The sequence below is a fragment of the uncultured Chloroflexus sp. genome, assembly GCF_937129525.1.
Classification (GTDB): domain Bacteria; phylum Chloroflexota; class Chloroflexia; order Chloroflexales; family Chloroflexaceae; genus Chloroflexus.
Genome location: NZ_CAKZNK010000075.1, coordinates 1 through 46,244, shown reverse-complemented (window position 1 = coordinate 46,244; position 46,244 = coordinate 1). Strand labels below are relative to the sequence as shown.

Below are 46,244 nucleotides of genomic sequence, written 5' to 3'. Positions count from 1 at the left end.
ATCGCCTATCAGCTATCGCCTATCGGCTATCGCCTATCAGCTATCGCCTATCGGCTATCGCCTATCAGCTATCGCCTATCGGCTATCGCCTATCAGCTATCGCCTATCGGCTATCGCCTATCAACTATCGCCTATCGGCTATCGCCTATCGCCTATCACCGATCAGCTTCATACACACTAACCGTACCACTAACCTCGTTAGCCACCAGCACCAGCGCCCTTCCGCTTGGGCTACGATTGGCCGGAACGAACGTCACAATCTCTGGCCCGCTATCTGGACCAACGCTCGCGCCACCAAAGTCACGATTATTGATGTATTGCACAAAAACCGGCGCATTGGGCGTGCTGATGTCAAAAATCATCACGCCGCCTTGGCGTTCAAGCCCAACAAACGCATACGCGCGCTGACCGATTCTGCCGATCGCCAGCCCTTCCGGTTCAGGCCCCTTGTTATCGCTTCGACTATCGAAATTGTTCTCATCGTTATTGCTGTTAAAGAACGTCGGATAGGTCGTTGCCACAATCTGCTCGATCTGATCGCCGCTGTCGAAAACCAGGCGCCCTTCAGCATCCCAGATCGAGAACGAACGGCCACCAAAGACGTGAATCTGATCAAAGTCACCATCGCCGTCAATATCGCCACTCGCGTTGCTCACGGTAAGACGACCCAGCGCTGCATTCACTTTCAATGATGTTGCATTCGGAAATACCGTCGGGTCGAGCTGATACCGACTCGATCCCACGCGAATCTCTTCATTAAAGCCACTGTACTCGCGCGCATCACCCTCGTTGGCCGTGACCAGATAGGTCTGTCCACGCACTTTGTACGTGGCAATTGCATCCGGTTGATACATACCAAAGACCGGCCAGGTAGTGATGTTGATAGCGCTATCGCGATCGCTGGCATCTAATCCGTGACCGGCGATGCTGTGATCCTTCAAACCCAGCGACCGCACCCATTCAACGCAGAAGAAGCGCAGATCGATCTTCGCGATCGCATTGTTCTCTTGCAGCGTTACATATGCAAACTGATTATCCGCAGTCACTGTGATGTATTCCGGCTCGAGATTCTTCTGCACTGCATCGGGATCGTTGGCGGTTGGCCCAAAGATGCGAGTTGCCGGATCGAATTGATCACGGTACGCACCGCCAACTTCAAATTCACTAAAACCGATGTGGATGACATCGTGGTCACGCAGACGGCGAATGTTGCCACTGACCGGAATAATGCTGATCGTGCCATACGGGTCGATAGTATAGGTATCGTTCGGTTCGCCCTCGTTGGCGACCAGCAACAGGCGACCATTGGGGGAAAAGGTGAGCATGTCAGGCAGCGCACCGACTCGAACGTGGTTGAGATACCTGCCATCCGGATTGAAAAAGACTACGCTGCCTGGATCAGTCTTCGGATCGGCTTCAACCGCAACCGCGACCAGATTGCCGCGCGCGGCCACACTGTTCGGCCCGGCGCCATATGGTGAAAGGTCGATCCGGGTAATGCGACTCGGAGCATCGATGTTACTGAGATCAACAATATCGAGCGAATTTCCAACACTGTTGGTAACGTACATCCGATTGCGGCCAAAGGCAACGGTTTCTCCAGAAAGGCTACCCAGTCCGGTTGTGTACGTGGCGCGCAGCGTAAAAACCGGCGCAGCGGACGTGGCCAGCGCAGATACGGGACTGATCGCACTGACTAAGAGTGCGATGGCGACGATCATGGTCAATACCCGAAGATGCATAGTGCTATTCCTCCTCAAAGCGGACACTTGCATCTACTAATATAGATGATGGTTGTTAAGCAAAGATGATGGCGAGATTAAGCCGGTGTATGATCACAGCGAACGGTTATGAGGGGTAACCTCGATCATTCGCCAAAGTTAACAGTCTCCCGGAAAATATCGAATGGCTTGTTCGGCGATGATGCCGGTATCGGCTCGGTTCTGGTTACCCGCAACAAGCGGTGATGACCGTTGATTGGCTCAACTGCTCACTATCCGAACTTCAATCCGGTCAGGCAGAGCGCGATCAAGCCATGCGGTGTGCAGCGTAAACAGAGGAATGTTGCGCCTTATTGCAGGAAGCTACCGCGCCCCATAATGCTCAACGAGCCAGGAACGGCACGAATACCGCATGGGTCGGCGCATTAATGGCAATCGGTTCGGTAACGAGGCCGGTCGCGTCGCGCAAGCGGACAAACAGCCGGCGTGTTTCCGTTTCCCCCCACCGCCAACGCACTTCCGGCAGGAATGGTATCCAGGTCGCATCGGCAAAATCTGGCGTTGCGCTAAATTGCATCTCTAATGGCTGATGCTGATCGAAGGCTGTGATCTGAATGCTGATCAAATCGTCTTCGATCTGGGCTGTGTGTACTTCGACCTGTGGCGGCAAATTGAGTTGCACAGTTTGAGTGACGATGGTCGTGTTGCCGGCCCGATCCAGGTAATGCACCTCGACCACGTGGCTACCCTCAATCGGTGGCAGACTCCAGCGATAACTATCGTAATAAGGCAATGGATCGCTCAGCTCACCGTTAATACCGAGAATGACAGCGGCAATGCTGCCATTGTCATCGATGGCGTTGGTATCAATACGAATACCTTGCCCGTTGAGCTGGCGCTGTTCCAGGGTCAATGGTGGCGCGCTCGCCAGAACGGCAATTTCTTCTTCTGTGAGCGGGCGATCAAACGCGGCCAGCTCATCAAGCTTGACTCCTGCTGCGGCGCCGCCGCTGCTAAATCGACCAAGATGTATGAGGCCGCCGGTCATAACAGGCAAGACCGCATTGTTGCGCTCGGCCACGCGCTCGCCGTCGATGTACAACACTTTCGTGCCGCTAGTTGCGTCCCAGATTACCGCAAAATGGTGCCATCCTGCGGGCAACGTATCCGGCACACTCAGCAGATCTTCGCCGCTCGTCACATCACCGACTGTCCAGAATGTCCATTGGGCGCTGTTGTTTGGACCGAGCCGGTCGCGACGCAGCGCCAATGTGCCGGTATAGACCGGCGCCCCTGTCGGTTCGGCGCTGGTTGCCCAGAGATAATGGCGGTTGAGACTGTTGGCCGACCAGCTTGTCGGAACTTCCACCCACAGACTAATAGTGCCCTGGTCGGGATTGAAATTACCGGTGGTTGGGAACGCAATCTCGGCGTCGTCGCTGATCAGTGCCTGACCAAAACGTCCTGGCGCGAAGCGCAACGTTCCGCTCACCTGAGGTAGCCCTTGTCCAACCGTCTGCGCCGGATGACCATCGAACGTGACTGCCAGCAACAGATCATCTGGAGGTGAGACCCACAGTGTTCCGATTGGTGGAGTTGTATCAACCGGTTGTGCCGGGTAATCGGGTGGGGTAAAGTCATACGTTCCGATCAGATCAGGATGCCACAGCCACTCACTGGCAGCGCAACCGGCGTAGTTCGGGCATGGATCGGGGCCGGGGCCGTGCCAGCCATACGGATCAACCTGCTTGCGAATGCCGCCTTCCCAGCGGCGCACCTCAAAGTGCAGGTGTGGCGTACCACTTACGCCACTCGCGCCACTCACCCCAATCCGCTGCCCCGTGACAACCGGGATACCGTTACCGTTGCTGAAGATCGGATCGAGTGCGCTCAGATGCCAGTATACCGTCTCGTACCCGTTCGGATGAACGATCACCACCCCCAGGCCGCGCGCTTCGTTAAAGGCATATGCGGTTCCAGCCGCTGCCGCCAGAATCGGTGTAGCGAATGGCGCTTCTGGAAAGACATAATCGTGCCCATCGTGACTGTTGTATTGAACATTGCGACGACCGAGATAATCGACCATCTCGCCGTTTCCATCGCCGCCGAGATCAACCATCGGGTACATGTGATCAAAATAGGCGAGGTGAATGACACGTGTCCCTGGCGGCCAGGGTGCTCGCAACCAGCCAACGTTGCCGGCGGGCGCAGCGGCAGGTGGCGCAAGCTCACCATCGAAGTAGGTTTTCAGGGCGGTATGGGTGGCTTTTACTGCGGCTAACCAGGTCGCCGAGTCGCGCCCCTGAGCCAGGAAACGCTTCATCGCAATCCATTCCGCTGGCTCAGCGAGGGAGAGCGTAAGGCTCAACCCGTCGCTCAACCGGATCACCGGTGGTTGTTGATACGGACCCAATCCGGCGCGCAATTCACGATTAACCCAGGCTATCTGCTCGTCGAAACCAGCCGGGCCGTGGAGGCCAAAAGGATGCGAGATCGCTTCCGATGGTGGCGAGGGATTGCTTAGCAAGCCTGCCGTTGCTTCGAGCAAGGCCAGGCTCAGAAAGGGGCTAACACCGAAGTAACTACTCTGCTCTTCAATAATGTCGGCTGCGCTGCGCCCGGCGATAATCAGGTCTTTCAATGGGCCTGGTTGTCTGTTCAGAAACTCTGCCACGCTCCACCCACCCGCCGGTTGTGCCGATAAGGGGGTTGCGGCAAAGATGAGGAAAAGAATGAAGATCCAGCGGCTAAGTCGAAGCATGATGACGATCACTGTCGAATACAAGCGCAGCCTGCATTGCTGCTCCTAGTAATAATAACGCATACGCAGCCAGTTGGTTGCGCATTCGCTGACAAACAGGGCAAATTTGTGAGCGATTTCAGGCCAACAGCATAACGGATAGATCGCGGCGCGTTCGTTCATCCATCCTCGCCTGTGCAATCACGGGAGAGTTGCTACAGTCTGAGGATTGGACGGCAGGCGGACAGAGCAGGCCACGCGCCGAGTCTGGGGGTCATGCGCGCAAGCGGGAATAAAACGGGGCGGGGCATCCCCCGCCCTTGTCTTGTGCCGGATGGCGATTATTCAGCGCGAGATCCGTCTTCGCGTTAGTCAGCAGCGGTTGTCTTCACCGGTTGCGGATGGCTTGCCTCGTATTCAGCAATCGCTGCTTCCTGGTTGAGTAAAAAGCCAAGCTGATCAACGCCGTGGAGCAGGCAATATTTGCTGAACGCATCGATGGGAAAGCTGATCTGGCGACCATCAGGCAACGTAACCGTCTGTGCTGCCAGATCGATCGTTAGCGTCATCTGGGGATCGCTGGCATACAAAGCCACCAGCTCATCGTACATTGACTGTTCGATGGCAACCGGCAGCAACCCGATCTTGAGCGCATTGCTGCGGAAGATGTCGGCAAACGATGGCGCAATCACCGCGCGGAAGCCGTAATCTTGTAACGCCCACGGCGCATGTTCGCGCGAGCTACCACACCCAAAGTTGCGCCCGCTGATCAGTATCGTTGCGCCAGCAGCTTCCGGTCGATTGAGCGGAAAGTCGGGGTTAGGCGAGCCATCGGGCAGATAGCGCCAGGCTTCAAACAGGCCGGCAGCCAGTCCACTCTTGTCGGTAACTTTGAGGAAACGGGCCGGAATAATCTGATCCGTATCGATATTCTCTACCGGCAAAACGACTGCTTTGCCGGCAATGATTGAAATGGGTTCCATACTGGTCTCCTGAGCATCGGCAGCTTTGCGTCTAGTTTAGCAAGGTGCGCGGATCGGTGACAACGCCGGTGATAGCGGCGGCGGCGGCAGTCAAGGGACTGGCCAGCATTGTGCGCGCTCCCGGACCCTGCCGGCCCTCGAAATTGCGGTTCGAGGTGCTCACGGCGTATTTGCCCGGCGGGACCTTGTCGTCGTTCATGCCCAGACATGCGCTACATCCGGCTTCGCGCCATTCCGCGCCGGCCTCTTTAAAGATCCGATCCAACCCTTCGGCTTCGGCAGCGCGTTTGACCTGCTGCGAGCCAGGCACCACCATCACACGCACTCCAGGGGCTACTTTCCGCCCACGGAAGAATTGAGCGGCCTGACGCAGATCTGACAGCCGCGAGTTAGTGCAAGAACCGATGAAGACCACATCCACCGGGTGGCCAAGCAATGGTTTGCCCGGTTCCAGGCCCATATATGCCAGCGCCTTGTCGAGCGCGGCGCGGCTGCGCGCATCGGGCATGTCCTCTGGCCGCGGCACTGGCGCGTCGATTGGAATGCCCATACCAGGATTGGTGCCGTAGGTAATCATCGGCTTCAACTCGCTCGCCGAGAGGGTTAACTCATGATCGAACGTAGCCCCCTCATCGGTAGGCAGTGTGCGCCAGCGCGCTACGGCGGCCTCGAAGTCGGCCCCTTTGGGCGCGAACGGTCGTCCGGCAATATACTCGAAAGTGGTATCATCAGGCGCAACCATTCCCGCGCGCGCGCCACCTTCGATGCTCATATTGCAGATCGTCATCCGCTCTTCCATTGAGAGCGAGCGGATCGCTTCACCCATATATTCAAACACGTAGCCGGTGCCGCCACCAACACCGTATTTGGCAATCAAAGCCAGAATAATATCTTTCGCTGTAACGCCAGGACCGAGTCGCCCATCAATCCGCACGGCACAGGTTTTTGGTTTTCGCTGCAAGAGACATTGGGTTGCCAGCACGTGACCCACTTCAGACGTGCCGATGCCAAAGGCGAGCGCGCCAAATGCTCCGTGCGTGCTGGTATGGCTGTCACCGCAGACAATCGTCATCCCCGGTTGCGTCAATCCCTGTTCCGGCCCGATCACGTGGACGATACCCTGATTCTCGTGACCAAGTTCAAATAAAGGAATGCCAAACTCAGCGCAGTTCTTGCGCAGTTGTTCAAGCTGACTGATTGCCATTGGATCGAGTACCGGAATGACACCGAGATGGTTGCGTGGCGTCGTTGGAGTGCTGTGATCCATCGTGCCCAGGGTCTTATCGGGCCGGCGCACACGCAGCCCGCGCTGACGCAACTCAGTGAAGGCCTGCGGCGAGGTCACTTCGTGGATCAGGTGCAGGTCAATGTAGAGCACTGCCGGGGTTTCCGGGGTTTCCGGACGCACCAGATGCGCGTCCCAGACCTTTTCAAACAGTGTTCGCGGTTTGCTCATCTCTCCTCTCCTTGCCGCGCATTGCGATGGTTGCCGTTGCTGCCTTGCCAGCGCGGATAACTGCCAAAAATCTTCAACATACCGGTATGCTGGCGGATCCGCTCTAGCGCCCGGGCAACATGTGGTTCGCGGCGATGCCCATTAATATCGACCAAAAAGATATACTGCCCCAGAATTGCGCGGGTTGGACGCGATTCCAGTTTGGTCATATTGATATTTTCGATGGCCAGCTCTTGCAATGCGCTGACCAGACTACCGGGTCGGTCTTCGCGGGTGAAACCAAAGCAGAAACTGGTTTTATCATCGCCGGTCGGCGGCGCGTCTTCTCGCGCCAGCGCGATAAAACGAGTAACGTTATGCGGACTATCGGCAATATCGCGGGCCAGAATGGCGGCCCCCACCAGTTCGGCGGCGCGCAACGTGCCGATTGCGGCGGCTGGTCGCTCATCGGCCAGCGCCTCGGCAGGCGCGGCTGAATTGCTCAGCGATGCCACCGTTGCCACACCCGGCAGGCAACGTTCGACGAAGCGCCGACATTGGGCCAGTGATTGCGGGTGAGCATACAACACTTTAATATCGCTCAGTTGTAAGCCGGGTCGGGCCAGCAAATACTGTCGGATCGGCACGACAATCTCACCAGCAATCTGCAAGTCAGTTTCGTGGATGAGCAGGTCAAGCGTATAGCTGACACTACCTTCCAATAGATTTTCAATCGGAAGAATGCCAACAGTTGCCGCTTCGGTTTCGATTGCGGTCACTACCGCCGGAATGCTGGCCAATGGCAACAGGCGCGCCTCGCGCCCGGCAGCGTAGGCCAGCGCCGCTTCTTCGCTGAAAGTTCCCGGTGGGCCAAGGTAGGCAATCGTGTGCATCATGGATGATAGTACAATCCGAATCTAAAATGGATACCTGCGGGAGGGGGCGATGTGGAGTCGCCCCACAGGCAATGCTGCTAGCCGAGCGTGCTCCCGCCAAAGATGTCAACCGGCAACGAGCCAGATTCACCGCTGTAGCCAGCCGAATAGGCCATCGCTTCGGCCTTGATGCGCTCCTGGCGGGCAGCCAGCATCTTGTTTAGCGCGGCCATATATGCCTGCGCTGCGGCAACAATCGTGTCGGTATGCACGCCGTAACCGCTGAAAATCTGCTGTGCCTGGCGGCGTCCGGTCAGACTGGTTGCGGTGCTGCTGCTTTCGCTCAACCGGGTTGATGCGCCTTGCTCACGGATGCGTACCGTCACCTCGGCAACGGCGTCAAGCCCTTCAGTAATGGCATTGATCGAAAACTCAATCAACTCGTTCGGGCGCTGAATGATCCGATTGATCGCCTGGTAGACCGCATCGACCGGGCCGGTGCCCTGCGCGCTATCAACTTTGGCCTGACCATCCGGGCCGATCAGGCGCACGGTTGCCGTCGGGATCATCCCCACGCCGGAAGCGTATTGCACGTGATCGAGCTTATACAGCTCTGGCGTATGCTGCATCTCGCCAGCGATCAGCGCCTCGATGTCACGGTCATCAACCTTCTTCTTGCGGTCACACAGATCCTTGAAGCGGGCAAAGACATGCTGAAATTCTTCTTCATTCAGCCTGTAGCCCTTCTCTTCGAGGTATTTGCGGAAGGCGTGACGGCCCGAATGCTTGCCCAACACCAGGGTATTGCTATCGAGGCCAACCGTCTCGGCGCTCATAATTTCGTAAGTCTGGCGATACTTCAACACACCGTCCTGGTGAATGCCTGATTCGTGGGCGAAGGCGTTTGCGCCGACAATAGCCTTGTTTGGCGGCACCGGTACGCCGATAAAGCTGCTGACCAGCCGTGATGTGCGGGCAATTTCGCGCGTCTGAATCCGGGTGCGCAAGCCATAGTACTGCTGGCGGGTGTGGAGCGCCATCACCACCTCTTCGAGCGAAGCGTTACCGGCCCGTTCGCCGATACCGTTAATCGTACACTCCACCTGTCGCGCGCCGGCCCGCACTCCGGCCAGTGAATTAGCGACTGCCATGCCCAGATCGTCGTGACAATGAGTCGAGAGGATGCAACGCTCGATCCCCGGCACATGTTCGCGCAGATCGCGGATCATTGCGCCGTATTCATCGGGAGTCAGATAACCGACCGTATCGGGGATATTGAGCGTGGTAGCGCCAGCCGCGACTGCCACTGCCACCGCCTCGCGCAAAAAGAGCGGATCGGTGCGACCGGCATCCATCGGCGAAAATTCAACATCCTCGCACAACGAACGAGCATAGCTCACCATCTCGTGGATCAGTTCCAGCGCCTCGGCGCGGGTCTTGCGGAACTGGTACTCGAGATGAATGTCTGAAGTGGACATAAAGGTGTGAATGCGCTTCTTCGCGGCAGGCTGGATCGCGCTCCAAGCCTTATCGATGTCATCGCGATTGGCGCGGGCCAGCGCAGCAATGATCGGGCCATCGGGCGTGCCGATTTCGCGCGCGATTTCATGCACCGCAGCCCAGTCGCCGGGTGAAGCGGCGGGGAAACCGGCCTCGATAATATCCACGTTCAGACGGGCCAACTGGCGGGCAACCTCCAGCTTCTCTTCCAGCGTCATCGTACAACCGGGGGCCTGTTCGCCATCGCGCAGAGTGGTGTCGAAAATACGGACGTATTCTACGCTCGGTTCGGTGGTATTAGTCATAGCTCGCTCCTGTCGCAATTGAGATAGAGGGAGTGAGAACAGGGCATTGATTGGTACCCTGTTCTCTTCCCGCAGCCATCTTACGCTCCGCCCTCACCCGGCTTGACTTCACGCGGGTTCACAAAGGGCATCATTCGCCGCAACTCACGGCCAATCTGCTCGATTGGGTGGTTAATGTCGGCCTGGCGATACGCATTGAAGCGCGGTCGGCCATTGTGGTTTTCGTCAATCCAGTCTTCGGCGAAGGCGCCGCTCTGGATGTCGGCCAGGATCTGGCGCATCGCGGCCCGCGTCTGATCGGTAATGATCTTGGGGCCGGCGGTATAGTCGCCCCATTCGGCGGTATCGCTCACCGAATAGCGCATGTAGTTCAGGCCACCCTGGTAGAAGAGATCGACGATCAGCTTCAGCTCGTGCATACACTCAAAGTAGGCTACTTCGGGCTGATAACCGGCCTCGACCAGCGTTTCGAAGGCGGCCTTGACCAGCGCGCTCACGCCACCGCAAAGCACGACCTGCTCGCCAAACAGATCGGTTTCGGTCTCTTCGGCGAACGTCGTGCGCAGGACACCGGCGCGGGTGCAGCCCAACCCCTTGGCATACGCCAGCGCATCCTCGAACGCGCCGCCGGTGGCATCCTGCTCAACCGCAATCAATGCCGGCACGCCACCGCCTTGCACAAACACTTCGCGCACGCGATGACCGGGCGCCTTCGGCGCAACCATGCTGACATCGATCCCCTTGGGTGGCACAATCTGACCGAAGCGGATGTTAAAACCATGGGCGAACATCAATGTCTTGCCCGGTTCCATTGCTGGCGCGATATGATCGCGGTAGAGATCGGCCTGGCCAATGTCGGGGGTCAAAATCATCACAATCTGCGCTTCGCGCGCCGCTTCGGCCACCGTCATCGCCTTCAGCCCCGCCTCTTCCACCTTTGCCCAGCTCTTCGAACCAGGGTACAGACCGACCCGCACATCGAGACCGCTATCGGCGAGGTTGCGGGCATGGGCATGGCCCTGACTGCCGAAGCCAATGATGGCAATCGGTTTGTGCTTCAAGCGGTTGAGATCGGCCTGATTGTCGTAGTACAGCTCTGCCATAATCGTTTCATTCCTCACGCTGATGCGGCGTTGAATTGCCGCAAACGGTAGCAAAGAACCACTGAGACGCCCACCGTGGGCGTCTCAGGGATGACGAAAGTTAGTTAAGCGCCGGTACTGCCACGCCATTCGTGGCCGGCTCGACATACTCGCCGGCATTATGCCCGCGCGCGCCGCGTACCATGGCGATCCGTCCGGTGCGCATCATCTCTTTGATGCCGTAGGGGCGCACGACTTCAATGAAATTTTCGACCTTGGCCGGAGTGCCGGTCATCTCGATAATCATCGTGTTCGAGCCAACATCAACGATCCGCGCGCCGAAAACGCTACACATCGAGATGATTTCGTGCCGGGCCGCCGGCGGCGCGTGCAGCTTGATCATGGTCATTTCCCGCTCGACCGTCGGGTCATCGGTAACATCACTGACCTTGAGTACTTCGATCAGGCGGTAAAGTTGCTTGACCACCTGCTCAACATCTTCCGACTCGACCACAATGGTGATGCGGCTGACGCCGGGTGTTTCGCTGTGACCAACGGCCAGACTCTCGATGTTGTAGCCGCGGCGGCGGATCAGCCCGATCACACGGCTCAACACGCCGGGCCGATCTTGCAACAGGGCGACGATGGTATGCTTTTTCATGGTGTGTGACTCCTTAAAAATATGGTAACTGCGCCCTACGCCTGCGTCTCCGAGAGGATCATCTCGCCGATTGACTTGTTCTGCGGCACCATCGGGAAGACGTTGACTTCGCGTTCCACCCGAAAATCAATCAACACCGGGCCATCAGTGGCGTGCGCCTCATCAATCGCATCTTGCACGTCTTCGCTGCGTTCAACTGTGATGCCTTTCCAGCCGTAGGCTTCGGCCAGTTTGGCGAAATCGGGGCCTGAGAGCGGCGTGCCGCTGTAGCGCTTGTTTTCAAACAACTCTTGCCACTGGCGCACCATGCCAAGATAGCCGTTGTTGATCACTGCCACCTTGACGTTCTTCAGCCCTTCTTGCACGATTGTCGCCATCTCCTGGTTGGTCATCTGGAAGCCACCATCACCCACGATTGCCCAGACCGTCTCGTTCGGACAGGCAATCGCGACACCGAGCGCCGCAGGCACGGCAAAGCCCATCGTCCCGGCGCCGCCTGAGGTAATGTGGGTGCGTGGTCCGTGGTTCCAGTCGATCAATTGCGCGGCCCACATCTGATGCTGACCAACGTCGGTAACCACGCGATAGTTGCCGCGAGCGTTGAGCGTGCGGCTGAGCGCCTCGTAGACATCGTGTGGCGGTAGTGCCATGTTGGCCATCGCGGCCCGATTCTTGTACTGCTGTTTGCCTTGGTGCTTATCCTGCATCTCGCGGATGTGCTCCATCCAATCCGAGGCGTGGGTATGCAGTTCGGCCAGCTCGCTCGGCGGCGGCAAATCTTCGAGCAGCGCCTGCAATACGAGGCGCGCGTCGCCAACGATAGGCACATCGACACGCACGTTCTTGCCGATCTCCGATGGATCGATATCGACGTGAATGATGCGCGCATGGGGCGCGAAGGTGCTGGCCTTGCCGGTCACGCGGTCGTCAAAGCGGCCACCAATGTTGAACAAAACATCGCATTCCTGGATGGCGCGGTTAACGTGGACCCAGCCGTGCATGCCCGGCATGCCAATACAGAGTGGGTGATTCTCGGGGATAGAGCCGATGCCGTGCAGGGTAGTCACCACCGGGATGCGCAGGCGCTCGGCGAACTCTTGCAGTTCGCGATGCGCACCTGACATAATGATACCGTGGCCGGCAATGATCAGCGGTTTCTTCGCGCTGATCAACAGTTTGATCGCTTCGCGGATCTGGCGTCGATTGCCCTGATAAGTCGGCTTGTATCCCGGCAGATTGAGCTTGATGTCCCAGTTCGGCACCGTCGTCTTCTGCATTGCATCTTTGGTGATGTCGATCAGCACCGGGCCGGGCCGGCCAGTGGTCGCGATATAGATCGCTTCCTTGAAGACATAGGCCAGCTCGTCAACATTCTTCACCAGATAGTTGTGCTTGGTGATCGGCATCGTGATACCGGTGATGTCGGTCTCTTGAAACGCATCCTTGCCGAGGACATGGCTACCGACCTGGCCGGTAATCGCCAGCAGTGGCGTGCTATCCATCATTGCGTCGGCAATCGGGGTGACGAGATTGGTTGCGCCGGGGCCGCTGGTGCCGATGCACACGCCAATTCTGCCGGTGGCGCGAGCGTAGCCTTCGGCGGCGTGGCCGGCTCCCTGTTCGTGGCGGCAGAGCACGTGGCGCAGCCGGTCGCGGTAATCCCACATGGCGTAGTAGAAGGGCATGATTGCGCCGCCGGGGATCCCGAACATCACTTCGACCCCTTCGCGGATGAGGGCCTCACACATAATCTGGGCGCCGGTGAGTGGTTTGGTCATCGAACTACTCCTGTTGTTGTTGAGACTGGAACCGCATTGATGTTGCATAGTCGTACCCAACGGTTGCGCGCCTCAATGCGCTCCGCCGTTGACGACGACCGATCCAATAACCGACGAGCCACAGCAGTGGGGCAAATCGCCGCTGCTCACCCCGATGTGAGCGGCCAGGCGCGGGGCAGTGCCCTGGCAAGGCGGCGGTGAACTGGAATGTACGCTAGCGACGCCAGCGCAGTCTGACTGGCGCCAGGGCGAATTGCGGCTGTAACGTCAGGTAGTGCCGATAACTGATGATGATGTTGATGAGCCGCATCGCGTCTCCTCACAGCGTACTAAAAAACCTCCCGCGCAGCGGGAGGTTCAGTCTTACATCCTGAGCCGGGGCTTTGTATCCTTCCCCTCCCTAAGCGCGTTTTCTCCACCCGCCAATAAGGCTAAGGAGGAGTACGAGTACGAGGAGAATAAGGCTTACAAAGTGAGCGGCCATAGATTTGTGCGTTTTGTCTGAATACTGATCCGCGAAGAGGATACCACACCGTACACAGTTTGTCAATAACCTTCCGATGAGGAGAGCGGCGCATCCCGGCTACCATGATTGTGGCCGGGATGCAGTGAGTGGCCCATTAGTATCGATCAGGTTGTCAAGGCTCGAGCAAAATGATCACCATCGTCTTGTTGTTTGCCGTCGATATGTTCACCGTTGCGGTGCGGCTATCTTTGCTGAAGCTTAACTGGTATGTGTCGCCGTATTGCGTGCTTTCACCCGCCTGCCAGCCCCGCGCAACCATCTCGGCGCGGTAGAAGGTGGCCATATCTGCCGCTGACGCAGTGGTTTCGAAACTGATCAGCGAACCCATCTGCACCTGGTTGCTGATATTGGGCGGGAGCGGGATGTCGGCGCTGGCAGCCTGTTGTTGGGCGCACAATTCCGGTAGCGTGATCGTGGTGGTGTTGGCAAGCCGGGTGACGTTGTACTCCCAGCGCAGATTCCCTAACGCGCCTGGCAACAGCTCGCCACTATCTTCCAGCACCGTATCGGTGAGCGATCCGGTCAGTTCCCCGATGTGGCGAACAACAACCGCCGGATTCGACGAAACCCAGATCTCGCCCTGCGCCTGTCCCTGGTATCCGAGTGTCTGCTCGGTGAGATTGAAGCTGTAGCGGTCAGTCGTGAAGCCATTCATTTGGACACTACGCTCGACCAGCATGGCATCGTTGAGGTTGCCGATCAGGGCGTCAGGTGTCAACATGTTGCCGCTAAACGGATCCGTGTCGCTGATGCTCAGACAATTCCGGTCATTGCCATCCTCGAAATACTGGTACATCTGATCGTCGATGTCGAGGTAGACGATGCGTGTCCGTCTGCCATCGGCTGAGTCAGATTCCAGCGTCAGGCTGCGATCACCGTTTTGCAGGTGGATTTCCAGGAAGGTTATTTTGATCGGTTCATCAGCCTGACCTTCTGATTTGATCACACCGTCCAGCTTCATCTCGATTTGCACGTTACCCAGCGCCGTCAGGTCGATGTCGGTGCTGGCGATCGGTGGTCGTTCGGTTGCGCCGCCGGTAGCAGGGGTCGTGGCCGGTGGTTGAGTCGTTGCGCCGCTGGCAACGGTTGGCGCGGCGGTTGTGGGGGCCGCTTCGGTCGCTGCCGGACGCGGCGTTCGCGTTGGTCGCGCTTCGGTGGTTGGGGTTGGAGTCGGATTGCTGGCTGTGCTGCCGCAGGCTGTGAGCAAGAATGCGATTGCCAGGCTGAAAACGGTCAGGGTTAATCGAAGACTGCGCATGATAAAAGTCCCTTGGTTAGAGCCATTGCCGGTTTACTTACGCGCTCTCTGCGATGCCGGCTCTAAGGAACCCTCCATGCGCTGTGGCGTTCAGGTAACCCTCACCGGATCACTTGCGCGCTCCCCATTACTGTAACACTTGCTAGTCGCCGTCACAAGACCGCGCGGCAGAGATGACAATTTTGTTATTCTGATACGCTCTGCGAAGAAGTTGTAGTCAGCCGGCTTGACTGCCGCTTGCGCCAGACTTGCTGATCAGCGCGATGCCGTCTGGAGTGCCCATGCTACTGCGGAGAGCAGTTGTTGCGCAGTGTCATCCCAGCGTGGCAGCGTGGCAGCCCGTTGATATGCTGCGTCACTGAGGCGAGCGCGAAGGGTATTGTTGGTGACGATGGTGTGTAATGCGGTGGTCAGCGCCTGTTCATCGTCAGGTGATACCAGCAACCCGGCGCTACCGACCAGCGCCGGTATTGGCCCGACCGCGCCGGCGATAACCGGCAGGCCGCAGGCCAGCGCCTCGGCAAAGACCAGACCATACCCCTCAAAGCGTGTGGGTAGCGCAAAGACACTGGCGCGAGCGTATCGTTCGGCCAGTTCATCATCGCTGAGCGGGCCGCACACGGTTACAGTAGACCCGCAGTCACGCGCGGCTTGCCAAACCTCAGCGGCATAAACCGGATCAGCCGCAATGTCGCCGATCAGCTCAAGTCGCCAGCCATTCACGGCTGACTGCGCCCATGCTCGCGCCAGCCGGGCCTGGTTTTTGCGCGGAATCCATTGCCCAACTGCGATGACGAGTGGCTCGCGGGGAATATTGGCTGGAAGGCGCGCCAGCAAGCGGTCGCACCCGCCTGAGACCACCCAAATGCGCGCCGAGTCAGCGCCGCGCGCCGTGAGGGTGGCAGCGCCATCGTCGCTAACCGCTACCAGAACATCGGCGCGTAGCAGCGCCTGTTCCCATTCTTGCTCACGCGGATCGCGCGCGCCGGCCACTGCCGGTAGTTCGTGAATCAACGCGATAAGCGGACGCTGCGCGCGCCACCGATCGATCCACGGCGCAACCACGGCGCGCGCCAGCGCATCGATTAATAGCGCGTCATAACGCTCTACATCCACTCTGACGCTTGCCTGTGACGCGGCGGTGAGTTGCCCATCAACATCCGCTGGCCCCAGCACGATTTCGTCAACGCGATGCCCCTGTGCTCGCCAGCGTCGAAACACTTCGCGATGGTAGAGGTAACCGCCGGTAAGCCGGTTGGGATCGCCAACCGTGAGGAAAGCGAGGTTGAGCATTGCTTCTCAGTCCTGGTCGTAAGAACCGGTTGGGCGCGTCGATCTGCATCGGGCATTTAAGCGCTGTCTAACCGATGGCTATACGCCGCGTAGGCCTGCGGATTTTCCCAGATGCGCACGGTCAGCGTGGTCAGACCGGATCCGCGCAGCGCAGCGGCGATCCGTTCCCAACAGTAGCGCGCGACGTTTTCAGCCGTGGTATTGAGATGGTGTAACCCTTCGACAGTGCCGAGATCGCGGTAGTGCAGGTCGGCAACGATGGCATTGACCGCTCCATGTAACGCGGTGATGTCGAACAGCGTGCCGTCGGCGCGCAAGTTGTTGCCGGTCACGATAGCTTCCAGCCGGTAGGTGTGACCGTGCATGCGGGTGGCCGGGCCGAAATCGCCTTCGAGCCGGTGAGCGGCTTCAAACTGAGCAGTAACACCGATTTCGTACATAATGGTCACTCGTTTCGCTTCAGAGCTTCATCCTGATAGACAAACATCACCTGTGTCACTTCGGGTGTCGCCGCATCTAGCAAGGCATACGCCTCAGCCGCCCGCGTGATGGGAAAGCGGTGACTGACCAGTTCCTCAAGCCGTAAGCGCGGCAACAGGTTCATCACCATCGCCGCGCGACGTTCATAATCCCAGCGCGGCAACATTTCCGGCGCCAGCCGACCTACCTGCGACGAACGGAGGCGCACTCTTCCCCGGTGAAAGTGGCTGCCGAGCGAAAGCGTCACCGGTTTTTGGCCGTACCACGACGCAACGACCACCAACCCTTCCACCGCTACCGCATCGATAGTTTGTTGCAGCGCCGTCGGCGCGCCGCTGACTTCAATGGCAATGTCGGCCCCGCGCCCCTCGGTCAGGCAGGCGATTGCTGCCGGATCGGCCTGCGCCAGCGCGATCGCGCCGAACTGCGTAGCCAGCGCTCGCCGTTGCGGCACGGGATCTACCGCGATGACCTGTGCGCCGGCCATGCGCAGCAATTGGGTGACCAGCAACCCGACCACACCTTGCCCGCATACCAGCACTGTCTCGCCCAGGCGGGGCGCGGCGTCGTGACAAATCGTCAGCGCCGTTTCCACGTTGGCATAAAATCCACCCAACGCCGGATCGAAATTGTCCGGGAGGCGCTTGACCAGGTGCGCCGCAATCGTAAAGACGCTCTGATGGGGATGCAGGGCTGCCACCAGATCACCGACCTGCAATCCGGTTACATCGGCGCCAACATCGATCACCCGTCCGGCAATCGCGTAGCCATATTTGAGCGGAAAGGCAAAGCTACCGCGCAACGTGGGCAGGTCAAGCGGCAAGGTGGGATCAACCTCGCCGCGATAGACCAGCCGTTCAGTGCCGTGGCTAATCAATGAGGAAATTGCCGCGATACGCACTTCATTCCTGTTCGGCGGCGGCGCTTCTTCGCGCTGGATTGTGACTGCGCGCGGCGCGGTAAACCAGATCGCCTGCGCCGGGATAGCTGCTGTCATACGGTGTGTCGGCTTTTCATTGTCAGATTGCGCGATTCGGGCTGATTGCTGCGCGATCACAGCCAGCCGCTGGCGCAATCATTTTTATCCTGATTCATAGTCAATGACCCCCTCGACGACCACATCGGCGCCGTAGTTTGTCCAGGTCGCATTGCGCAGTCTGATCGCCTGCGTGAGGGTAGTAATTCCAATATCGCCAATCGCAATTGGGCCGGCGCCAAGGATGATTGGCGCGATGGTGATCGCCACCGCATCGACCAGTCGTTCACGCAACAGACTGGTGATCAGTCGCGCGCCTCCTTCAACCATCACACTATCGATGCCGCGTTCACCCAGCGCATCGAGCAGCGCTGCCAGATCAACCCCGCCAGCCACCGCTTCCGGCAAGGTTAGAACGGTTGCGCCGCAGTCCTGCAAGGCTTTCCGGCGAACATCGGGCGCGGCAGCCGTGCAGGCCAGAATGGTGCCACCTGCCGCGCCGTCGCGGATAACTGCCGCCGTGAGTGGCGCTCGTAGCGTTGTATCCACGATCACCCGTAGCGGATCGCGTCCTGCCACGAGACGCACTGTCAGGCGTGGATCGTCACGCAAAACGGTGCCAACGCCAACCATGATCGCGGCGTGAGCTGCGCGTAGCCGATGGCAAAAATGGAGCGATTCCGGCCCGCTGATCCACTGCGAGCTGCCGTCAAGCGCCGCTACCCGTCCATCGAGGGTTTGCGCAAAACTGAGCGTTACCCATGGTCGCATCATCGTCGGCGCACAATTTCAACTATCGAGCCGGCAAGGATCGTTTCGCCGAGTCGCACTCCCGGTTTCGTCACTCGCACAGCAACTGCTCGAACCTGGGGATGATCCACTAGCACCGCAGTGGCAATCTGCTCGGCTACCGCTTCGGTCAGCTTGAGCGGCGGCCCGCACACAATTGCGCGCGCCCGGTCGTGAATCTGATTGTAATCAACCGTCTGGCTTAGATCGTCACTTGAGCCGGCAGCGCGCAGATCAAGCTCGATTGCCACATCAACCACAAATCGTTGACCGAGCCGATTCTCTTCCGGACGGGTGCCGTGGTAGCCGATGAATTGCATCCCGCTCAAGATGATGCGGTCGTGCCCGATACCCCAATCACTCATCATCGCCATCCTTTTCTACAGCGAGACCGTACATCAGTGGGATCGCCGGCACGTCAGGCGGTGGCAACATTCGACGGCCAGGGGCCGGAGTCATGCGCTCGAATGGGCGTTCTCCATTGACATAACAGTACTCGTGGAGTTCGCGCAGGCGCAATTCGGCCTGAGCCAGGGCCGTCACCACCTCACCAATCCCCCAGCGGTAAAGTGTGCATGGTTCTGGATTAGTAAACTCACGCACACCGGGCAAGAATCCCGAAGGTGATAGCCCGCCTGCCGCCGCGCCAACATAATCGCCCACGCCGGGCAGTTCCAATCGATTTCCGCCGCGCGGGTAATCGTATGCCAGCCGCCAGTCGGCAGTGAACATATTTGAGGCAGGGTGGAATTCTATCAACACGAATCGCCCGCCCGGCGCAAGCAGACCGGCAACACCGGCGGCGAAAGCGCGCAAGTCGCGCAGCCAGCAGATCACGCCATAGCCGGCATAGATGCGCTCGAAGCGGTATCCATCTGCCCGGGCGGCGGCCAGATACTCGTAAACATCAGCCTGCGCGAATGTCGCCGGGATGCCACTGGCTGCGCTCAAGGCCCGGGCATAGGCAATTGCGGCATCGCTCAGATCGACGCCGGTGACGACCGCGCCGCGCGCCGCGAGCGATAGACTATCGGCGCCGGTATTGCAGAGGAGATGCAGTAATCGACAACCCCGTATCTCGCCGAGCAGCGCAATCTCTTCGGGGAAGAGGGTCGAGCCGCCGTTGCGTAGAAAGGCGGCTTCATCAGCGCGATGACTGATATGCGCCGGCACGACGGCATTCCACGAGCGGCGATTCTGTTCGGTGATCGGGTCAGGCATAGCAATCTGGTGTTCGTTTGAGTTGGGATTGGCAGAACGGATAGCACCCGGTTGTTTCAGTAGTACAGCGCGTCTTCATCTTCATCCACGCCGAAGAAGCGTAGCCATTCTTCCACTTCGGCTTTGCTCAATGGGCGATCGGCCCGTTTGTCGTTGGCGTTGATTCGTGGCTGATCGAGCTGTTGCAGGCGACGGGCAAACTCTTGCGCCGGGATAACCCGGATGCCGCGCGCCTGCGCTTCACCCGCTACAGCCCGGTCTGAAGAGACAACCTGCCACTCTTCGCAGCGGCGGATCGTTCGAATCTGTCGGATAAGTTCCTGGTCGGCATCCCGTGGCGGCTTAACAAAACGAACCTCAACACCATAACCGTTTAGATTTTGGGGATGGCCGTAGACGCCACCGTCAAAGATGACCACGATGCGGCGTCCCCGTTTCCGCGCTGCATAGCGGCGCAATTTGGCCACAAGTTTCGCTTCGTCATCGGGATCGCTGAGATCGATGTCGGGGAGCTGGCCGATCAGGTTGTGACCGTCAATGAGTATCGGCATAACGTATTGTACCTGAAGATGTTGCCCAATGCGACATAAAGGCTGCGATCCCGGCGGGTTGCAGCAAGCTTCCAAGAGTATCGTACCATGATGCCGATGGTTTTATCTGCGCCGACCTGCTACCCTGTATCCTTATGCTTCCCCATGCTAATTCGTATCGCGTTGCCGAACGGTTCCTGGCCGGAGAGTATCCGTTCCCGACTGCGGCTGATGTCGAACGGCTAAATTGGTATGTCGCCGCCGGAGTTACCTGCTTTATCGATCTGACGGCGCCCGGTGAAGCCTGGGATTACGCAACTGCGTTGCCGCCGACAATCGCTCATCTGCGCTTTCCCATCCCCGATTTTGGGGTGCCGGAATCGCCGGCGGTGATGCAGGCGATCCTGGCCGCCATCGATCAGGCGCGCGAACAGGGCGCGACCGTCTACCTGCATTGTCGCGGTGGCATTGGTCGCACTGGCATGGTCGTTGGTTGCTGGCTGGTGCGCCACGGCGCGACCGGCGATGCGGCCCTGGCAACAGTCGCGCGTCTCTGGCAAACCGTTGCCAAAGCAGCGCGCTACCCCCACAGTCCAGAGACACCGGCGCAGGAGGCTTACGCGCGCGCCTGGGCAACGTTGCAACCGACACCGGTGGCGCATCGTCAGATGGAATGAAAGACATAAACCATATTGTAAGGATTAAGGATTGACGTATGAAAAGCACTGAACCACCCACGTCCTCGTCACGCCTGGTTGCGCAATCGGTTGGCCGGCGCCTGCTGGGCATCGCGCTCATCCTGGGTGGAATTGGCTGGTTGTTGTTTGAACTCTTCAGTCGTGGCACCATTGCCGGGATCGATGTGCAGGTGGCGCGGGTAGATAGCGCGCAGGCCATTCCTGTGCAACGCTTTACCGTGACGCGGGTCGAAGTGACTGGCGTAAACGATCAGGTGGTATTGAATGGCGCCTCTGGTGAAGAGGTTGTGCTGAGCGGTGAACGGCGCGGGTTTGGTTGGGCGGCCAATGCGGCGGCGAGCGCAGCGGCTCAGATCCAGGTGGTCGCTGAGCAGCGTGGCGATACACTCTATATCGATGTCAGGCGCCAGTCATGGGCGCCATGGAGTTTTGGACGCAATCCGTATGCCCGGCTGGAACTGGCTCTGCCACCCGACGTTACCTTTGACGTGTCGCTGGGGTCAGGTGAGGTTTCGCTCCGCCAGACTGTCGCCAGCGGCACCGTGACAACAGTCAGTGGTCGGGTCAATGCCGATGGCGCCGGCGGCGATCTGACGATCAACACTACCAGCGGCGCGATTGAACTCCGCGATCAGCGCGGTTCGCTCCAGTGTACAACTGTGAGTGGCGATCTGTTTCTCACCGGCCAGCTTGATAACCTGATCGCGCAAACAACCAGTGGCGATGTGACGGTGCGTGGCGCAGCAAATGTGGCGCAAATCAAGACCGTCTCCGGGCAGATTGTGGTAGATACGGCGATCACAAGGCAGCTTGCGCTCGATTCAGGAAGCGGCGCCATAACCTTTATCGGCCAGCTTGCCGCCGGCCAACACCGCATTCAGACTATTTCCGGCGACATTGCGATCACCCTGCGCCAGCCCGATGTTGACCTTGCCTTCAGCACAGTGAGCGGCCAGATCACCGTGCCCGATGCGCTGGCTGCGCAGGTTGTCAACCGACGCTCATTAACCGCGACTCTCGGTGAAGGTGGAGCGCAGGTACAGGCGTCATCGACTGCTGGGAATATCACATTGGCGTTGGAAACCTGATCTTCACGCACTGCAATGCGCGTTGAGCGGCAGAGACTAGCAAGCTCCCTTATCCGGTCAGGAATGGCGTGTTGAGTGGATAACCTTGCGTCGATAGCTGCGCGCCGCAAGATTACTCATGCCGCGCTGAGGTCAGTTCACGCCGGTTGACCGGTCGCTCTCGCCCAACCACGAGTCGGGTTTGTTGAGTGACTCGCTCACTCATCCGGAAGGAGCGAGATGAGTTGCTCTGCGTCAAAAAAGTTCGACAAACTCTGTGCAAAATCATTGCAAACATGGTATGCTGATCATAAATCTGTTATGTCTATTTTCGATCCCGATTAACGGAGCAACCATAATGATGACCACAAGTATCCCTACCGGCACCGAACGCCGGTTTGAAATCCGGGAAGAATACCGCAGCGGACCCGATGGCTTGATGCGGGCCTGGATCTCATCGCCAGCGCAGGGTTTGCCAGTGCTCTTGATCCATGGTTATGGCGCCTTGATCGAACACTGGCGTCCGGTGATGCGTCCGCTTGCCAGCGAACACACCCTCTACGCAATTGATCTCTACTACTTCGGCTATTCGGCTCGTCCGGCAGGTCGCCCCAGTCGAGAACGCTGGGCAGCGCAGGCAGCGGCGTTCATTCGCGACGTGATTGGCCAGCCGGCAGTAGTGGTCGGTCACTCGATGGGTGGCGTTGTTAGCGCCGAACTGGCCCGCGCTTATCCCGACCAGGTCAAGGCGCTAGTGCTGGTCAACAGCTCAGGCGCGCAATTGCAGGCCCGACCACTCAGCCCGGTCGATCGCTTGATGCTTGACGCGATTGGCGCGCCGCTGATCGGCGAGGCGTTGGCTGGCGTCTTTGGCAATCGCTGGGGAGTGCGGCAGGGTTTACTATCGGCGTATCATCGCAAGGAATGCGTTACCCCGGAGCTGGTTGAGACATTTAGTGGCCCGCTGCGCCGGTACGGCGCCGGTTCATACCTCAAGGTGAGCCGTGAATTTGCCAACCTGGTGCTCGATCTCAAGCCGGGTGAGATACAGGCGCCGACGCTTTTGATCTGGGGCACTGAGGATCAGTCCATCCCACCTGCCCACGCCGAGATCATCAAACAACGCATGATCCCGCATGCGGAGATCAGACTCATCCCTGACAGCGGCCACTGCCCATTCGACGAGACACCGCAGGCGTTTCTCGACATTCTGTTGCCGTGGTTGCGGCAACTGCCGGCGGCACAGGTGGCCTGATGCCAGCGCCTGATTGCGCGAACGAGCGATAGCTACAGGCGGTTCATCATCGCCTGCGCCGCGTGGCGAAAATACTCAATCATCACACTTCGGGCCGGTTCGGGCACGCCAGCTTCGTCAACGGCTGCCAGCATATGTTCCAGCCAGGCGTCACGCTCAACTGGCCCGATCGGAAACGGCGCGTGCCGCATACGCAAACGCGGATGGCCGCGCCGTTCGCTATAGGTGCGCGGTCCGCCGAAATACTGCATCAGAAAGAGGCGCTGATGCTCTTTTCCCGGTTCAAGGTCGGCGGGAAAGAGGTGGCGAAGCCGCGGATCAGCTTCGACCCGGGCGTAGAAAATATCGACAATTCGGCGAAAGGTCGCTTCGCCGCCGATCTGCTCATAAATGGTTGGTTCTCTCATACGGCTGTCTAGATTCGGTCTTTTCTGACGAGAGATGCCGCCTTTTTTATGCTACCATAAAACTGGCGGCACGTTCATCTTCGGCATTATCTTACCCTCTGCGCGCCTTCATTCTGAAATTGTATGTGATGACGGCAATGACCTACCCAACCCTCACCATTACTGTTGGACGGCTGCGTCTTACCGCGCTGGCTGCCGGCGGGCCGCGTATCCTGGGCCTGCAACTCGATCATGGTCCCAATCTGTTGGCCGAAACACCAAACGCGCGCTGGGAAACTCCTTGGGGTGAGTTTGCCCTGATCGGCGGCCATCGGCTCTGGCATGCGCCCGAAGCCTTTCCGCGCAGCTACTGGCCCGATCTGACCGGTCCGACTGCCGAGCCGATTGCCAATGGATTGGTGTTGCGCAGCGCCACCGATCCGGGTGGCATTGCCAAAACGATCACCGTGACCATTGAGCCAGATAAACCGCGTGTGCATCTTCGGCATGCGCTGACCAACCAAGGGTTGTGGCCAGTAGAGTTAGCGCCGTGGGCGATCACGCAACTGGCGCCGGGTGGATTGGCCATCCTGCCTTTGCACGATGATTGTCCGCCGGTCAACCCGCTCACCCCCAATCGCCAGATTGCCTTCTGGCCATACACTCCCCTCCCCGATCCACGACTGCACCTGACCGGTGACTGCATCTTGATTGATACCGCGCAGAGTGGCCCGCCGGCCAAAGTCGGCGCGCGCAGTCCGGCGGGCTGGTTGGCCTACCTGCGTGATGATGTGCTGTTTGTCAAGCGAGTCGCCTTTATCGCCGGTGGTTGTTATCCCGATCACAATTGCAATCTCGAAATCTACTACGATCAAGGGTGTACCGAACTGGAGACGCTGGCGCCGCTCGGTCGGCTTGCGCCTGGGGATACCGTAACCCACGATGAAACCTGGTATCTCGTCCCCTGGTCGGCAGTGATAGATCAGAGAGATCTATTCAAAACGCTCGCCAAAGTGGTGGCAGAACTGGTATAATAGCAGCGCACAGGCGGAGTTATACGGATATAGCAGCAGGTTGACTGAACAGCATGAACCTCTTCCAGATGAGGTGGTTGATCGGTTCGTTGCAAATCATACTATAAGCCTTGCGCACACAACTGCTTGGCCGACTCAGGTCAGGCATCATTGCCTTGCGTAGCTGAATCGCAATCCATCATCGCTTAACCAAAAGGATAACCGCTTCTACATCAACAGAATGCCATGTCGTTCTTGCGTGGGAATGTGCATATGAGCAACATTTATTGACACATGCCGATATTCGTGCTACTATTGCGGTACAAGCCAAAGGTCGTGGATGGTATGCCGGTTTTGGCTTTTAAGCAAAAACTTCATGTGGTGTTCGATCGTAAGCCTCTGTGCGCCGCCGCAGCGGCGGTCGACAGCATCTGAGCAGTAAGCTCCTGGAAAGGCCCTGATGCGCACTCTGATCTTCACCGGAAAAGGCGGCGTCGGCAAAACGAGCGTCGCCGCAGCAACAGCCCTCCGGGCCGCAGATCGTGGTCTCAAGACACTGGTAATGAGTACCGATCCGGCCCACTCGTTGGCCGATTCACTCGATCTTGAAGGGCCGCTTGGCCCCGAACCTGTTCGGATTACCGACAATCTTGACGCGCTCGAAGTGAGCATTTACCACGACATCGAGACCAACTGGGGCATCGTGCGCGAACACTTTGCCCAGCTCATGGCCGAGCAGGGCGTGCAGGGCGTTTTGGCTGATGAGATGAGCGTCTTGCCCGGCATGGAAGAGGCGTTTCCCCTTATTCGGATCAAAAAGCACAAGGAGCGTGGCGATTACGATCTACTGGTCATTGACTGCGCGCCGACCGGCGAGACGCTGCGACTGCTGTCTGCTCCTGAGACATTCAAGTGGGCGATTAATATGCTGCGTGGGGCCGAACGGTTTGTTATCAAGCCGATTCTGCGCCCTATGAGCAAGATTAATTCGACCCTGGGCAAGATGGTCGCGCCACCTGAGGTTTACGAAGCTGTAGACGATATGTTCCGCCAGCTCGAAGGCGTCACGGCGACGCTGGCTAATCCGCGTGAAACCTCGATTCGGCTGGTTATGAACCCCGAAAAGATGGTTATTAAAGAGAGTCAGCGCGCGTTGACGTACCTGTCGATGTACGGCATGACCGTCGATATGGTGGTAGTCAACAAGATCCTGCCAATCGATCAGGATAGCGGGTATCTTAACCACTGGCGCGATGTTCAGCAGCGCTATCTGCAAGATGTTGAACATGCCTTTGTGCCGCTGCCGATCCGGCGTGTTCCCTACTACCCCGAAGAGGTGGTTGGTCTTGCCAAGTTGCGCCAGATGGGTGACGATATCTACGGCGATATGGATCCGACGGCGGTGCTTTACGATCGCGCGCCGCTCGATATTTCCAAAGTTGGCGATAAGCACTATCGCGTGAAGATTCGGTTGCCCTTCGCCGATGTTTCGCAACTCGATCTGTATCAGAACGGTGATGAACTGGTGGTGCAGATCGGCGATTTCCGGCGAGTGATTACGCTGCCGACCAGTCTGGCCGGTCTTGAGGCCGGTCAGGCCGAGATGGAGGGTGACTGGTTGATCGTGCCCTTCATGGCGCCACAGATGGTGTCGCGCTAAGGCAGCCTGATGATGGGGTTTCTCGGAGGCTTGCCTCCGGTGACCTGAATATGGGGAGTCCGTATACTTAAGGAGGTGTGTGCATGGCGACGAGAGGCTGGTTCTCGGAGTCGTCGGCGCAAGTGGCGCAAATCGGCGACATCATGTTCCAGGGCCACTGGCAGTGGGTCTCGAATGCGCTGCAGGCCACCGCGGCAGCGGTTGACAACATCAACCGCAATGCTTACCCGGGCGTGTCCCGGAGCGGCTCGGGCGAGGGCGCATTCAGCAGCTCGAGCAACGGCTTCCGTCCGAAGCGCATCCGCTCGCGCTTCAACCGCTAGGTTGGCGGGCAGGCGTGAGGCGCGCTGCTCGCCGCCTCACGCCGATCCCCGGAGAGCGTTATGATTAACCTGCTCTATCACAGTCATACTATCGTTCCAGCTCACCTCGAAGAGATTACGCGGCTTGATGTGCTCGATCACGATGAGCAGGTGCTGGTCGCGATTGATGGCGTGTTGCTTGATCAACAGGGGCGGCGCTTGAGTGGCCCGACCCTGCACGATTATTGTCTGATTACCGATTTGCGGGTCATTCTGTGGGCGCGTGATTACGGACGCCACCTGTGCTATGCCTTTCCACTGGCCGAGTTGGCGCTGATCGATGGCCGCGGCGTCGATCCGATCCACGGTATGGTGACCATGGGCTTTAGCGCGCCTGATGCGGATGATCAGATCTTTACGTTGACGCTGGTGCCGCAAGCGTATGTGCCGGCGTTGATGATTCTTTTGCGCACCGCTGCCGAAACAGCGCGCGCGGCGCTCGCTGCCGGAATGGATGCGCGCCAGGCCGCGCCTGATGTGATGACTGCGCTCGGAGCGGCAATTTATGGCTCGGAAGATGCGCTGCGGCCTGATGAGACGCCTTATCGCTGGCCCGGTGGCGCGCCACGTGCGCCGGCAACGCCCAATGCGCCGTTTGTCGTTGATCCGACAACGTTGCCGCCCAATCAGATTTTTACTGCCGGTCGCCTCGCTCGCTCGGCCTGGGATACCCTACGCCGCGCTCTGCGCGAGGCCGATTTGCCATTTGATTTGAGTCCGGCCAGTATTCGTGAGTTGACCGAAGCGATTCGAGCCGTCAATGAGCTGGTGCAGACGGTTTCTAGCAATCCGGCTGCTCAACAGATAGCAATGGCGTTTTTGAATCGGCAAGCGGCTCGCCAGGCTGATCCGGCAGGAGCTGCGGGCGCCAAACCGCCGGTTTCTGAGCCATCGGCTGCCGAAGCGCCGCCACCACCATCGGCTGGATCGCGTTATCACGAGATTCCATTGCGTCGTCGTACCGCGCCCCCACCGGAGGCGCCATCACCCTCGCCGGCGCCAATGCCGGCAGCGCGTGTGTCATCAGTTGAAATGCCTGATCGGCGCGAGATTCCGCTCCGTCGGCGCAGCGCGCCCGCGCGTCGGGCGCCACTGGCCGCGTTGAGTGGCTCGGGTGATGCCGATCACGAACAAGCATGATTGTTGTGGTTTGGATTGGCGGCCGCAACCGCCCTAAGGAGCAGGTATGAGTCCATTTCTCGGTGTCAATGTGAGCATGGCCAGCGTTGAAGAACTGCGCCAGCGTGAGTTGCTGGATGAAGGTGAGACGCTGCTTGCCCTGTTCGATGGTACGCTGCTTGATGAGAATGGCCGTCGCGTCGGTGGTCTGGCTCTCGCCGATTTTGTCGCGTTGACCGACCGCCGGCTGATCCTGTGGGCGCGCGGCTTTTTCAATGATACCGTCGATGGTTTCCCCTGGAGCGATGTCGATGTGGTGCGCGCCGAAACCTGGGATCCCTGGCACGGGCGCGTGAGCCTGGCGTTGCGCCTGCCGGCCACACCGCCGCGCAAGCGCCGTGTTGCCCTCGGTGAAGTGCAGGATCCCGGTCAACCTGAGCGGGTGATCGTCAATACGCTCGATTATATGCCCGCTGAAGATGTTGATGTCCTGGCTAAAATGGTGGCCTGGGTCGGCGATCAGGTGCTGGCCGGTCTCGCCGGCGAAGAACTGGTGAAGGCTTTCGAAACAGAGTTTCCGCCGGTTGAGCGGAAACCGTTGCCACCCTTCTTCGTTAGTGAACCGGCGCCGCCGCCGCCAGAGCCTGAGCCAAAGAAGCCGGCGAAGAAGCCATGGTGGAAGTTTGGCGCGACCGAAGACGAAGAGCCAATACCTGCGTCGCCTGGTAACCTGATTGCTGCTTATGAGCGACAGCGGGGCGGGGCGCCGGCTGGTTCGGCCTCGGCTACTCCGGTCGGGCCCATCCCAACGTTGCCCGAGCAGCCCAATATGTACGAAGTGAGCCGTTCGTTGCGCCTGATGCTGGAAGTGCCGCGCGGTTTGGCCCGTGGGATGCGCCGCGCCAGCGAGATTTTGAGTGGCGCAACCGAGCTGCTTAACAATATGCAGGATCCGCGGGTGCGGCGTAACGCGATGCGCGGTCTCTACTATGCCGCCGCGCAGCAAGAGGCCGAAGGCGGGCCGCTGGCACCCGTCGGCCCGGTTGTGCGCGCGGCTGTCCGCTTTGCCGAACCGCCTGAGCAACAGTCGGGCACCGAGCCGGTGCAACGCCGAATCGCGGTGCGCGCTACCGTCCGTCAGGCAACGCCGCCACCGCCGCCAGCCGAAACGCCATCAGCCGAGGCTACCGCTACGCCGCCGACTGCGTCGCCTGGGCCGCAACCGGTGCGTCGCGCCATCAGCGTGCGCCGGGTAGAGCCGCCTGCTGAAGAGAATGGTTCGTCAATGCCGGTTCGCCGGGTAGTCGTTAATCGTGCCGATCGTCCGGCGCCGGTGAGTGGCAGTGGCGCTGGTTCGGTGGCGCGTGAGCCACTCAATGGCCATAATGAGGATGAATCGACAGCGTAGCAGGCAGATTCTGGCGGGGGTATCGGGTTTCAGCAGGCGAACGAGGGAGTATGACGCGAGTCATTATCTATTCCGGTAAAGGTGGCACCGGCAAGACGACGCTCTCAGCCGCAACCGCAGTGATGCTGGCCCAGTCTGGTCGCCGCACGCTGGTGTTGTCGAGCGATCCTGCTCACTCGCTGGCTGATGTGATGGGGATCTCGATCAGCCGCGACCGGCCAACGCCACTCGCGCCTCATCTCTATGGGCTGGAAGTAGATACGATTTATGAGTGGCGGCAGAACCTGGGTGGGTTTCAGCAGTTCGTTACGGCAACCTATTCCGCCCGCGGTATCGAGCGCTCGACCGCCGCGGAACTGGCAAATCAGCCCGGCCTTGATGAAATCCTGGCTCTGCAACGGGTTATGGATGAAGCGCAAAGCGGACGGTGGGACGCGATTGTGCTCGATACCGCGCCGACCGGCAATACGCTGCGCCTGCTGGCCTACCCTGAGATGATCATTGGCGGTGAAGCCGGTAAGCGTCTCTTCCGCGTCTACCGCGGGATTGCCAATGTGGCCCGTCCGTTCCGGCGCGATTTGCCCGATGATCGCTTTTTTGAAGAGGTCGGTAAGCTGCTCGAACGGATGGATCAACTGGCCAATTTCCTGGTTAGCTCGGCAGTGTCGGTGCGGCTGGTCTTGAATCCGGAACGCCTGCCGCTGCTCGAGACGCGCCGCGCCTATACGTTCCTCAGTCTGTATGGTTTGCAGCTCGATGCGGTGCTGGTCAATAAGATCTTGCCCCGCCGCACCGACCTGGGCCCCTATTTCGATTACTGGGTGAATCTGCAACAGCAGTACCTGGCTGAGATTGAGGCCAGTTTTGCGCCAACGCCGATCTTCCGCACTGTGCTCCAGGGTGGTGAACCGATTGGCGTCGAGGCGCTTGCGCACGTCGGTCGATTAACGTTTGGCGATGTTGATCCGGGTGCGCTCTTGTACGATGAGCGACCAATCTGGCTGGAACAGTGGAGTGAAGATGGTGAGCCTGGTCAGTATGACCTCTGCTTGCGCTTGCCCTTCCTCGAACTTGATGAGGCGATTGAGATTAACCATAGCGGGCCAGATCTGACAATTACGATTGGTCGACTCGAACGCACTATCGCTTTGCCGCGGGTGTTGTACGATTGCGCGCTCGGTGAGCATCGCTACGAAGATGGTATCTTGCGCCTCGCTTTCTATGAGGCAAGCGCCGCGCGCGCGAATGGCAAACAGCAGGTCGAGGCGGCCTGACCGATCAGTGTATGTTGTCGCCGTTCCGTTGTCTATTCCGGTGGCATTACGCGCCGGCTGCGAGCATGCTGCATGCGCACACTAATCTTCTCTGCCCATCATCAATTGCAACAGAGTGCGACTGCGCTCGCAACAGCCTGTCACGCCGCTCGTCGCGGCTATCGCACTCTGCTGGCTTCGAGTGGCCCCGGCCATCTGATCGGTCATTTGCTCCATCAGACGCTCGGTTCGCGCCCGCTTGAACTTGAGCCGAACCTCGCCGCAATGGAGATCCATCCTCACGAAGAGGTGGCGCGCCGTTGGGAGCAGGTGCGACCATCTCTGCGGAGCGGGCTGGTTGCCCGCCTGCGCGATCTTGGCGCCGATGAGTTGCCCGCTTTTCCTGGCATTGATGCGGTGGCGGCAATGCTGGTGGCCGAACGCGCTCGCCAGTCGGGACGGTTTGACCTGCTTATTCTGGATGGCCCCTCTCCCGATTCGTTGATCCGCGCTCTGACTCTGCCTGATGTGTTGCGCTGGGCAGTGCGGTTGATTTTTGGCCTTGATCGCGGTCCTGGCAAGTCGCGCGCTTCGCAGGAACAGGCAATGATCCCGGCGGCGATTGTTGCTCCTAGCGCTACCGCTCCGCTTCAGGAATTGCGGATTGAGCTTGAACAACAGCGCGCCCGGCTTGAGACCGACAGCGGGGCGCGGGTGCGTATGGTTGTGTTGCCGCCTGAGTTGCGTCTGCCGCCTTTGCGTACCGCGCTCACCGCTTTTGGGCTGTTTGGCCTGGCCAGCGATGAGGTGATCGTCAACGGTTTGCCTGAACAGGTTGATGCCGAGAGCCGTCACGACTTTAGCCATGAAACCAGTCGCGCGCGGCCATTGCTGCGCATCGGGCAGCTCGATCTGACGCCGACTGATCGCGATACATGGGCTTTGCGCGGCGCGGCGCTTTATCGCGATGGCGATATTTTCGTCGCTGAACCGCCGCGCCCAACCAGCACCGAGCGCGATCTGCGACTGCTGATACCCTTTATCGATCCGAAGGCGCTTGATATTGCCGTGGCTAGCGAAGAGGTGGTCGTTCAGCTCGGTCAGTTGCGCCGCCATGTGTTGTTGCCCGGCCTCGTTGACGGTGGTCGCCTCAGGGCGCGGGTAGAGGGTGAATTGCTGCGGTTGTGGGTAGAGTAGTGAAGGAAACGCCTATGTCAGTGCTTGCCCAGACGATCGCGATCGAGCGCCCACCGGCGCGCCCGATTGACGCGCCGCCGACGGCCAAGTATCTGGAATACGCCAATGAGGTGGCCACACGTCTCGCCGGTAAGCTCAGCGCGCGCGAACGACGGCGGCTTGAGGGTGAACGGGCATTGCTCGCGCGCGCGCGCTTTGTGGAGCTGAATGGCGTCGTCCATCACTATCAAGATGTAGGCCCGCTCGATGGCGAGCCGTTGCTGCTCATCCACGGCTGGGATTGTTCGTCGTTCTGGTGGCATCACGTGATCGATCCACTGGCTCAGGCCGGTTATCGCGTGATCAGCTACGATTTGAAAGGTCATGGCTTTTCTGATAGCGACCCGCGCCAGGATTACACCGTCGCCGGGTTTAGCGCCGATTTGCTGGCGCTTATGCGCGCGCTTGACCTTGGCCCGGCGCATCTAGCCGCTTTCTCGCTCGGCGCGTTTATCGGGTTGCACGTGGCCGCGCGCCATCCTGAACGCGCGCGTTCGCTCATCTTTTTCAACTTTAGCTTGCTACCTTACAACAAATTTGCTTCGGCCTTCGTGCCGCGTCTGCTTGATACGGTCTTCAATCGCGTGCTCCGCCCAATCGAACGGCGTAATCTCTGGTGGCTGCCGTTCATCTATGCCCGGCTGGTGATGGCGCAACATACACCCTCGATTAGCGATATTCGCCTGGGCACGCTCGGTCTGCGCTATTGCGATCCGGCTGCGGTGCGCGTTTCTGCCACCGAGTTGTCGCGACCCGAAATCTTGCAGGCCGTCGCCGAACAGGCTAAAGCCATCCGGCAGCCGCTATTGCTGGTGGCTGGCGCCAACGACCCGATTATGCGCCCGGCAGATGGTCGCAAACTGGTGGCGTTGACGCCGAATGGGTCGTTTCTGGAAGTGCCAAAGTGTGGCCATCTGATCTTGTTTGAGTTGCCCGAGCACGTCATTCAGATTATGCGCCTCTTCTTGAAGGGCGTTCGCTAGGGAGGTCGGCACTATGCAATTGTTGCTTCGTTCCGGCGGCCAACAAATCCTGATTGATATGGAACGGTCTGATGACCGCCCCTTGTCGGTCGGACAATACACCTATCGGCCTCGGCGGATGGCCGGCAAAGTGCGTCGGTTGGTGGCAAAGATGTGGCCCGATCTGCCATCATCGGTGCTCGATGAGCGCCTGACCTTTGAGGCGATTGATAACGGACGCGATACCGCCTGGGGTGATAGCGGGAGCTTTTCGCCGCGCGCCGGCTCGACCGTGCTGCTTGGTCGCTGGGATGAGGATGGGAGCGTGGCCATCGCCCTGCACGAACTGGCTCACGAGATGCATTTGCGTCACGGTGGTTACGATGAGAGCGATGGTGTGGTGCGCGAAGCGCTGGCAATGCTGGCCGAGCGCGAAGCCGGCCTCCGCCGCTCCTTTGAACGGGAACCGTACTATTCGGCCTGCCAGTTGATCGAACAGCTCGAAGAGTTGCCGGCCTTTAATCGAATGTCGTTTAGCAAGCGCTGGGCCGAAGTGGTGAGCGTGACCTCGGCAACCGGCCTGGCCGATCTGATCCATTACTACCTGGATCGTAGCGAACGCCTGGGTTTAGCCCGTTGGCTTGATCGACTGACGAAGAATGTGGAAGTCCGTGATCAGTTGCTGGCCCGGCTGGCCAATACGTCGCTGCGCTATAGCCTCGATCTGCGCCGTCACTTGATCAAGAAACTGGTGCGCTGCAAACCTGAAACACCGGTCGATCAGTTGCTTTATGTGCTTGATTCGATTGCGACCCTCGACCGGCGCTATCCAAATGATGATCTGGAGCGGATTATCGATTTCTGTTTTTCGCCGTATGTGCCGCAGCGTCGTCGTCTCTTCGCCTTTGGCTCGCAATAGAGAGGAGCGCGTATGAATCGCTTCGAGGAAGAAAATCCGACTGTTAACTGGTTACCCGGATTTGTTCGCCGCTGGTTTGGTCTGACTAACGAGAATCCGCGCGCGCGTGCCGGTTCACAGTATCAATGGATGCCTGGTTGGTTGAAGCAGTTGTTGAATCTCGATGAGCCGACTCCGTACCCCGCAGAACCAGGAGCGCCGCCGGCGGCAGCGCCGTCGCGCCCGACGTATACGCCGCCACCGCGTTCGTATACGCCTGGCCCGGCCACCTTTACGCCCACGTCGCGGAGCTTTAACCCCTCGAGCTATCAGCCAGCCAGCGAAACCGCGCCTTCATCGCCGGCCCGCTCGAGCCTGTCCGGCGATGAATTGCCCGCTGATGTTCAGCCCATCGGCTATCTGCTGCACTCGTATGCGCGTGGCGCTTTGCCGCCGCAGGGTCTCGAAGCCTTTACCCGCGAGGTGCGGACGACGACTGAAAAGGTGTTCAACTTCTACGGTCACTGGCTCCGCTTCCAGACCGAGGAGCTGTTGCGGATCGCTGGCGATCTGGGTAAGGCCGTCGTTGAAGCCTTGCCCGGTGAAAATCCGAAGCCGTCGTCGCCGACAATTCGCCGAATCAAGGTCGTTGCTGACAATGGCAATGGACCGCAGGCCGAGCGTAGCGCATCGGTATCGCCACAGCCGGCAGCGGCTGTCGCTGCGCCAGAGGTGGCTCCAGAAGGAGCAACCGGGACACCGGCAGACTCTTCGCCAGCATCCACTGAACCTGAACGCAATGAGTAACCTATGGCTCGTCCAGTGGTCATTATGGGCGGGTGGTTGTCATCACCCGCCGACTATTTCGGGATGGCGCGCATTCTGGCGTCGCCGCCATACAATCGGATCGTCTATGTGGTCGATTTTGGCCGGTTAGCCTGGGCCAGGCTACGCGATCCCGATTTTGGGCCGGCGCTCGATGCGCTGGCGGCAACGGTCAAAATTGCCCTGGCCGAAACCGGCGCCGATAAGGTCGATCTGATCGGCCACAGCGCAGGAGGACGGATTGCGCGCGCGTATCTGGCTGATGAACCGTATCAGGGGGTGCGCTACGCCGGCCACGAAGTCGTTGCCAGCCTGACGACATTGGGCACAGCGCATGCTACCTCTGAAATCTGGGTGAAACAGTTTGCCGACTGGCTGGAGGCGCGCTATCCCGGCGCAGCGTTTCCCCACGTGAAGTATCGCGCTGTGGCCGGACGTAGCGTGCGTGGACGCCGGTTTGGCTCGCCGGAAGAGATGGTTGCCTATCGCTCTTACGAAGTCTCGTTTGGCAACGGGAATCTGATCGGTGACGGAATTGTGCCCACAGCGGCCTGCTATCTGGCCGGCGCCGATAACCTGATCCTGGAAGGCGCGCGCCACGCGCCGTATAACGCTCCCGCAACGTGGTACGGCGCCCGCGATGTGGTGCCGCTCTGGTTTGATGCGTAGTCAGGAGCGCTATGCCTCGCCCGCTTGTGATCATCGGTGGGTATCTGACCAGCCCACGCGATTTTGCGGCCCTTGCCCAGACTCTGGAACAACCGCCGTTTGATTTTCGCGTCTTTATAACGCCAATCGGTCGGCTGCGTTGGGCCTTGACCCGCGATTGGGATTTCCGCCCTGTGTTGCGGATTGTGCGTGACACGGTAGCGCGCGCGCTGCGCGAAACCGGCGCTGAGACGGTCACCATTGTGGCGCATAGTGTCGGTGGCACGGTGGCGCGGATGTACCTCGGCGATCAGCCGTACAAGGGTGAGATCTACGGTGGTCATCGGTTTGTCCATCACCTGATCATGCTCGGCACGCCTCATCATAGTCAGGAATTCTGGACGCGGCAAACCGTCGGTTTCACCAATCGTTGTTATCCGGGTGCGTATTATACACATATACGCTATACCTCGATCATCGGGCGCAGTATTCAGGCTAACCGGCATGGCCGCTGGATCGAGCGAATGGCGTACAACAGCTATGTGCTGATCGATGGGCCGGCTGGCGCGCAGGCATGGGGTGACGGTATTACCACGCTGACCTGCGCCGCCCTGCCCGGCGCCGAGTATCTGGTTGTGCCCGGGTTGCACCACTCGTCATTGCATGGCCGACCGTGGTACGGCGACCCAGCAGGGTTAAGACACTGGCAACGAGTGTTGTCAGGTTCGGCATCGGTTGTTGTTTGAAATGTCGCTGATTTGTACTATAATACAAATTGCATGAAACAATCGCACTTTGACCGGTTCATTCTGTACGCAATGGCGGCTGTGTCGAGTCTGTCACTGGCGTGTTATACCGCAGTGCTCTACCTCTGTCGGCAAGAGGCTGTTGCCCATCAGCCGCAACGCGCTGCTTTGCGCAACCGGCTGGCGAACGTGGCGCACGCGCTCGACTGGCTGATGAACGCGATGGTTGCGCTGGTCGGCATTGGCCGGCTCTTCCGCGAAGAGGATTTTGGCGGGCAGTACCAGCCGCGCTGGTTGAAGGTCTACTTTATGATTACCGGCCCGTTGCCAACGATTGGCATGGTGGGGGCAATGATTACCGGTCATCGCTGGGGTACAACGATGCGTGACCATCCACATCGGCGGCGATGGCATCGCTTCTTTGCCTGGCTGGGGTACGTGAGCTGGTGGCTCAGTTTCATCCCGATCTTCTTTCAGCCGTGGCTAAACCGGCAGGCGGCGAAAACGGAAGATACGACATCAGTAGTGGCTTAAGCTGAATCGCCTTCAGGCGCGAGGGGGAATGCATGACAACTGCACCTTCGGTTGATCCGACGACAACAGGCGCGGCAGCGCTCGAACAACAAGAGCTGTTTGCTGCGACCAACCGCGCCTACGACATGGTGTTCAAAGGCACGGTCGATTTCTTTGTGATCAAGGCGGCCAAAGATCTGGGGCTGTTCGACCTGCTGGCTGCCGAACCGCGCGCGCTGGCCGATCTGGCTGCCTTGACCGAGACGGTTCCGCCACGGCTTGAGAAGTTCTTGATTACTCTCGAACAGGTGGGGCTGGTGACCCGGCAAGATGATCGCTGGCAGTTGACCCCTTTCGCCGATCAGTTCTTTGCCGATCCCGAACGCCATCGCAATATGACGATGGTGCCGTTCGTTGATTACATTTCCGATCTGATCGAAAATTACTATCTGCGCCTGGCCGATGTGGTGCGGGGGAAGGTTGATTTCACCAGCATCGTGCCGCATCCGCCGCGCACGCGCGAAGATAGTCTCTTCTATGAGACGTTGCACCGCTCGAACATTCAGCTCTTCGTCGAGTTGCTGGTCAAGCGCGCTCGCCTGGCCGATGTGCAAACGCTGGTCGATGTCGGTGGCGGGATTGGCGATATTGCCGCTGCGCTCTGTCAGGCTTTCCCCAATCTCAAGGTGACGTTGATCAATCTGCCCAGCGCACTCGATCTGGTGCGCGAAAATGTGGCAGCAAAAGGCTTGAGCGACCGTATTACGCCCGTGGCAGTCGATATGTATCGCGAGCCGTATCCGCCCGGTGATGCGGTGCTCTTCTCGCGCATTCTCTATCCGATGAATGCGCAGTTCTGCGCGATGTTGCTCAAGAAGGCTTACGATGCGCTGCCCAGCGGCGGGAAGGTGCTCATCCTTGATATGGTGATCAGCGATCCGCAGCATCCCAATTATGATTACCTGACTCACTATCTCTGCGCGATTGGAATGAGCTTCTCGGTGCTTGAGTTCAAGGATCACGCCATCTACCCTGATTTGTTGCGTCAGATCGGTTTTACCGACATCACCTTCGACGAAGGGTACGATCACGTTCTGTATCAGGCTGTGAAACCGTAACATCAGGCAGTCGTTCTCTTGTGACCGGCGCAGCTTCTGCCCGGCGATGCGGTAAGCAACTATGATTTCGACTGAACAGCGCGTCTCGCTCAGCCGAAAAATTCGGGCCCACATTGAGCTTGCCGACCCGGTGACCTGGATTTCACCGGTGCTGGTCTGCTTCTGTGGAGCGCTGGCCTCCGGTTACGAGCAAGGCTTCAATTGGGCGCGGCCCGATCACTGGTGGCTCATGCTGCTCGGCGCTCTGATGACCGGGCCGCTCGGCACCGGCTTCAGCCAGAGTATTAATGACTATTTCGACCGCGATCTCGACGCGATTAACGATCCGCAACGCCCGATTCCGGCTGGTATCGTGACCCTGAACGAGGCGCGCTGGAACTGGATCGTCCTCGGTACGGCGACGATGCTGGTCTCGCTCGTCTTCGCCAACCCGCTCATTGTCTTCTTCGCCTTCGTCGGGATCGTGCTGTCGGTGATCTACAGCATGCCGCCGATCAAGCTCAAGAAGCGGTTCTGGTTAGGGCCGCCGGCAGTCGGTCTCGGTTATGTCAGTATGAGCTGGATGGCCGGCCATCTCATCTTCGCGCCGTTGACCTGGGAGAGTGTGCTGGTGGCGCTGATCAATGGCGGCCTGGCTGCCGGTCTGCTCTTTCTCAATGACATCAAGAGCGTTGAGGGCGATCGCAAACTGGGCTTGCAATCGCTCACGGTTGCGATCGGGGTGAAACGTACCCTGATCGTCGCCTATCTGACGATTAATGGCTTCGAGGCAATGCTGATGATACTGGCGTTGATCTGGGGACAGTACTGGGTGGCGGCGTTTATGCTGCTGGCTCTGGTAGCGCCGATCTACAATCAGATCAAGCTCTATCAAGAGCCTACCCAGCAAAACTATGTGCGCTACCTGCTGGCCTCCAATCCGTTCGTTGCGTTGATCCAGATTGTCTCGGGTTTTCTCGTGGGCGGCTATTTTGGCTGACCGTTTAAGGAGGTGCGAACATGACGGAGACTGAAGGTGAGGTGCGAGTGCGCAGCGTCCCGGTGCGGCGCAGCGACAGCTTTGTCGAGTCGGCAATGGAGTTTGGCGGCGGAGTCGCTCGCCTTGGTTTCTCGGTCTTCACCCTGCCGTTTGCGCTGCTGCCGCCGGAGTCGCGCCAGCATATGCGCAATGCGACCAAGGAGCTGTTGTACGCTTTCGCTTCGCTGCCGCGCGATTTCGCCGAGATTGCCGGCAAGAGCATCGAGAAGTGGGCGGCTGAGGGCGAAGAGAAGACTGAGGCGAAGTAGCGCCGATTGCTCGCTGTGAGCAGAGGAGGTAATGTAGTATGAGCAATGAAACGACGAACGAGCGTGACGGCTTGTTTGAGATGGCGGCAGGTTTTGTGGGTGGCGCTACCCGGATCGGTCTGACTGTAGCGTCGGTGCCGCTGGTGTTGCTGCCGCGCAATTCGCGCCGCCGCGTCCGCCGGGCGATGGCTGAAGTGGCGCTGGCCGTCGTCGCTTTCCCCAAGGAGCTGGCCAATATCTCCGAGCGGATAGTCGATGACATCGTTGCGGCTGAGCCACCGCAGATCTCGTTGCCCAGCCCCAGGCAGGTCGGTGAGCAGGTGCGCTCGTTTACTGAGCGGCTGTCGCGCGCCGCAGAAGAGCTTGGCACCAGCTTTAGCCGGGCCGCCAGCCGGGCCGCTGATGCGGTCGAGCAGGGCGCGGCCAAGGTTGACGAGTGGGTTGAGTCGCCTCCCAAGACGCCACCCGCTCCCTGATCCGGTGTGGCGCTGCGGAGTTGACGCAGAGGCGGGGGATGTGATCGCAAACGTCCCTCCCTCTGCGTCTGTCTCTGTAATTGTGAAGCAAGATTGGGTCTGTTGCGCGGTTGACCGGCAACCGAGCCGTGGTATGCTGTAAAGAGGAGATGGTGCAGGATGTTGCACCCATTGGCGCGTTCAGTCCACGGAGCATCGTTACTATGCGGATCGTTATTCTCGGCGCCGGCTATGCCGGTTTGCGCGCGGCGCTTGATCTGGCCCGTTTTCGTCGCGAACAGCAGCTCGATGTGACTGTTCAACTGGTTGACCAGTATCCGTATCATCAATTGATCCAGTTGTTGCACCTGACGGCAACTGCCGGGATTACCGATCAGAAGTCGATTTATCAGCTCGATCAACTGTTGCAGGGACGTGACATTGAGCGGGTGGAAGGCCGGGTGACGGCTATTCAGCCGCTTGAGCGAGTGGTCAGGCTGGCTGATGGGCGCGCGCTGACGTATGATCGCCTGGTGCTGGCCCTGGGCAGCGAGACGGCGTTTAATGCCCCCGGCGCGCGTGAGCATGCCTTTCCCTTGCATAACTTCTCGCACGCGATTGCGCTGCGTAAACATATCGTGAGCCAGTTTACCCGCGCAGCTTCCATCACCGATCCGACCGAGCTGCGCATCACGATGACGACCGCGATTGTCGGCGGCGGCTATACCGGCTGTGAACTGGCTGGCGAGCTGGCGGATTGGGCCGATGATCTCTGTCGGCAGACGGGCGCGCCTCGCAAAGAGGTGCGGATCGCGCTGATTGAACGTGAAGGTCATCTGTTGCCTCACCTTGGCCCGTGGGCCAGCCACGAAGCGGTGCGCCGATTGGAACGGCTGGGGGTGAATATCTTTCTCAATACACCGGTGACGCAGGTTGAACCTTGTCTGTTGCGCTTCGGCGACGGGCGAATTCTCCGCGCCGGCACGATTGTCTGGGGCGCTGGCGTGCGCGCGCCGGCCCTGCTGGCTGAAGCCGGTTTTCCCACCGACCGCATCGGTCGCGTGCTGGTTGATCGCTATCTGCGCGTGAGTGGGCAGGCAGTGGTGTTCGCTATCGGTGATTGCGCCGCAGTTGCCAATGGTCGCGGCGGTTTTCTGCCGCCAACGGCGTCGTATGCGGTTCGCCAGGGCGCGCATCTGGCGCAGGCGCTGGCCGACGAAGCGCGTGGGGTGGCGCCTCGTCCTTACGAGCCGGTTGAACTCGGTGAAGTGGTCTCGCTGGGGCCGAATGACGCCATCGGGAATGCCCTGGGTGTGCCGGTGCTGGGTTATCCGGCGGTGATGCTGAAACGGGGTATTGAAGAGTACTACCGCGCAACGATTGAGAGCGCTTAAGCAACAGGAGTGCAAGTATGTTGGTGCAGGAACAGTTCGTCTCGATCAAAGCGCCGCCTGCCACCGTCGAGCGGTATCTGACCGATCCGCAGTTGCTGGCTGAGTGGCGTTCGCCGCTGGTCGTATTTGAGCCGATAGAGGGCGATTTGATGACCCTGGGCAGCAAGCATAAGCTGCGCTTGAAGTCGCTGGCGCTGGCTGGCGCAACCTATATGGTTACCGAACGCGATAGCAGCCACATCCTGCTTACCATCGATGGTCTCTGGCGCGGCCAGGAACTCTGGCGCTGGTTTGCCGATGGCGACCGCACTATTGTGCAACATCGGGTTGAATACGAGGTGACTGATCCAGGTTTGCGCGTCTTTGTGGCCGGAATCGGACAGCTCTTTGTGTCGCTCGATATGCGGGTTGAACTTGACCGGCTGCGCATGATCCTGGAGGGGCGTAGCCAGCCGGTAACTGCCCGGTCGTAGCGGTAATAACATGTGGCGGCGGGTGCGCAACTCGCCGCTTTCCGTTTCGCGGTCGTGTTGCAGCAAAGCGCAGATACTGTGCAGGCGGCGGGCACTTAGCGCAAGCGCGCAACTCGCCGCTTTCCGTTTTGTAGTGGTTTTGCATAAAAGCACAGATATTGCACAAAAAGTGCATCGTTTCAGCCTCTACAATCTGCCCGCTCACTGTGCTAGCATACTTCTATCGGTTGTGGTTCGCGCGCAAAGAGGTTAGCTATGGCTCGACAGCAACGGTTTAGCCCACGCGATGAAGTCTATCTTGCCAGTACCAGCTTTGAAGTGTATATGGTTGCCGGCGGGGTCTTCATTGGTCTGTTTGGCCTGTTTTTTGCAATTAGTATCAAAATCGGTATGGCGTGGCTGGTGTGGCCGGCGCTGGTAGTTTCGGTCATTGCCGGCGCAATTACGCTCTACCGGCTGTCAAAACGTGAGCATAAACGCAAGCTGGCCGAACTCGAAGCGGAGTATGCCGCGAAAAACCGCCTGCCACGCGGCGATTAGCCGCAGCGCGCGGCCAGATGACGTTGGGGTTGGGATACAAGATGCCGCCATAGTCGGTTTGGCGCCAGTCGTTTCCTGAGCCTCTCTCCTCGCTCTCCCCGGCAAACGACGCAAGCGTTTGCGCGCTTGCGTCGTTTGCTTTTGGGTGTTTGCTCAATCCGGCCAGTCCAGCAGTGCCGCGAACAATATCAATACCCGCCCCGGTATCTGCCGGGGTAGAGTGGGCAACGCCTGGCGCCGACGCGCTGCCGGTGTGAGCTGTTTCCGATCTGCGCTGCCGTATGGCGGGCAATTCTGGCTTGATGCGGCAGGTTTTTGTGCCTTCCTTCTTTCATTCGCCGGCTATGTTTTCTGGCATCTGCGGGTGGTGGCCTCAGCCGGTGACGCGGTGTTCCATTAGCCGACTATGTTTTCTGGCATCTGCGGGTGGTGGCCTCAGCCGGTGGCGCGGCATTCCATTCGCCGGCTATGTTTTCTGGAATCTGCGGGTGGTGGCCTCAGCCGGTGGCGCGGTGTTCTATTTGCCGCAGCGTCTGGCGCTCGTGGCCGGTCAGGTGCTATGATCTTTTTTTGCTCGATGTCAGGTACAATATCCTAGTCATGGCGCGCCAGCGTTGCGCCATCTGTGGGGAAGCCATCCTGCTCACGCCTGCCGGCATGTTCTGCGCAAGCAGCGTCAGACCCGCGTGCCGTCAGTGGAGCCGGTGTTTGCGCCTGAAGACACACTCCTATGACCGTTTCCTTGCCGATCCGAATCGAAGGCGGCCTGTTTAGCCCCGACCTGGTCGATCAGCTTCTGGCGGAAGAATTGCCCGGTCAGCGCGTCGCCGATTTCGGCCTCGAGGCGGGCCGTTCCCTCACCGACGAGATCGCTGCGGTGTTGACGGATGCCTCCGCGATGTGGGAAGTGTTTCGTCGCCGATTGACCCGGTTGCCGGCGACCGATCCCGCAACCTCACTTACCCGCGATGGCTGGGTTATTCCGTTTCTCAGTCTGCTCGGCTATGAGCTGACGCGCCAGCCCGGCGCCGTCGAGCTGGGTGGTATGCTCTTCCCCATTTCGCATCGGGCCGGTGCCGGCGACGATGCGCCCCCCGTTCACATTGTCGGCTTCTACCACGAGCTGGGGCGCACTGCGCCATCGCTCCCGGCGACGGGTGACGGTCGCGCTACCGGGAGTGGCGAGCGGGGGCGACCCGCCGGCGGCAGATCGCGCCTGTCGCCGCACGCGCTGATGCAAGAGTTTCTGAACCGTAGCGATCATCTGTGGGGGATTGTGACCAACGGTCGCGTCTTGCGCGTGCTGCGCAATTCGACCTATATTCGTCGCCAGTCGTACCTTGAGTTCGACCTCGCGGTTATTATTGCCGAACAGCGTTTCCCCGAGTTTGCCGCGCTCTACCGCTTGCTCCATCGCTCGCGCCTGCCGCAGAGCAGCGCCGATGCCCACGAATGTTTGCTCGAACGCTACTACCAGTATGCGCTCGAGCAGGGAGGCCGCGCGCGTGACCGCCTGCGCGATAGCGTGGAACAGGCGATGAAGATCCTCGCGAATGGTTTTCTCCGTCACCCGGCCAATACCGACCTGCGCAACTCGCTGCGGCAGACTGCCGACGCTGCCGTTGTGTTCTACCGGCAGTTGTTGCGGCTGGTCTATCGCCTGCTCTTCCTGCTCGTTTCTGAGGAACGCGGTCTGATCGGCGCGAATCCCGTCTACCAGGAGCACTATAGCGTATCGCGTCTGCGCCGGCTGGCATCAGATACACCCTTCGATCCCGCCGGCGCAGAGAGTGTGTACGGGCGATGGCGACGGTGGGCAGACGACCACGAAGACCTCTGGCACAGCCTGCGCGCGCTCTGGATGGTGTTTGCCGATGAGCGGCTGGCGGAGCTGCTCGCCGTCGCGCCGCTCAACGGTGAGTTGTTTGCCTGGCAACCGCTGGATGAGTGCGTGATCGGCAACCGCGACCTGCTCGCCGCTATGTGGCATTTGACCCGCTATCAAGAGCGCGACAGTGATCTGCCGCGCCTGGTTAACTACGCTGCGCTTGACACCGAAGAACTCGGCTCGGTCTACGAGAGTCTGCTCGATTTGCATCCGGTCATCGATTGGAACGATGCGCTGCCGTGGTTTCAGATGGAAACGAGCGGTCAAGAACGCCGCTCGACCGGTTCGCACTACACCCCGCCCGATCTGGTGACTCCGCTCATTCAGCACGCGCTCGAACCGGTCTTGCAGGAACGGCTGGCCGCCTGCCGGACGAATGAGGAACGAGAGGCAGCCATCCTGAACCTGAAGGTGCTCGATCCGGCCTGTGGTTCCGGGCATTTCCTGCTCGCGGCGGCGCGGCGGCTGGGGAAAGAGCTGGCCCGCCTGCGCACCGGCGAAGACGAGCCGGCCCCTGAGGCGCTGCGTCAGGGTGTGCGCGATGCGATCACTCATTGTCTCTACGGCGTAGACAAGAACCCGCTGGCGGTGGAACTGTGTCGGGTGGCGCTCTGGCTGGAGAGCCACGCGACCGGCAAGCCGCTCACGTTTCTGGAACATCGCATCCGGCACGGCGATTCGCTGGTTGGGCTGCGCGATCTGACCGCGCTCGAAGACGGCATTCCCGATGAAGCCTACAAAGCGCAGGGCAATGCCGACCGCAAGCGCCTGGCCGAGGCGCGCAAGCGCAATGCCCGCGAGCGCGATGCCGCGCTCTTTCGACACGGTTTCATCTCGCAGCCGCTGGCCGATTTTGCCGCCACCATGGGCCGGCTGGCCGCGCTGCCCGAAGCGACCATCGAGCAGGTGCGGGCCAAGCGCGCCGCCTATGAGCAGGCGCAAAACAGCCCCGACTTCCAACGCCTGCAACTGGCCTGCGATGTCTATACCGCCGCCTTCTTCCTGCCATCGTTTGCCGCTGCCGGCCTCGTTCCCACCACCGCCGCCATTCACGAGGCGCTATCGCGCGGCAGTCTGACCGATGCCCGACAGGCCGCCGCCGTGCTGGCCATCCGCGCCGACCGCGCCTTCTTCCACTGGGAGCTGGAGTTTCCTGAGGTGTTTCACCACCAGGACACAAAGGCCACAAAGGGTTCTGATTCTTCTGATCTTCGAGACCTTTGTGCCTTTGCGGTATATACCGCCGGCTTTGATGTGATCCTGGGCAATCCGCCGTTTATGGGCGGGTTGCGCGTCAGCGGCGCCTTTGGCGAGGCGTACCGGAAATGGCTGGAATACGCGCTGCAACCCTTCGGCGGCACAGCCGATCTCTGCGCCGCCTTCTTTCGCCGCGCCTTCAGTCTGCTCAAACCCGGTGGACGGCTGGGCATGATCGCGACCAACACCCTCGGCCAGGGCGACACCCGCGAAAGCGGCCTGGCGGTCATCCTCAAGCAGGGTGGCGTCATCGACTTTGCCCGGCGCTTCGTCAAATGGCCCGGCCAGGCCAGCGTCGAAGTCAATCTCGTCGCGCTCACCCGCGCGCCGGCGCGCGCTCAAGCGCCCGCGCGTTTGCCCCTGCTCGACAACACCCCCGTCCCCTTCATCTCCTCCCGCCTCGACGATCAGCCCGAACGCGAACCGCAACGCCTGCAGCAGAATGCGGGGAAGGCGTTTCAGGGCAGTATTGTGCTTGGGATGGGTTTTGTTCTGCAACCTGAGGAGGCCCAACAATTGCTAACACGGGACGCTCGCAATGCTGATTGCCTCTTCCCCTATCTGAACGGCGAAGACCTGAACAGTCATCCTGAACAGCAACCTAGCCGTTGGGTGGTTAATTTCTTTGATTGGGATTTAGAACGGGCGCGCAAATATCCTGAGCTGATCAAAATTGTGGAAGAGCGCGTCAAACCAGAACGCGAGAAGTTACGCGATAACATTCCTATTCAGGCAAAGCGCAAAAAGTTTTGGTGGCAGTATGGTTCAGCAGCATCTCAACTTTATCGCGCCATCGCCCCTCTGCGACGGGTGCTGGCGCGGAGTCGGGTGAGTGAAATGCACATGCCCGTTTTCGTATCACAAGGCTGGGTGTATAATGAGCAAACCATCGTCTTCGCCTTCGATGACGACTACCACTTCGCCCTGCTCCAATCTGCCGTGCATGAAACCTGGTTGCGCAAACAGGCCTCCAGCCTGCGCACCGACATCCGCTACACCCCCACCGACTGCTTCGACACCTTCCCCTTCCCGCCGGCAGAATACGCCGCGCCCGGTCTGGCGGAACTGCTGACACAGCCGGTCTTTGCCCGCGCCGCGCAAATCGACGCCGACTACCACGAACACCGGCGGCAGACCATGCTGGCGCGGCAACTGGGCCTGACCAAAATCTACAACCTCTTCCACAATCCGGCCTGTCAGGATGCCGACATCGCCCGCCTGCGCGAGCTGCACGTCGCGCTGGACAATGCCATCCTGGCCTGCTACGGCTGGCAGGATGTGGACCTGGGTCACGACTTCCACCAGAACGAACGCGGGCAAACGCGCTTCATGCCGGCAGCGGAGGCGCGGCGAGAGTTGATATTCCGGCTGATGGAATTGAATGAGAAGGTGGCAAGGGAGGCGGTCGATTAAAGAACGTGATAGCGTGATGATTGTTGACGTTGGCGATAGTGGCGTCGAGTGACTCTTGATCCGACCGCAGAGGCCGCCGAGGCCGCAGAGGGCCTATCGGCAATCGGCAATCGGCAATCGGCTATCAGCTATCGCCTATCGGCTATTGATCCTACCGCAGAGGTCGCGGAGGTCGCAGAGGGCCTATCGGCTATCAGCTATCGGCTATCGGCTATCG

43 protein-coding genes and 1 pseudogene are annotated in these 46,244 nt (G+C 59.5%); 26 read left to right on the top strand and 18 right to left on the bottom strand.

The features are described 5' to 3' along the window. Positions 1–181, top strand: a pseudogene (locus Q0650_RS09560) (hypothetical protein); the annotation flags it as partial. On the opposite strand, the gene Q0650_RS09555 reads toward Q0650_RS09560, so the two are convergent. The 17 genes from Q0650_RS09555 to Q0650_RS09475 form a co-directional block, all read right to left on the bottom strand. Beyond that, a complete protein-coding gene (locus tag Q0650_RS09555; protein WP_298818326.1) occupies positions 156–1,742 on the bottom strand; it encodes a choice-of-anchor I family protein in 1,587 nt (528 codons plus the stop codon). The pseudogene Q0650_RS09560 and the gene Q0650_RS09555 sit on opposite strands and share 26 nt — an antisense overlap. 361 nt (positions 1,743–2,103) lie before the next feature. Beyond that, the gene (locus tag Q0650_RS09550) at positions 2,104–4,482 is read right to left on the bottom strand and encodes a LamG-like jellyroll fold domain-containing protein (protein WP_298818324.1); all 2,379 of its coding nucleotides are present in this window, start codon (positions 4,480–4,482) and stop codon (positions 2,104–2,106) included. 347 nt (positions 4,483–4,829) lie between these two features. Further along, entirely contained in the window at positions 4,830–5,444 is a 615-nt protein-coding gene (gene leuD / locus Q0650_RS09545) for a 3-isopropylmalate dehydratase small subunit (RefSeq protein WP_298818322.1), read from the bottom strand. Between the two features lie 31 nt (positions 5,445–5,475). Next, entirely contained in the window at positions 5,476–6,900 is a 1,425-nt protein-coding gene (gene leuC / locus Q0650_RS09540) for a 3-isopropylmalate dehydratase large subunit (protein WP_298818320.1), read from the bottom strand. Continuing rightward, positions 6,897–7,772 carry a prephenate dehydratase gene (pheA, locus tag Q0650_RS09535; protein ID WP_333691636.1) on the bottom strand — a complete coding sequence of 292 codons (876 nt, stop codon included), beginning with the start codon at positions 7,770–7,772 and terminating at the stop codon, positions 6,897–6,899. Before pheA ends, leuC begins: the two co-directional genes overlap by 4 nt. A gap of 80 nt (positions 7,773–7,852) precedes the next feature. Next, the gene (locus Q0650_RS09530) at positions 7,853–9,559 is read right to left on the bottom strand and encodes a 2-isopropylmalate synthase (RefSeq protein WP_298818316.1); all 1,707 of its coding nucleotides are present in this window, start codon (positions 9,557–9,559) and stop codon (positions 7,853–7,855) included. A gap of 80 nt (positions 9,560–9,639) precedes the next feature. Beyond that, on the bottom strand, positions 9,640–10,686 hold the full coding sequence (gene ilvC, locus Q0650_RS09525) for a ketol-acid reductoisomerase (protein ID WP_298818330.1): 1,047 nt from the start codon (positions 10,684–10,686) through the stop codon (positions 9,640–9,642). A gap of 76 nt (positions 10,687–10,762) precedes the next feature. Beyond that, positions 10,763–11,302, bottom strand: coding sequence for an acetolactate synthase small subunit (gene ilvN / locus Q0650_RS09520; protein ID WP_298818314.1), 540 nt, complete (start codon positions 11,300–11,302; stop codon positions 10,763–10,765). 35 nt (positions 11,303–11,337) lie between these two features. Further along, positions 11,338–13,080 (bottom strand): biosynthetic-type acetolactate synthase large subunit, encoded by a 1,743-nt coding sequence (ilvB, locus tag Q0650_RS09515; protein ID WP_298818312.1) that lies wholly within the window; start codon positions 13,078–13,080, stop codon positions 11,338–11,340. A gap of 638 nt (positions 13,081–13,718) precedes the next feature. Continuing rightward, a complete protein-coding gene (locus Q0650_RS09510; protein WP_298818310.1) occupies positions 13,719–14,864 on the bottom strand; it encodes a hypothetical protein in 1,146 nt (381 codons plus the stop codon). 255 nt (positions 14,865–15,119) lie between these two features. Continuing rightward, the gene (locus Q0650_RS09505; RefSeq protein ID WP_298818308.1) at positions 15,120–16,157 is read right to left on the bottom strand and encodes a glycosyltransferase family 4 protein; all 1,038 of its coding nucleotides are present in this window, start codon (positions 16,155–16,157) and stop codon (positions 15,120–15,122) included. A gap of 56 nt (positions 16,158–16,213) precedes the next feature. After that, positions 16,214–16,597 (bottom strand): 6-carboxytetrahydropterin synthase, encoded by a 384-nt coding sequence (locus tag Q0650_RS09500; RefSeq protein ID WP_298818306.1) that lies wholly within the window; start codon positions 16,595–16,597, stop codon positions 16,214–16,216. Between the two features lie 5 nt (positions 16,598–16,602). After that, positions 16,603–17,634 (bottom strand): zinc-binding alcohol dehydrogenase, encoded by a 1,032-nt coding sequence (locus tag Q0650_RS09495; protein WP_298818304.1) that lies wholly within the window; start codon positions 17,632–17,634, stop codon positions 16,603–16,605. A gap of 84 nt (positions 17,635–17,718) precedes the next feature. Then, positions 17,719–18,387 (bottom strand): RibD family protein, encoded by a 669-nt coding sequence (locus Q0650_RS09490; protein WP_298818302.1) that lies wholly within the window; start codon positions 18,385–18,387, stop codon positions 17,719–17,721. After that, positions 18,384–18,770 carry a dihydroneopterin aldolase gene (folB, locus tag Q0650_RS09485; protein WP_298818300.1) on the bottom strand — a complete coding sequence of 129 codons (387 nt, stop codon included), beginning with the start codon at positions 18,768–18,770 and terminating at the stop codon, positions 18,384–18,386. The genes Q0650_RS09490 and folB overlap by 4 nt, the downstream gene beginning before the upstream one ends. Continuing rightward, a complete protein-coding gene (locus Q0650_RS09480) occupies positions 18,760–19,623 on the bottom strand; it encodes a bifunctional 2-polyprenyl-6-hydroxyphenol methylase/3-demethylubiquinol 3-O-methyltransferase UbiG (RefSeq protein WP_298818299.1) in 864 nt (287 codons plus the stop codon). Before Q0650_RS09480 ends, folB begins: the two co-directional genes overlap by 11 nt. Positions 19,624–19,679: 56 nt before the next feature. Continuing rightward, positions 19,680–20,174, bottom strand: coding sequence for an NYN domain-containing protein (locus tag Q0650_RS09475; RefSeq protein WP_298818298.1), 495 nt, complete (start codon positions 20,172–20,174; stop codon positions 19,680–19,682). A gap of 134 nt (positions 20,175–20,308) precedes the next feature. Between Q0650_RS09475 and Q0650_RS09470 the strand changes: the two genes are divergently transcribed. From Q0650_RS09470 to Q0650_RS09460, 3 genes are all read left to right on the top strand, one after another. Continuing rightward, positions 20,309–20,830 carry a fused DSP-PTPase phosphatase/NAD kinase-like protein gene (locus Q0650_RS09470; protein WP_298818296.1) on the top strand — a complete coding sequence of 174 codons (522 nt, stop codon included), beginning with the start codon at positions 20,309–20,311 and terminating at the stop codon, positions 20,828–20,830. 38 nt (positions 20,831–20,868) lie between these two features. After that, on the top strand, positions 20,869–21,939 hold the full coding sequence (locus Q0650_RS09465) for a DUF4097 family beta strand repeat-containing protein (RefSeq protein ID WP_298818294.1): 1,071 nt from the start codon (positions 20,869–20,871) through the stop codon (positions 21,937–21,939). Between the two features lie 337 nt (positions 21,940–22,276). Further along, positions 22,277–23,173, top strand: coding sequence for an alpha/beta fold hydrolase (locus tag Q0650_RS09460; RefSeq protein ID WP_298818292.1), 897 nt, complete (start codon positions 22,277–22,279; stop codon positions 23,171–23,173). Positions 23,174–23,205: 32 nt separating this feature from the next. On the opposite strand, the gene Q0650_RS09455 is transcribed toward Q0650_RS09460, so the two are convergent. Further along, a complete protein-coding gene (locus Q0650_RS09455; RefSeq protein WP_298818290.1) occupies positions 23,206–23,580 on the bottom strand; it encodes a globin in 375 nt (124 codons plus the stop codon). 137 nt (positions 23,581–23,717) lie between these two features. Between Q0650_RS09455 and Q0650_RS09450 the strand changes: the two genes are divergently transcribed. From Q0650_RS09450 to Q0650_RS09345, 22 genes are all read left to right on the top strand, one after another. Next, positions 23,718–24,593, top strand: coding sequence for a hypothetical protein (locus tag Q0650_RS09450; protein ID WP_298818287.1), 876 nt, complete (start codon positions 23,718–23,720; stop codon positions 24,591–24,593). Positions 24,594–25,032: 439 nt separating this feature from the next. Further along, positions 25,033–26,232 carry an ArsA family ATPase gene (locus tag Q0650_RS09445; RefSeq protein WP_298818285.1) on the top strand — a complete coding sequence of 400 codons (1,200 nt, stop codon included), beginning with the start codon at positions 25,033–25,035 and terminating at the stop codon, positions 26,230–26,232. 83 nt (positions 26,233–26,315) lie between these two features. Continuing rightward, positions 26,316–26,555, top strand: a complete 240-nt coding sequence (locus tag Q0650_RS09440) for a bacteriochlorophyll c-binding family protein (RefSeq protein ID WP_028459413.1) — start codon at positions 26,316–26,318, stop codon at positions 26,553–26,555. 60 nt (positions 26,556–26,615) lie between these two features. After that, a complete protein-coding gene (locus tag Q0650_RS09435) occupies positions 26,616–27,734 on the top strand; it encodes a hypothetical protein (protein ID WP_298818277.1) in 1,119 nt (372 codons plus the stop codon). A gap of 46 nt (positions 27,735–27,780) precedes the next feature. Next, on the top strand, positions 27,781–29,121 hold the full coding sequence (locus tag Q0650_RS09430) for a hypothetical protein (protein WP_298818275.1): 1,341 nt from the start codon (positions 27,781–27,783) through the stop codon (positions 29,119–29,121). A 50-nt stretch (positions 29,122–29,171) separates the two neighbouring features. Continuing rightward, a complete protein-coding gene (locus tag Q0650_RS09425) occupies positions 29,172–30,395 on the top strand; it encodes an ArsA family ATPase (protein ID WP_298818273.1) in 1,224 nt (407 codons plus the stop codon). A gap of 72 nt (positions 30,396–30,467) precedes the next feature. Then, positions 30,468–31,571 (top strand): ArsA-related P-loop ATPase, encoded by a 1,104-nt coding sequence (locus tag Q0650_RS09420; RefSeq protein WP_298818271.1) that lies wholly within the window; start codon positions 30,468–30,470, stop codon positions 31,569–31,571. A 14-nt stretch (positions 31,572–31,585) separates the two neighbouring features. Continuing rightward, on the top strand, positions 31,586–32,593 hold the full coding sequence (locus tag Q0650_RS09415) for an alpha/beta fold hydrolase (protein ID WP_298818268.1): 1,008 nt from the start codon (positions 31,586–31,588) through the stop codon (positions 32,591–32,593). Between the two features lie 13 nt (positions 32,594–32,606). Beyond that, entirely contained in the window at positions 32,607–33,491 is an 885-nt protein-coding gene (locus tag Q0650_RS09410) for a hypothetical protein (protein ID WP_298818266.1), read from the top strand. A gap of 12 nt (positions 33,492–33,503) precedes the next feature. Then, positions 33,504–34,277 (top strand): hypothetical protein, encoded by a 774-nt coding sequence (locus Q0650_RS09405; RefSeq protein WP_298818264.1) that lies wholly within the window; start codon positions 33,504–33,506, stop codon positions 34,275–34,277. 3 nt (positions 34,278–34,280) lie between these two features. Next, positions 34,281–34,964 carry a triacylglycerol lipase gene (locus Q0650_RS09400; protein ID WP_298818262.1) on the top strand — a complete coding sequence of 228 codons (684 nt, stop codon included), beginning with the start codon at positions 34,281–34,283 and terminating at the stop codon, positions 34,962–34,964. 11 nt (positions 34,965–34,975) lie between these two features. Beyond that, positions 34,976–35,689: a triacylglycerol lipase gene (locus tag Q0650_RS09395; protein WP_298818260.1), complete on the top strand. Its 714-nt coding sequence runs from the start codon at positions 34,976–34,978 to the stop codon at positions 35,687–35,689. 33 nt (positions 35,690–35,722) lie between these two features. Continuing rightward, complete coding sequence (locus tag Q0650_RS09390; RefSeq protein WP_298818258.1) at positions 35,723–36,223, top strand: hypothetical protein; 501 nt, start codon at positions 35,723–35,725, stop codon at positions 36,221–36,223. Between the two features lie 32 nt (positions 36,224–36,255). Next, on the top strand, positions 36,256–37,320 hold the full coding sequence (gene bchU / locus Q0650_RS09385) for a bacteriochlorophyllide d C-20 methyltransferase BchU (protein ID WP_298818254.1): 1,065 nt from the start codon (positions 36,256–36,258) through the stop codon (positions 37,318–37,320). A 61-nt stretch (positions 37,321–37,381) separates the two neighbouring features. Further along, positions 37,382–38,299 (top strand): (bacterio)chlorophyll synthase, encoded by a 918-nt coding sequence (gene bchG, locus Q0650_RS09380; RefSeq protein ID WP_298818252.1) that lies wholly within the window; start codon positions 37,382–37,384, stop codon positions 38,297–38,299. Between the two features lie 20 nt (positions 38,300–38,319). Continuing rightward, on the top strand, positions 38,320–38,607 hold the full coding sequence (locus Q0650_RS09375) for a hypothetical protein (RefSeq protein ID WP_298818250.1): 288 nt from the start codon (positions 38,320–38,322) through the stop codon (positions 38,605–38,607). 38 nt (positions 38,608–38,645) lie between these two features. Continuing rightward, on the top strand, positions 38,646–39,083 hold the full coding sequence (locus tag Q0650_RS09370) for a hypothetical protein (RefSeq protein WP_298818248.1): 438 nt from the start codon (positions 38,646–38,648) through the stop codon (positions 39,081–39,083). Between the two features lie 203 nt (positions 39,084–39,286). Further along, a complete protein-coding gene (locus Q0650_RS09365; protein ID WP_298818246.1) occupies positions 39,287–40,456 on the top strand; it encodes an NAD(P)/FAD-dependent oxidoreductase in 1,170 nt (389 codons plus the stop codon). 17 nt (positions 40,457–40,473) lie between these two features. After that, entirely contained in the window at positions 40,474–40,929 is a 456-nt protein-coding gene (locus Q0650_RS09360) for an SRPBCC family protein (protein ID WP_298818244.1), read from the top strand. Positions 40,930–41,184: 255 nt separating this feature from the next. Continuing rightward, positions 41,185–41,469 carry a hypothetical protein gene (locus Q0650_RS09355; RefSeq protein ID WP_298818242.1) on the top strand — a complete coding sequence of 95 codons (285 nt, stop codon included), beginning with the start codon at positions 41,185–41,187 and terminating at the stop codon, positions 41,467–41,469. A gap of 380 nt (positions 41,470–41,849) precedes the next feature. After that, on the top strand, positions 41,850–42,032 hold the full coding sequence (locus Q0650_RS09350; RefSeq protein WP_298818240.1) for a hypothetical protein: 183 nt from the start codon (positions 41,850–41,852) through the stop codon (positions 42,030–42,032). 167 nt (positions 42,033–42,199) lie between these two features. Continuing rightward, complete coding sequence (locus Q0650_RS09345; RefSeq protein ID WP_298818238.1) at positions 42,200–46,027, top strand: Eco57I restriction-modification methylase domain-containing protein; 3,828 nt, start codon at positions 42,200–42,202, stop codon at positions 46,025–46,027. Positions 46,028–46,244: the final 217 nt, after the last annotated feature.

Excerpts from the sequence above, each read along its gene's own strand:
- Q0650_RS09555 (WP_298818326.1), bottom strand. The coding sequence starts at position 1,742 with ATGCATCTTCGGGTATTGACCATGATCGTCGCCATCGCACTCTTAGTC.
- Q0650_RS09550 (WP_298818324.1), bottom strand. The coding sequence starts at position 4,482 with ATGCTTCGACTTAGCCGCTGGATCTTCATTCTTTTCCTCATCTTTGCC.
- leuD (WP_298818322.1), bottom strand. The coding sequence starts at position 5,444 with ATGGAACCCATTTCAATCATTGCCGGCAAAGCAGTCGTTTTGCCGGTA.
- leuC (WP_298818320.1), bottom strand. The coding sequence starts at position 6,900 with ATGAGCAAACCGCGAACACTGTTTGAAAAGGTCTGGGACGCGCATCTG.
- pheA (WP_333691636.1), bottom strand. The coding sequence starts at position 7,772 with ATGCACACGATTGCCTACCTTGGCCCACCGGGAACTTTCAGCGAAGAA.
- Q0650_RS09530 (WP_298818316.1), bottom strand. The coding sequence starts at position 9,559 with ATGACTAATACCACCGAACCGAGCGTAGAATACGTCCGTATTTTCGAC.
- ilvN (WP_298818314.1), bottom strand. The coding sequence starts at position 11,302 with ATGAAAAAGCATACCATCGTCGCCCTGTTGCAAGATCGGCCCGGCGTG.
- ilvB (WP_298818312.1), bottom strand. The coding sequence starts at position 13,080 with ATGACCAAACCACTCACCGGCGCCCAGATTATGTGTGAGGCCCTCATC.
- Q0650_RS09510 (WP_298818310.1), bottom strand. The coding sequence starts at position 14,864 with ATGCGCAGTCTTCGATTAACCCTGACCGTTTTCAGCCTGGCAATCGCA.
- Q0650_RS09505 (WP_298818308.1), bottom strand. The coding sequence starts at position 16,157 with ATGCTCAACCTCGCTTTCCTCACGGTTGGCGATCCCAACCGGCTTACC.
- Q0650_RS09500 (WP_298818306.1), bottom strand. The coding sequence starts at position 16,597 with ATGTACGAAATCGGTGTTACTGCTCAGTTTGAAGCCGCTCACCGGCTC.
- Q0650_RS09495 (WP_298818304.1), bottom strand. The coding sequence starts at position 17,634 with ATGACAGCAGCTATCCCGGCGCAGGCGATCTGGTTTACCGCGCCGCGC.
- Q0650_RS09490 (WP_298818302.1), bottom strand. The coding sequence starts at position 18,387 with ATGATGCGACCATGGGTAACGCTCAGTTTTGCGCAAACCCTCGATGGA.
- folB (WP_298818300.1), bottom strand. The coding sequence starts at position 18,770 with ATGATGAGTGATTGGGGTATCGGGCACGACCGCATCATCTTGAGCGGG.
- Q0650_RS09480 (WP_298818299.1), bottom strand. The coding sequence starts at position 19,623 with ATGCCTGACCCGATCACCGAACAGAATCGCCGCTCGTGGAATGCCGTC.
- Q0650_RS09475 (WP_298818298.1), bottom strand. The coding sequence starts at position 20,174 with ATGCCGATACTCATTGACGGTCACAACCTGATCGGCCAGCTCCCCGAC.
- Q0650_RS09470 (WP_298818296.1), top strand. The coding sequence starts at position 20,309 with ATGCTTCCCCATGCTAATTCGTATCGCGTTGCCGAACGGTTCCTGGCC.
- Q0650_RS09465 (WP_298818294.1), top strand. The coding sequence starts at position 20,869 with ATGAAAAGCACTGAACCACCCACGTCCTCGTCACGCCTGGTTGCGCAA.
- Q0650_RS09460 (WP_298818292.1), top strand. The coding sequence starts at position 22,277 with ATGATGACCACAAGTATCCCTACCGGCACCGAACGCCGGTTTGAAATC.
- Q0650_RS09455 (WP_298818290.1), bottom strand. The coding sequence starts at position 23,580 with ATGAGAGAACCAACCATTTATGAGCAGATCGGCGGCGAAGCGACCTTT.
- Q0650_RS09450 (WP_298818287.1), top strand. The coding sequence starts at position 23,718 with ATGACCTACCCAACCCTCACCATTACTGTTGGACGGCTGCGTCTTACC.
- Q0650_RS09445 (WP_298818285.1), top strand. The coding sequence starts at position 25,033 with ATGCGCACTCTGATCTTCACCGGAAAAGGCGGCGTCGGCAAAACGAGC.
- Q0650_RS09440 (WP_028459413.1), top strand. The coding sequence starts at position 26,316 with ATGGCGACGAGAGGCTGGTTCTCGGAGTCGTCGGCGCAAGTGGCGCAA.
- Q0650_RS09435 (WP_298818277.1), top strand. The coding sequence starts at position 26,616 with ATGATTAACCTGCTCTATCACAGTCATACTATCGTTCCAGCTCACCTC.
- Q0650_RS09430 (WP_298818275.1), top strand. The coding sequence starts at position 27,781 with ATGAGTCCATTTCTCGGTGTCAATGTGAGCATGGCCAGCGTTGAAGAA.
- Q0650_RS09425 (WP_298818273.1), top strand. The coding sequence starts at position 29,172 with ATGACGCGAGTCATTATCTATTCCGGTAAAGGTGGCACCGGCAAGACG.
- Q0650_RS09420 (WP_298818271.1), top strand. The coding sequence starts at position 30,468 with ATGCGCACACTAATCTTCTCTGCCCATCATCAATTGCAACAGAGTGCG.
- Q0650_RS09415 (WP_298818268.1), top strand. The coding sequence starts at position 31,586 with ATGTCAGTGCTTGCCCAGACGATCGCGATCGAGCGCCCACCGGCGCGC.
- Q0650_RS09410 (WP_298818266.1), top strand. The coding sequence starts at position 32,607 with ATGCAATTGTTGCTTCGTTCCGGCGGCCAACAAATCCTGATTGATATG.
- Q0650_RS09405 (WP_298818264.1), top strand. The coding sequence starts at position 33,504 with ATGAATCGCTTCGAGGAAGAAAATCCGACTGTTAACTGGTTACCCGGA.
- Q0650_RS09400 (WP_298818262.1), top strand. The coding sequence starts at position 34,281 with ATGGCTCGTCCAGTGGTCATTATGGGCGGGTGGTTGTCATCACCCGCC.
- Q0650_RS09395 (WP_298818260.1), top strand. The coding sequence starts at position 34,976 with ATGCCTCGCCCGCTTGTGATCATCGGTGGGTATCTGACCAGCCCACGC.
- Q0650_RS09390 (WP_298818258.1), top strand. The coding sequence starts at position 35,723 with ATGAAACAATCGCACTTTGACCGGTTCATTCTGTACGCAATGGCGGCT.
- bchU (WP_298818254.1), top strand. The coding sequence starts at position 36,256 with ATGACAACTGCACCTTCGGTTGATCCGACGACAACAGGCGCGGCAGCG.
- bchG (WP_298818252.1), top strand. The coding sequence starts at position 37,382 with ATGATTTCGACTGAACAGCGCGTCTCGCTCAGCCGAAAAATTCGGGCC.
- Q0650_RS09375 (WP_298818250.1), top strand. The coding sequence starts at position 38,320 with ATGACGGAGACTGAAGGTGAGGTGCGAGTGCGCAGCGTCCCGGTGCGG.
- Q0650_RS09370 (WP_298818248.1), top strand. The coding sequence starts at position 38,646 with ATGAGCAATGAAACGACGAACGAGCGTGACGGCTTGTTTGAGATGGCG.
- Q0650_RS09365 (WP_298818246.1), top strand. The coding sequence starts at position 39,287 with ATGCGGATCGTTATTCTCGGCGCCGGCTATGCCGGTTTGCGCGCGGCG.
- Q0650_RS09360 (WP_298818244.1), top strand. The coding sequence starts at position 40,474 with ATGTTGGTGCAGGAACAGTTCGTCTCGATCAAAGCGCCGCCTGCCACC.
- Q0650_RS09355 (WP_298818242.1), top strand. The coding sequence starts at position 41,185 with ATGGCTCGACAGCAACGGTTTAGCCCACGCGATGAAGTCTATCTTGCC.
- Q0650_RS09345 (WP_298818238.1), top strand. The coding sequence starts at position 42,200 with ATGACCGTTTCCTTGCCGATCCGAATCGAAGGCGGCCTGTTTAGCCCC.